This is a genomic window from Nocardiopsis prasina DSM 43845, from assembly GCF_000341265.1.
GTDB classification, from domain to species: domain Bacteria; phylum Actinomycetota; class Actinomycetes; order Streptosporangiales; family Streptosporangiaceae; genus Nocardiopsis; species Nocardiopsis prasina.
Window position 1 is genome coordinate 1 of record NZ_ANAE01000164.1, and the last position, 57,671, is coordinate 57,671.

Here is a 57,671-nt window from a genome sequence, read left to right on the forward strand (position 1 = left end):
CGGCACCCCGACCCGGCCGTCCGCAGGGGGGAGGGGTGCCGCCTGCGAGAAGCGGCGGGGTCTTCCTCCTCAGCGGGTGCGCAGCGGCAGTGCGTGTGCACCCAGCGCGTGTGTGCACCCGGTTGTCCACAGGCGGAGGGGTCACCGCTGGCGTAGCGCGCCCGCCCGGTGTTGACTCGATATCGGGGGAGCCTCCGCCTCCGCCAGCCTCAGCGTGCCCGGGGGCGCACTACCGTGGGGGCCATGACCCGCATCATCGCCGGGGCGGCGGGCGGACGACGCATCTCCGCCCCCGACGGCCGCACCACCCGACCCACCAGCGACCGGGCCCGCGAGGCCCTGTTCGCCTCCGTCCAGTCCGACCTCGGCCCCCTCGACGGGCTCCGGGTGATGGACCTCTACGCGGGGTCCGGGGCGATCGGCCTGGAGGCCCTGTCCCGGGGGGCCGCGCACGCGCTGCTGGTGGAGGCCGACCGCAAGGCGGCCCGCGTGGTGAAGGAGAACATCGCCATACTGCGGCTCCCCGGCGCTGAGCTGGCCGCGGACCGGGTCGAGCGGGTGCTGGCGCGCGGCAACCAGGCCGCTCCCTACGACCTCGTGGTCGCCGACCCGCCGTACGCGGTCACCGACGAGGAGGTCGCCTCGGTGCTGTCCGCACTGGTCGGGCACGGTTGGCTGGCCCCCTCCGCGATGCTCGTGGTGGAGCGGTCCAAGCGCGGCGCCGAACCCGAGTGGCCGCGTGGGATCGAGCGGGACCGCAGCCGCAAGTACGGCGAAGCGATCCTCTGGTACGCCCGCACCACCGAGTAGATATCGGGCATACGCCACGTTTTCTGGCGCCGCACCGGGGAAGGTTCAGACGACCCGGTGGGGTGGCTTCCGTGACGCCCGGGCCGGGTGCGAAAGCGGACACTGGAGACCGCTAAGTGGGAGTTGCCCGAAATGGGGCGGGGGTGAGCCCCTACGATCGCTGTACCCGTGAGTAGTACCTGAGAGGGGCGATCCACCGTGCGCCGAGCCGTCTGTCCGGGCTCCTTCGACCCGGTCACCCACGGACACATCGACATCATCGGGCGAGCCGCCAAGCAGTACGACGAGGTCATCGCCGCCGTACTCAACAACGTCAACAAGCGGGGGCTCTTCACCGTCCCCGAGAAGCTCGACATGCTCACCGAGGGCACGGCCGAGTTCGACAACGTCCGGGTCAGCGAGTTCGACGGACTCCTCGTCGACTTCTGCCGCGAGAACGGCATCGAGACCATCGTGCGCAGCCTGCGCTCGGTCAGCGACTTCGACTACGAACTCCAGATCGCGCAGATGAACTACCGGCTCTCCGGCGTGGAGACCGTCTTCATGACCGCCAACCCGCAGTACTCGTACCTGTCGTCCAGCCTGGTCCGCGAGATCGCCATGCACCGCGGCGACGTCTCCAGCCTGGTCACGCCGTACGTCCAGGGGCGCCTCAAGGAGAAGTACGCCGAACGCGCCCAGGAGTAGCCCCCTCCGCGAGCCCGATCCCGCCCCCTCCGCGGGTGCCTTCGGGGGGCTGATTTGGGTGGTCGGCGACATGGTAGGTAGAATCTGGGTTTGACCATGGGCGTCGCCGGTCCTCGGCGTGCGCTCAGGCCGGTCAGCACCACCGCGACAGCCCGACGTGCACCACGTCGGCGGCCGCGAGCCCGGCACCCGGAACTCTCCTGAAAGCGCGATCACTCTGTCTCGTCTAGATGCCCGTGACCCGTACGTGGTCGACACCCGCCAGCTGGGCCGCCAGCCGGGGTCGATGCGTACCGTCAACCGAATCGTGACCGTCCCCGAGGCGCTCGAGACGGCGATGGCCAGCGTGCCCAAGGGCCAGGAGATCGAGCTGGACCTGCGCCTTGAGGCGGTGATGGAGGGTGTCCTCGTCACCGGGACCGTCAACGGTCGCCTCACGGCGGAGTGCTCCCGCTGCCTCGACCCCCTCTCCGAGGAGTTGGAGGCCGGGTTCCAGGAGATGTACCGCTACCCCGCCGACGACGACGTGAGCGTCCGAAGCGACGAGGACGCGGACGACGATGATGAGGACTACTATCTAGAGGGCGATCTGCTCGACCTCGAACCGGTGATCCGAGACGCCGTCGTGCTCGCGCTCCCGCTCTCACCGCTGTGCGGCCCGGACTGCCCCGGCCTGTGCGCCGAGTGCGGTGTCAAGCTCGCCGACGCCGGGCCCGACCACGGTCACGGCGACGGTGTCGACCCGCGTTGGGAGGCGCTCCGCGACATCGCGGAGAAGCCCGACCAGCAGTGAGTCCAGTGACCCGATCGAGTGCGGTACCCAACGGGAACCGCCGACGACCGGGGCACACCCTCCCCGCCACAGCGCGCGGGGTGACCAGATAAGCGACCTCCCGCGACCGCGGGGGTGACCCAGGAGGATTGAAGTGGCCGTCCCGAAGCGGAAGATGTCGCGGAGCAACACCCGGACCCGCCGTTCCCAGTGGAAGGCGTCGCGCCCGGTGCTGGTCAACTGCCCGCGCTGCCGTGACCCGAAGCAGCCCCACATCGCGTGCCCGTCCTGCGGCACCTACAACAACCGCCAGGTCATCAACCCGGCCTAACCCGGACGTGCCAGGCTTCGGGCCGTGTGCCCGATCCCGTACTCCCGGACATCATCGGGGCGGAACCCTCTGAGGGCTCCGCCCCGAAGTGCTGTCCGGAAAGGGCCGTCCAGGGGGTCAGTGTCCCCAGGGCTTTGTAGAGTGATCTCGACGGACCGTGGGAAGACCATGATCCGTGGTGTCCGACACCGATCCCGGTCCCACAGGGGCTCCCGAGATCGTGGTGGCCGCCGGGGGAGTTCGCGCTCCCGCGACGATCACCTCGTTTTCGAGCGTCCCGGACGGGTCGGGGGCACCCCCACCTCCGCGCGCCGTCCTCGGCGCGCCCAACAGGGAAGCGAACTCGCGTGGCTAGCCAACTCTCCGTCTCCGAGGCCAGGTCGTTCCACCGTGCGATCGGGGTCGAGGTGGACCCCAAGATCCTGCTCCGGGCCCTGACCCACCGCTCCTACGCGTACGAGAAGGGCGGCCTGCCCACCAACGAGCGCCTGGAGTTCCTCGGTGACTCCGTGCTCGGCCTGGTGGTCACCGACACCCTCTTCCGCAAGCACCCGGACCTGCCGGAGGGCCAGCTCGCCAAGCTGCGCGCCGCCGTCGTCAACATGAGGGCGCTGGCCGACGTCGCGCGCGGGCTGGGCATCGGCGAGTACATCCGGCTGGGCCGGGGCGAGGAGGGCACCGGGGGGCGCGACAAGTCGTCGATCCTCGCGGACACCCTGGAGGCCATCATCGGCGCGGTGTACCTGGACCGCGGTCTGGACACCGCCTCGGAGTTCGTGCACCGCCTCTTCGACCCGCTGATCGCCACCGCCTCCGGGCTGGGCGCCGGACTGGACTGGAAGACCTCCCTCCAGGAGCTCACCGCCGCCGAGATGCTCGGCGTGCCCGAGTACCACGTGGACGAGAGCGGCCCCGACCACCAGAAGACCTTCCGCGCCACCGTGCGGGTCGCCGGGGAGAGCTACGGCCTGGGTGAGGGCCGCAGCAAGAAGGAGGCCGAGCAGCAGGCCGCGGAGTCCGCGTGGAAGGCCATCCGGGCCCGCGCGGACCGCGCCGCCGAGCAGGCCAGGGGCGGATCCAGCGGCAACGGGCAGGGCTGAGCGGTGCCCGAACTCCCCGAGGTCGAGGTGGTCCGGCGCGGCCTGGCCGAACACGCGGTGGGGCGCCGGATCGGCGCCGTCGAGGTGCTGCACACGCGCTCGGTCCGCCGCCACGTGCCCGGCCCCGCCGACTTCGCGGCTCGGCTCGGGGGCCAGACCCCCACGGCGGTGCGCCGCCGCGGCAAGTACATGTGGCTGGTGCTGGACAGCGGCGACATGCTCCTGGCCCACCTGGGCATGAGCGGGCAGATGCTGGTGCAGCCGCAGGGCAAGCCGGACGAGAAGCACCTGCGGGTGCGCATTCCGTTGGACGACGGCAACGAGCTGCGCTTCGTCGACCAGCGCACCTTCGGCCACCTGCTGCTGGATCGGGAGGGTGAGCGCGCCGAGGTGCCGTCATCGGTGGACCACATCGCCCTGGACCCGCTGGACGCCGAGTTCGTCCCGGAGGCGTTCGTCAGGGCGCTGCGGGCCAAGCGGACCGAGGTGAAGCGGGCGCTGCTGGACCAGTCGCTGATCAGCGGTGTGGGAAACATCTACGCCGACGAGGCGCTGTGGCGGGCCCGGCTGCACTGGGCCCGTTCCACGCGGGGGCTGTCCGACGCCCAGGCGCTGGAGCTGCTCGGCCACGTCACCGAGGTGATGACCGAGGCCCTGGACGTCGGCGGGACCACGTTCGACGGGCTGTACGTCAACGTCAACGGTGAGAGCGGCTACTTCGAGCGGGGGCTCAACGCCTATGGGCGGCGGGACCGTCCGTGCGGCCGCTGCGGCACGCTGATCGTGCGTGAGGCGTTCATGAACCGCTCCTCGTTCAGCTGCCCGAGCTGTCAGCGTGCGCCGCGCGCCGCCCGCTCCTGAGCCGCGTTCGTCGCCGTCCGGGGGAGCGGAACGTAATATTTCGTCCCTTTTTTGATACGTCTGTGGTCTCACGTGGCGTGTCGGTGAGCAAAGTGTCTCCGTGAGGTAAGGGAGAGTTCGGGGCCGTGGGGCAAGAGGGAGAGCCGATCCGACTGACCGCCTGGGTGCGGGGGCGGGTCCAGGGCGTGGGTTTCCGCTGGTGGACGCGGGCTCGGGGGCTGGAACTCGGGCTCACCGGTGCCGCCACCAACCTGGACGACGGCCGGGTGGAGGTCGTCGCGGAGGGGTCACGGGAGAGCTGCGAGAGGCTGCTGGGACACCTGAGAAGCGGCGAAACCCCCGGAAGAGTGGACTCCGTGGTCGAACGCTGGGCTCCGCCCGGGGGTTCCTTCGACGGTTTCGTCGAGCGGTGAGTATGCTGGAACGGTAACGCGGTAGGAACATTGACCGTGGGGCGGCGCGACCGGGCGACAGACGGGCGCCGGGAGCCACGGGGATCACCGCGCGAGCCGTTCGAGGGCCGCGCTACCGGCGTCACCGCCGGGGGGTGGATCACGTTCTGACCGTGCGGTGCCACGTGCCCGGGTGGTTTCGGCCCGGGGTGTGGTCGTTACGGACTGTTGTAATCCAATCTTGACCAGCGGCGCGCGGAGTGAGACTCTGGAAGGCACACCGCGCAACTTCCGACCGTGGCGTCGGCCCTGAGTAACCCGGGTCGAAGAGTACACACGGGGACACGTATGCGCGCATCCCAACTGGTCACTCAGTGTGGAGGACCCACATCATGGCGAAGGCTCTGTTTGGCCACGTCGGCGGCTCCGACCCTCGTATGGTCTCGGAGATGCGACGGCTTCAGAAGCGGGTACGCGACCTCGAGGACGAGATCAGCCGTCTTCAGGCGAAGAACGACCAGCTCAGCATGGCCGTCACCGACGTCGCCGCCAGCGCGACCGACCGCGAGCCCGCGCTCGCCTGACACCGTGACGTCGTGAGGGCCGTCCGCGACGGCCTGGAGACGACACACGGAGGATGATCCACTGACGGGGACGCCGAAGCCACTTCCTGGCGTCCCTGGCCGGATCTCCACCGAACAGTCGAGGACTCGACACTCGGACTCGACACCCGATCGGCCCGTACCGCATGCGTTCCGGAGCCGGACGGGAACCCGAAACCGCCGCTCGCTTTCCCTTCCCTTGCGGTTTCCTTTACCGTTGTACCCGGCGGAATCGCACGCAACCCTCCGTGTTCGCGCGATCTCTCCGCCTCCGGCACCCCTCGGGCGTCGGCATCGCCGCAACGTCACGGTGTCGCAGCTCATCGCCCCCGAGTGGCCCCAACGCCGCACTTCGCGCCCTGCTTCATGGCACCCTTGAGGTCGGCCCCGTGGCGACCGCCCGTGGCGACAACGGTGACCGTCGTGGGAGGCGCGGGTGTACCTGAAGAATCTGACGCTGCGCGGCTTCAAGTCGTTCGCGTCGGCCACCACCCTGCGCTTCGAACCCGGCATCACCTGTGTGGTGGGGCCCAACGGGTCCGGCAAGTCCAACGTCGTCGACGCCCTGTCCTGGGTGATGGGCGAGCAGGGCGCCAAGTCCCTGCGCGGCGGCAAGATGGAGGATGTCATCTTCGCGGGCACCTCCACCCGCCAGGCGCTGGGCCGTGCCGAGGTCAGCCTCACCATCGACAACAACGACAGCGCCCTGCCGATCGACTACACCGAGGTCACCATCAAGCGGACGATGTTCCGCAACGGCGGCTCGGAGTACGCGATCAACGGCGACACCTGCCGCCTTCTCGACATCCAGGACCTGCTCAGCGACTCCGGTATCGGCCGTGAGATGCACGTCATCGTCGGCCAGGGACAGCTCGACACCGTCCTGCACGCCGGGCCCGAGGACCGCCGCGCCCTCATCGAGGAGGCGGCGGGCATCCTCAAGCACCGCAAGCGCAAAGAGAAGGCGATCCGCAAGCTCAACGCGATGCAGGGCAACCTGGACCGCGTCACCGACCTCACCGCCGAGCTCCGCCGCCAGCTCAAGCCCCTGGGCCGCCAGGCCGAACTCGCGCGCAGGGCCGCCGTCATCCAGGCCGACCTCCGCGACGCCCGCCTGCGCCTGCTCGCGGACGACATCGTCACCCTCACCGACCAGCTGGCCAAGGAGGAAGCGGACGAGAAGGAGGTCCTCACGCGTCGCGGGGCCGCCGAGACCGCCCTCAACCAGGCCCAGGAGCGCGAGGCCGAGCTGGAGGAGCGGGCCACCGCAGCCGCCCCCGCCCTGGCCCGGGCCAGCGAGACCTACCACGCGCTGTCCCGCCTCACCGAACGCCTCGACGCCGTCCGGGGGCTGGCCACCGAACGCCACCAGAACCTCGTCGCGGTCCAGGGCGAGGTGGTCCAGCGCCGCGACCCCGAGGAACTGGAGATGGAGGCCGAGGAGGCCGCCGCCCAGGAGGAGGAGCTCCAGACCCGCTTGGAGGAGGCCCGCGAGGTCCTGGAGACCAGCGTCACGGAGAGATCCGCCGCCGAGGACGCCCTGCACCGTGAGGAACGGCGCCTGGAGGCCGCCTCCCGCGCCGCCGCAGAACGCCGCGAGGGCATCGTCCGGCTGGCCGCCCGGGTGGAGGGGCTGCGCGGACGGCTGACCTCCAACGAGGCGGAGATCACCCGTCTGGAGGAGGCCGCCCAGCAGGCCGCCGAGCGTGCCGCCACCGCCCAGAGCGAGTACGAGATGGCCGCCGAGGAGGCCGCCGGGCTCGACGAGGGTGACGCCGAACTCGACGACACCCAGGAGCGCTTCGCCCGCCAGCTGTCCGCCGTGGACTCCGAGCTCAACCAGCTGCGCGACACCGAGCGCTCCGCCGAGGGCGAGCGCGCCGCGCTGGCCGCCCGCAAGGAGGCCCTCGAACTGGGTCTGGCCCACAAGGACGGCGCCGGGACCCTCCTGGAGGCCGGGCTGCCCGGCATGCTCGGCAGCCTCGCCGCCCTCGTCCAGGTCGAACCGGGCCACGAGACCGCCCTCGCCGCCGCCTTCGGCGTGGCCGCGGGTGCGGTCGCCGTCAGCGACGAGGCCAGCGCCGCCGCGGCCCTGGAACTGCTCAAGTCCGAGGACGCCGGCCGGGCCGGGATCGTCGTCGCCCGCGCCGTCCCCTCCGCCGACCGTGCCAGCTGGCCGTCCCTGCCCGGGGGCGTTCGCTACGCCGCCGACGCCGTCACCGCACCGGAACACCTGTCCGACGCGGTCGCCGCGCTCCTGGACCGGGTGGCGCTGGCCGCCGACACCCAGGAGGCCCGCGACCTGGTCTCCGCCCTTCCACAGGTACGCGCGGTCACCCCCGACGGTGACGTGTTCGCCGCCGCCATGGTGCACGGCGGCACCGCCGCCGCGCCCAGCCTCCTGGAGGTCCAGGCCGCGGTGGACGAGGCCGCCGAGAGCCTGGAGGCCGCCACCGAGGCGGCCAAGCGCGTCGCCGTGGAGCTGGAGGAGAAGAAGCGCGAGCGCGCCGAGATCGCGGAGGCCGCCGAGGAGGTCACCGCACGGCGACGCCAGGGCGACCGCAGGCGCAACGAGTCCGCTCAGCGGCTGGGCAAGCTGGGCGGACAGGCCCGCTCCGCCGAGGCCGAGTCCGAGCGCTACGCTGCCGCCGCAGCCAAGGCCGCCGCCTCGCGCGGTGAGGACGCCCAGAAGCTGGAGCGCCTGGAGGAGGAACTGGCGGAGGCCGAGGAGATCTCCGCCGCCGTCGAGGAGGAGGCGCCCGACGCCGACCACCGCGACGAGCTCTCCGCGCTGGCCTCCCGCGCCCGCGCCACCGAGATGGAGCGGCGGCTGGCCGTGCGCACCGCCGAGGAGCGGGCCCGTTCCATCGCGGGCCGCGCGGACGCGCTGCTGGCCCAGGCCGCCGAGGAGCGCCGGGCGGTGGAGCGCGAGGCCGAGCGGCGCCGCAACCGCGCCGCGCAGGCCACGGTCGCCCAGGCCGTGGTCGAGAGTGCCCGGCTGAGCCTGGAACGGATCGCTGTCTCCCTGGCCGCCGCGGAGACCGAGCGCGTGGCCGCCGAGGCCGAACGCGAGGCCCGCGACGGCGAGCTGAAGACGGTGCGCGCCCGCGTCCGCGAGCTCTCCGTCGAGCTGGAGAAGCTGACCAGCTCCGCGCACAGTGGCGAGGTGGCCCGCGCGGAGCGCCGGATGCGTCTGGAGCAGCTGGAGACCAAGGCACTGGAGGAGCTGGGCGTGGACGTGCCCACCCTCATCGCGGAGTACGGTCCCCGGGTGCCGGTCCCCCCGGCGACCGACGCCGACGAGGACGCGGTGCCGCTGCCCTATGTCCGCGAGGTGCAGGCCAAGCGGCTCAAGGTGGCCGAGCGCCAGCTCAACCAGCTCGGGAAGATCAACCCGCTGGCGCTGGAGGAGTTCGCGGCTCTGGAGGAGCGGCACGCCTTCCTCAACGCCCAGCTGGAGGACCTCAAGAAGACCCGCCGGGACCTGATGGACATCGTCGCGGAGGTGGACGCCCGGGTGCAGGAGGTGTTCTCCTCGGCCTACCTGGACGTGGAGCGGGAGTTCGCGGCGATCTTCGGCCGTCTGTTCCCAGGCGGTGAGGGCCGCTTGGTGCTGACCACTCCCGAGGACATGCTCACCACGGGTATCGAGGTCGAGGCCCGGCCGCCCGGCAAGAAGGTCAAGCGGCTGTCCCTGCTGTCCGGCGGTGAGCGCTCACTGACCGCCGTGGCCTTCCTCGCGGCGATCTTCAAGGCCCGGCCGTCGCCCTTCTACGTGATGGACGAGGTCGAGGCGGCCCTGGACGACACCAACCTCCAGCGTCTGCTGGTGATCTTCGAGGAGCTGCGGGAGTCGTCGCAGCTGATCGTGATCACCCACCAGAAGCGCACCATGGAGGCGGCGGACGCCCTGTACGGCGTCACCATGCAGGGTGACGGCATCTCCCAGGTGATCAGCCAGAAGCTCGACCGCCCGGCCTAGGGGACAGGACAGGAGCCGCGGACCGGCGCGACAGCACCCTGTTGCGGCTGGTCATGTCGGTGGGTTACGGCCTGGCCGTCGCGCTGCCGGTGACGGACTCCGCGCCCCCGAAGGCTCGTCGGGGGAGACCAAGGTAGTTCCCCTGGGAGTGCCCCTCACTGGCAGACGGGACCTGCTCCCAGCTGGCCGTCTCCCGTCTGCTGGGGCCTGACGCCGTTCGTTGCGGTGACGGCGAGCCCGCGCTCCCACAGCCGGAACCCCGGACTGACGAGCCGAGGGTGGCGCAGGTCACTCTCCCCCCGTCGCTTCGATGCGGACTCGGGGCCGGTCGGAGCCCTAGCCTGGCGGTTGGAGTGCAAGCACCAACCCCAATGATCTGGTCGAAACGGACGCCGTGTTCTTCATCCCCCTCGTGCTGTGGGCCCGACAGCGCATGCGCCACTTCCCCGGCGCGGTCCGCGCCAGCGTGGCCGTCGGGGGTACCGGCGTGTTCACCATGATGCTGCTCCTGGGCACCTCCTACGGCGTGCAGCCACCGCCGGGCGAGGACGGACGCGTGCGCTGCTCCCCGGTCGTGTGGGTGGGCCCGGCCCTGTGGGACGACCACCGCGACTGGGGCGAGGACCTGGAGCAGATGATCCGTCAGGAGTGGGTGGACTCCTCCTGCTCGGAGCAGCAGAAGCGCCGCGCCGTCCTGTCGTTGGCGCTGGCCCTGCCCTCCACGCTGTGCTTCGCCTACGCGGTCGTGAAGCTTCCCCGCGCCAAGGACGGAGACTCTTAACCGGGCCTACAGGCTTCTGGCTGGGGTTGGGCGCCGTTGGTCGCTCTACGGGTGGGGGTTGCTGCGGGTAGGTGGGTTCTGCGGTTGGGGTTGCTGTCCCGCGAGGGTTCTACGGCTTGGGTTGCTGTGGCGCGGCCTTTCTACGGCCAACCCGTTTTTCCCATGAGCTAAAGGCGGTCGGGTGCGGGTTCAACCGTACCCCTTGGGGTTTCTCGGTCTATTCAGGGCGGGGTGGGTGGATGGTGCTGTGCCCGCACCGCACTTGGCGGATGAGTAGAGCGGTGCACGTCTGGTAGTTCAGGGCCAAGTACGGACACGGGCCACCCCCCAGGACTACTGATGTGTTCTAGAGATGCGTGTCCCCACCTCTGGCGAAAACCCCTGCCGTCTGAGCGCCGACCACCGCACTCCGGCCAACCCGCACCTCCGAGCGAAGCGCGTACCTGTACCTCTGTACCCCGCTGTGTCTGAGGGGGTTGGCGCCGTGCGGGTTCAACCAGCGGTCTCCGAGCTTCAAGCACACCCCCTGGGGCTGAGGCAGCTGCACACCTGCACGCGCACACCCCCTGGGGTTGAGGGGGTTGGTGCCGTGCGGGTTACTACAGCTGGGGGCACTCAGTGGGGGTGCTTCGGGGGTCAGCCCCCTGGTCTCCAGCACCATGAACGCTTGAACCCACGCGGTGCGCAGATCCCTCAGCGCCAAGGGGTTTGTCTGAACCTCCGCCCCGGGTGGTTGAACGTGCACGGTGCGCAGATCCCCCAGCGCCAAGGGGGTTTGTCTGAACCTCATCACGCGCTGTAGTGACCCGCACGGCGCAACGCACCTCAGACACAGCGGGGTACAAACGTGCACCTGTGTGCTTGGTTCAGTGGTGCGGGTTGGCCGTAGAGCGGCAAGCGGTGCCCGGACGGAAGGGGTTTTTACCAGTCCGGGGGACACGCATCTCTAGAACACACCAGTAGTCCTGGGGGGTGGCCCGTGTCCGTACTTGGCCCTGAACTACCAGACGTGCACCGCTCTACTCATCCGCCAAGTGCGGTGCGGGCACAGCACCATCCACCCACCCCGCCCTGAATAGACCGAGAAACCCCAAGGGGTACGGTTGAACCCGCACCCGACCGCCTTTAGCTCATGGGAAAAGCGGGTTGGCCGTAGAGGTTCCCCGCTACAGCAACCCAAGCCGCAGAACCCCACCTACCCGCAGCAACCCCCACTCGTAGAGCGGTCAACGGCGTCCGGCCACAACCGGTTGCGGAACGGTGTGGCCGTGAGTGCCGGGTGGGCGGCAGAAAGAGCAGAGATGTTTGTGGCGAGTGTGGGTGAATTGTCTGTTTCTCAACACCGTGCAGATGTGATGCCTTGCTGCTGACAAACGTGCAGTTCAAAGAGACTGCTCCCCGCGCACGGATGACCGGGGCCCGGGGCGAAGTCGCCGCCGGGCCTCGGTCTTCTCTTGGTGGCTTAGGTCAGGGTGCCGATGTTGTGGGTGAGAGTCTGCCCCAGGATCTCCAGGGTGGTCAGGCCCAGGAGGAGCGCGGAGCTCAGAGCGGCGGCGGGCCATCCCCACCACCGGCGGGGCGCGCGGTGGCGGCCTCGGGGGAGGGCTGCTTTCGGCTCGGCCCGGGGCGTGGCGGCCTCCCGTGCCTTCCGTTCGCGCTGTTGGCGGGCGACGTGCACCCAGTGCGGGAGGGGGCCGCGTTCGAGCATGTACGCCACCCGGGGATTGCCCTGCATCTGGCGCAGGAGGCGTTCTTGACGGGCCTGGTGTGACTCGGGCCAGGGCATCTCCGCGCGAGGCCTTTCGATCTGGGCCGACTGCGCCAGAGGTGACGCTGCCGGACTCGGAACAACTCGGGACAGCATGGTCTGCTGTGGGCGGGTCGGGCGGGGGAAGCGGTGGCCTCGGGGTGCAGCTAGGACGGACCGCACCCCCGGGCTGAGCTGGTGACCGGTCATCGGGCACACCTGCCAGCGACCAGGGCGGGGTGGGTGAACTCGGCCCAGATGACGGTGCCGAGCCCGGCGCAGAAGGGGAAGTCCAGCACGGGCCGGAATCCCCATCGGGTGGCGAGGTGGTCGAGTAGAAGCAGGCCGCGTCCGCGTTCAGCGCGCTCGTGTTGCTGCCTGGTGCGCCTGCGCGGGACCTTCGGGACGGTGTCCGTGGTGTTGGTGCGGGTGCCGTCGTCGATGATCGAGATCCGCACCGTCCCCGGCCGGGGCAGGTCCAGGGTGCGGACCACTCGTCCGTCGGGGTCTTCTCCGGAGCGGGAGTGTTCGCAGGCGTTGGCGAACATCTCGCTCAGACACAACACCATGTCTTCCCGCGCCTCGACCGGCAGGTTGGTCATGCGGTCGAGGTCGCAGGTGAGGTCGGTGCGGACCTGGCTGGTCTGGGAGAGCTGACCGGGGTAGACGCGGCACTCCCACCGGAGCTCGTCACTGGGTGGGCTGTTCGTGTGGTTGAGGGCAGGCGCGTGCGGCACAATGGGCATGTCGGCAATCTCTTCTCTTGAACGGGTGGTGCTTGTCGGCCTGCTCTGGGGGTGTTGGTGCACCCGCCAGAGCTTTTTCATGGAAGGGCTTCGGGGGCTCTCAGGCAGCACCCGGGGGTTCGGGGTCGCGCTTGTGGACGCCCAGGTGGCGGTGAGCGAGCAGCCTGAGGAGTTCGGTGCGGTTGGGTGCGGTGATGCGCTCGTAGGGGTCGCCGTCGCCGGTCCAGCCCAGGGGGCGGCGGGCCACGAAAGTCTCGTGGGGAACCTGGCCCTCCACGGTCATGTTCCAGTGCTTGTGCAGCAGGGTGCAGAGGACGTGTTCGGGGACCGGGAGCCCGGGATTGGAGTCCTTGTGTTTCGGGACGGTGCGCGCTACGGGCCGGTTGCCGGGTATCCGTGTGGGTGCGGGGTGGTCGTGGATGGCCTGGTCGATCAACCGGACCGCCAGTTCCCCATCGCTCTCCTCCCGCGCGATGCGTAGGGCTTCCAGGACCAGGGGGATGCGGTTGCGCAGGGTGTGGTTGTGCCACACGTCCACCTGCGCCGGGGTCAGGTGGCATGGAGCGGTCAGGGCGTCTTCGGCCACGGCCAACAGGTCCCGGGTGTCGATGTCCAACATCACTGTGCTCCCTCGATCTGGGTCCATGGGTTGTGGGTGAGGTCGTAGGACAGGTGGAACCAGACCTGTCGGAACTTCGGGTTGCCGTTATCTCCCCATCGGTCCGCCAGCGCGTTGACCAGACCGAGGCCTCGGCCGCTGCCCGGACCCGCGTCGGGGGCCAGGGTGGCGAGGTCGGTAGCGGTAAGGGGCCCGGGGGTCGTGGGGTGGCGGGTGCCCTGGTCCTGGCAGGTCAGCGTCATGCCGTTCGCGCCTCGGTCGACGGTGAGTGAGTAGGTCTGGCCGTGTTCGCTGGAGAGCGAGTGGGCGATGGCGTTGTTGGCCAGCTCAGATCCGAGCAGCGTGAACAGGTATCGGTAGTCGGTGGAGCGTTCGGCGGCGCTGGTGTCCAGGAACGCGCGGACCAGGGGCATGAGGCCGGGGAGTCCGGCGAAGGAGTACTTGCGCTTACGGAACGGGGTGTCCACGGTGCGGAAGAAGTAGTGGGCGTGGAACGGCTTGATGAAGCTCGCCAGAGGGACCGTCGCCTCGCGGGTGGTCAGTTCGGGGGAGAACACGCTCACGTGGCCACCGCCAACCGTCGAAGCCCGGACAGGACGGCTCCCAGGACCTGCAAGGGGATGGAGTCGATCGGCCTCCTGGGCGAGGGGATCAACGGACCACGAGAACCGGCAGTGGTGCAGCGGGGGTTGGTGAGTACTCGGGTGAACCACCCAGGTCGAGGCGGCAGGCGGTCAGCGCTCATATTCGTCCAGTTCTCTTGAGAGTGGTTGGTGATGCACGGGTGTGAAGGGTGGGCGTCCCACCGGGAAATGCGGTTCGACTCCCGTGTGTGGCGGGAGGTGAGGGTGGTGGGTCAGCTGAGGTCGAGGACAACCTCGACGGTGGTCTGCTGGATGCGGTGGCCGTCCCATGTCCAGGAGGGGTTCCAGGAGAGGGCGAGGCGGTTGAGGACCGCCAGGCCGGAGGCGCTTTCTCGGGAGTTGAGCTGCGGGTACTGCGGCCGGACGGTGTCTCGCGGTCCTTGATCCGTGACGTAGAGGTGGGGGAGTAGCGGTCGGGACTGGTCCAGGACCACTCGGACGGTTCCGCCGGGCAGGCCCGACCGGGAGTGCTGGTGGGAGTTGGTGACGAGGATGCGTGTGATGCGGGCCAGCCGGGTCCCCTGAACGGGAAGCATGTTCCGACACCAGGCGGAAAGGGCTCGGTACTCGCGAGTGGGTGCGAGCAGGATTCCGTGACGTGCTGGCTCAGAGAATCGGAGCGCACGGGGATAACGCCCGAAATGGGTGTTTGTTGTCCTGGAGTGGTTCTGGATAGCCCGCATCTGTCTCACCTCGGGTACTTCGGGGTGGGTCTTGGGCCCGGGTGGTCGCTCTCGACGTTGGCCACCGGGGCTTTTCTAGACTCTTGAGTCTCACGCTGGGGGTGTGCGTGGTTGCTGAGAGCAAGACTGCGGGTCCCAAGGCTTGGTCTCAAAGTCTTCGAGGTGATCTCGGAAACAATCGGTCCTTGGTGAGGCTGGTTTGATAAATTGTGTTGTATGAATGCCCCCCAGGATCAAAAGATAAGTACGCCGTTCCAATCCTGCCTGGTCACGCTGCGCCTACTGACTCCGCTGGGGCAGGGCGATCTGGGTATTGAAAGCAAAACGTCCAAAGCCAGTGTCAATCGGTGGGAACGAGGCAGTGGGCTTCCAAAACGGGACAATGTGGAACTTTTGGGTGCGACGCTCGAGAAGTACGGTGTCGAGAACGCAACCAAGAAGCTGTTGATGGCCCACAGGCAAACCATCGACGGCACGGGTCTCCCCGAATGGGCCCGCAACCTCAAATCCATAGAGCCAGGTGCACGTCATCTCATGGTGGTCACACCTGCGATGGTCCCTGGCTACCTACAGTGCCCAGAGCTCGCGCGACTCCTCTTTAAGAACGCTCAACGGCTGGCAACTGACGACGAGCTGGATCAGCTCGTCTCTCTTCGTACGAACCGGCTCATGGAACTGCCCGACTTGCAGGTGGTCGCTGTCTTCCCCGCCTCGGCAGTGCGGGCGCTCCCCGGCGAGCTTCCAGCGGTACAGGCTGCCTATCTCATCGAGTGGGTCAACTCCGGACGTGTCTCGGTGCACCTGGTTCCTGAGGAGACACTGTTGCTTGGCCCCACGAGCCCGGTGATGCTCTTCCGTATGCAGGGTGGCGAACTGGCGGTCGTGACCGATCATGCGGACGGTAACGTGACCCTTGAGGATCACACTCACGAACGGCTGGAGGCCCAGGCCACAAACGCGCTGGCCGCGTCTCTGCCGCTCTCTCACTCGCTCGAAGCTCTGAGGACCATGACATGAGCAGTAACAAGGCAGGCGACTGGCACAAGTCCAGTTACAGCGCCAACGGAGGTAACTGCGTTGAGGTGGCAGAGGGGCTAGTCACGTACATCCGCGACACCCAGAACCGCGAACTTGGTTATCTGGAAGCTCAGACTGCGGAGTGGACGGCCTTCCTGAGGGCCATGGTTTCGTAGCCGTAAGCGCGACCGGACCCCGCCAGTGATGTTGGCGGGGTCCGGTTTATGTTGTGCCTGTTCAGGCTACCTGTCGAGGAGAAACAACTCCAGGACCAAAGACCCGAGGTCCTCATGCGTAACAATGGCACCGGCAGCACCTCTGGGGCGTGACGCTCGACTACCTGCGGAAAAGCCTTCTTCTGGAGAGATCCCGAGAGGATGAGATCGTGGATGTGGCGTTCGAGATGTTGAAGCTGTTGGGTGAGATGAAGTCCGGAGGTCGATCTCGGACGCAACACCGATCCTGCTGAGGAAGAAAGAGGAGGAATTCCGATGACGGACTGGCGCAAGTCTTCGTACAGCAACGGCACTGGTGGCAACTGTGTGGAAGCCTGTGCGACCGGGCTGGGGGTGCTGCGGTGCGGGATACCCAGCATCGACACCTGGGCAGCCTGCACGTGTCCGCTCGTGAGTGGGAGGTGTTCGTGGCGGTTGTCCGCCTCTGAGGGCACGTGAACCGGCCTTGGCCAGCTTTGGAGTTCCGTACCAAGTGGAAGGGATCGAGGCATCATATGATGATCGATGGTTGGAAGAAGTCCAGCTACAGCAATGGTCAAGGTGGGAACTGTGTGGAGGCTCGCGCCACGGAGCAGGGCGCTGCCGTGCGGGACACGCAGAACCGCCACCTCGGCCACCTGGACGCGTCCGCTCGTGAGTGGGAGGCGTTCGTGGCGGCCGTGCGCCTCTAGGCCGCAGGACACCCGCGTCGGATCAACCGAGCTCCACGCTCCGCGATCAGTCCACTAACCCTGGTCGAGGCTTCCGATGAACCGGGACGCCTCGTCCTCGGTCATCCCGGTCTCCTGAGCCACCATCCGAACGGCGTCCGCCACACGGTCCTGTGACACCAGCTCACGCACCCGGTCGGCCAGGCTCCCGTCCGGAGCGGGCGCCCACCGCCCCGCCTCGATGGCCTCGGAGAGGTTCTTGGCCTCCAGTAGCCCCATCCCGGTGAGTTCCCGAATCCTCTTGATCGCCAGGATCTGGCGGTCGGTCCTCAGGAGACCCAGCACCTCCTCGTACCCCTCCCGGGTGAACTCCGCGCGTACGGGCTCCGGCTCGGGCTTGCGGAAGCGGTCGAAGAATCCGGCCATGGGTCGGTGGGTCCTTTCGGAGCGGGAGACACAGGGCGATCCGTCCAGGTCCCGCAGTGTACGCCCGGCCGGTGACCCGCCCGTGCCCGCACCCACACGCGGGCGGGGCCGCCTCCCAAGGGGAGACGGCCCCGCCACGTTCACCGAGCCGGATCAGCCCCGGTCGATGGTGATGACCGGGGAGGTCCAGGTCTCCCAGTGGTCCGGGTTCTCCGGGTCACCGAGCGCCTTCAGCGCCCGGGCCCGCAGGCGGTAGTCCCCGTCGCGGACGTCGGTCACCCGGTTGCGCGAGTCCACCACGGTGCCGTCCCAGACGTAGCTGAAGAAGGCGGTGCTGGTGGCGCTGCGGTTGACGTGGTCGACGCTGACGGCGACGTTGCGGTCCGGGTGGACCGGGCGGCCGGTGCGCTCGTCGACGACCGTCATCTCCAGCCGGGTGACGTGGTGGTCGAAGTGCGCGATCACGTACGGCACGTCCGGCAGACCGTCCACCCAGTCCATCGAGAAGGTGGCGCCGTCGGGCTGGTTCCGGAAGGTTCCGCCGCCGGTGTCGGCGCACTCCAGGCCGGTGAAGACCTCGCACTGGGAGATGCGGGTCAACCACGGCAGCTCGTGCACGTTCCCGTTGGCGTCGGTGATCGGGGTCATCGCCTCGATCTCCTGGTAGTCGCCGTTGTAGGCGGCGTACGGAACACGGACGGTGCCGGTCTCCGCCGCACCACCCACCTCGGTGACCTCGACGTAGCCGCCGTAGAGCATCTGCGCGTACTCACGCGCGGGCGGCGTTACGGTCACCTCGACCTCTGCGGACTCGCCGGGGCCCAGGGTCACCTTGTCCTCGCTGAGGTCGGCTTGGGCGTAGGCGTCGTTGAAGGACGGCGCGAAGGTATTGCCGTGCGTGCCCAGCGCGGGAGCGTGGGCGATCTCGTAGGTGGCCTGCTCGTCCCCGCCGTTGGTGATGGTGACGGTCTCGGTCACGGGTCCCTCGGTGGCGCCCAGGGGCAGCTTCGCGGGGGACAGGCCCGTGGTGGTCAGGATCGAACCGGGGACGTCGAGCATGCCCGCGCCCTGGCGGTGGACGTTGTCCAGGGCACCCAGGTCCGGGTTGCCCCACCAGGCGGTGGGGTCGGCGGTGTTCTGGAGGACGTCGCGCACGTCGTGCGCGGCCAGGTCCGGACGGGCCTCCAACAGCAGGGCGACGCCGCCCGCGACGTGCGGGGACGACATCGAGGTGCCGCTGATGGTCGCGTAGCCGCCCTTGGCCATCGGGTACGTGGAGTTGATCAGACCGCCGGGGGCGCCCAGGTCCGGCTTGATGTCCAGGTCGGCAGACAAGCCGTAGGAGCTGAAGCTGCTGATCAGACCCCCGGTCGGGTTGGGGATCGTGGTCTCCTCGCCGGTCCAGGTGAGGGTGACGGACTCGCCGCCCTCCAGCAGCTCGCGCAGGTGCGCACCGGCCTCGTCGGAGACGCCCACGGAGAACGCGCCCTGGTCGACGATGCCGCCGCCCGCGAACATGCCGGGCAGGTTGTTGTGGATGACGACACCGGTGGCACCGGCGGCCAGCGCGGCGTCGTACTTCTCACCGAAGGTGCACTCGCCGCGCACCATGAGCGCGGTACGGCCCTCGGGGTCCCCCTCCAGCTCGTCGCCCGCGGCCAGACAGCCCCGTCCGACGTACACGAGTTCGTCGGTCTCGCCGGAGGTGGGCGGCAGGACGGCGTCGTCCATCTCCATGTAGGCGATGGTCTCGCCGCTCTGGGTGACCTCCGCGGCGTTGGCGCGGATGTGCGTGTTGTCGTAGGCGGCGACGCCGATGACGTCGGCTCCCAGGCCCGGGGCCCCGGCGGAGTACAGGCCGGAGGCGCCCTCGTTGCCGATGGAGGCCACGACCACCATGCCCTCGTCGACCAGGTTGTCCGAGGCGACGGCGGTCGGGTACTGGGGCCACGTGTGGGCCGAGCCCACGCTCATGTTGAGCACGTCCATGTCGTCGGCCAGCGCCTGTTCCATGGCCGCGATCATGATGTCGGAGGTGGTGGAGCCGGTGCAGCCGAACACCTTGTAGGCGCCGAAGACGACGTCGGGCGCGACGCCGGTGACCTGGCCCTGGGCGCCGATGATGCCCGCGACGTGGGTGCCGTGGCCGTTGCAGTCCTGCGGGTCGTCGTCGGGGACGGGGTGGTTCCTCGCCGGGACGCTCGCGTTGAAGTCGTCGCCGACGAAGTCGTGTCCGGCGACCACGCGCTCGGACGGGAAGCCGCCCGGGCCGCCGAGGTCGGGGTGCGTGTAGTCGACGCCGGTGTCCATGACGGCCACGCGCAGGCCCTCACCGGACAGTCCGAGTTCGCTCTGGACGATGTCCGCGCCGGTCATGCCGAGGGCGGTGTCCATCTCGGGCGAGCTGTCGTCGAAGTCCGGGATCTCGTGGCGGACGACCGGGTGGATGGCGGCGACGCCGGGGATCTCCCGGGCCGTGCTCACCTGGGCGTCGTCCATCTCCACGGAGAGGCCGTTCCACAGTTCGCTGAAGGACAGCCGCTCGGTGTACTGGAGGCCGAACTCGTCGGCCTCGGAGCGGAACTCGGCCTGTTCGTCCTCGACGAGCGCTGAGGCCGTTCCCTCGGCGGTGGGCGGGCTCTCCAGTTCGATGAACCACAGGTCCTGGACCTGGTGGGTCAGTTCGCCGTTCTCCGCGGTGGGCGCCGGGTGGAGCGGTGCGAGTTCCGAGCCCTCGTCGGCGCCTGCCGGTGTGACCGCGACGAGTCCCGCGATCAGTGTCAGCCCGGCGATCGGTGCCAGGCGTGACAGGTTGCGTGCCACCTTGTCAACACATCCCTTCTCGTGCGCGCCTCAGGACACCGGGGGAACGGCGCACCCCGGGTGCGGAGGAACGCGCACGGGGGGATACGCCGCAGGTTGTCCGTGATCGGATAATCGGCGCGCATGGCAACGAGATCATTGCCTTGTGCGATAGAGGTGTCAATGTGCTGTGAGGATCAATATGGCCACACAATGGATTCATGTGGTTCAAGTTCCTCTGGAGCCTCATCTCCCAATAAAGAGGACATAAAGCTCTTGTGGGTCGAAAGGGCACCATAAATTCCGGTGGTCACACTCGGTCCCGAGTTTCGCTGCCCGCACGGTCCCACGAAAAGCCCAGGTGGGAGCGGTGTGCGCGCCCAAGCGGAGGTCGCTGAGGTGCAGCCGGAGTCCGGGAGTGCCGCCGAGTAGAGTGAAGGGGTTGTGCCGCCCTCCGGCGGTGCGACGGGTGTCGAACGAGCGAAGTCCGGTCCCGCGGCCACCACGGCCCGCGCAATCCGGCGCTGCCCCGCAACTGTGATGCCCCGCGCGTGCGCGGGGACGAGCCAGGTCGCCTCCTCGGCACCGACGAACCCCGTCCTCGTGGGAAGGACCGGCCGTCCCCGACCGGGCCGTGCTCTTCCCCTGCTCACTGAAGGAGCACCGCACCGTGCGGATCGCCCGCCAACTCCCCATCGCACTCCTGGGCGCCACCCTCGCCCTCACCGCCTGCGGCACCACCGACCCCGAGTCCGAGTCCGAGCCGACGCAGGAGACCGAGACCGCCTCCGCCGAGTGCGGGGCCCCCGAGCCCGCGGCCGACCGCGCGACCGTCGGCGACGGGACCTTCCCCGTCACCGTGGCCGACATGGTCGGGGAGGTCACCGTCGACGCCGCCCCCGAGCGCATCGTCTCCCTCTCGCCGAGCAACACCGAGATGCTCTTCGCCATCGGCGCCGGCGACCAGGTCGAGGCGGTCGACGACTACTCCAACTACCCCGACGAGGCCCCCACCACGGACCTCAGCGGCTTCACGCCCAACGTCGAGGCGATCAGCGAGTACGACCCCGACCTGGTGATCCTCGCTGACAGCGCCGTCGACACCGCCGACCAGCTCGGCGCTGTCGACATCCCCACCCTGGTCCTGCCCGGCGCCGCCGACCTGGAGGACGTCTACGCCCAGATCCGCCTGCTCGGGGACGTCACCGGGAAGACCGAGGAGGCCGACACCGAGGCCGACCGGATCGAGGACGAGTTCAACGGGATCGTCGAGTCCGTCTGCGCCGAGATCGGTGACAGCGAGCTCACCTTCTACCAGGAGCTCGACGACACCCTCTTCTCCGCCACCTCCGGCACCTTCGCCGGACAGATCTACGACTCCTTCGGACTGGTGAACATCGCGGACCAGGCGGACGACGGCGAGAGCGGCGGCTACCCGCAGCTGTCCCCGGAGTTCGTGGTCGAGGAGGACCCCGACCTCATCTTCCTCTCCTACGGTGACGAGTCCGCCGTCGAGGCGGTGGAGGAGCGCCCGGCCTACGACACCGTCTCCGCCGTCGAGACCGGCTCGGTCCACCTCCTCGACACCGACATCGCCTCCCGCTGGGGACCGCGCGTGGTCGACTTCGCCCAGTCCGTGGGCGACGCGGTCGTCGAGACCGCCCAGAAGTAGGTCCGGAGCCGCACGGGCCGCACGCCCGGGCGAACGGGGACGAGAGCGAGGAGAGCGGGACGTGAAGGGCTTCGGGGTTCCCCTGGGCTGGATGCTGGGCGGCGCGGTCGCCCTGTTCGCGGCCGGGGTCCTCGGCGTCGCGGCGGGGGCCGCCTCGATCTCCGCCGGCGACATCCTCCGCCACCTGCTCAGCCTCCTGCCGTTCGGGGCGGTCGAGACGCCGCTCACCGAACGGCAGGAGGCGCTCCTCATGGAACTGCGCCTGCCCCGGGTGGTGATGGGCGCCCTCGTCGGCGCCCTGCTGGCCACCGCGGGCGGCGCCTACCAGGGCGTCTTCCGCAACCCGCTCGCTGACCCCTTCCTCCTCGGCGCCGCGGCCGGGGCCGGGTTGGGCGCCACCATGGTCATGGTCTTCGGCCACGAGGTGCTCGCCGACCCGCGCGCCCTCGTCCCGGTGGCCGCCTTCGTCGGCGCGCTGGCCGGGGTGGCCGCCGCCTACCTGCTCGGCTCCACCGCCGGGGGAGGGGGCACCGCGGCCCTGGTCCTGGCCGGGGTGGCGGTCTCCTCGTTCCTCTCCGCCGCTCAGACCCTCGTCCAGCAGATGGGCGTGGACCAGCTCCAACGCATCTACGCGTGGCTGCTGGGCGGACTCGGCCGGGGCGGCTGGGACGACGTCCGCCTCATCGCCCCGTACGCGATCGTCGGACTGCTCGTCCTGCTGCTCTCCGGCTACCTGCTGGACATGCTCGCCCTGGGCGACGACAAGGCGGTCAGCCTCGGCCTCAACCCCGTGGCCGTGCGGATGGTCGTGATCGCCGCCGCCTCCCTGGCCACCGCCGCCGCCGTCTCCGTGAGCGGGCTGATCGGGTTCGTCGGCATCGTCGTCCCGCACGTCGTGCGCCGCCTCGTGGGCTCCAACTACCGGGCGATCCTGCCCGTCACCGTGCTGATGGGCGGCGCCTTCCTCGTCCTGGTGGACATCGTGGCGCGCACCATCGTCGCTCCCGCCGAACTCCCCATCGGGGTGGTCACCGCCTTCCTCGGCGCACCCTTCTTCGTCATCATCCTGCGCACCACCCGCCACCGTGGCACCTGAGGCGCCGAACACCCCCACCAGCATCGTTCCCGGCACGCCACCGGGGCGTGACGCGAACGCGTCGGACACTCTGGGAGACTGGTGAACGCTATGGACATCACCTTGCTCGTCAGCATCATCGTCGTCGTCGCCCTCCTGGCGGTTGGTGGGTTCTTCCTGGTCAGGGCCGGACGCTCGGTCAAGCCGGGTAAGGAAGAAGCCAAGCCCGAGGTCACCAGGGAAACCGGGGCCACCGCCCTCGAAGAGGACCGTGAGAAGGACGGGGGAGCGGCCCAGACGCCCCCCGCCCACGCGCCTCCGGCCGAGGAGGCGGCCGCCCCGGCCCCGGCCGAACCCACCGCCCCCGAGATCGAGACCCCGCCCCCGTCCGCCGGGCGCATGGTCCGCCTGCGCGCCCGCCTGGCCCGCTCACAGAGCTCCTTCGGCCAGGGGCTGCTCAGCCTGCTCTCCTCCAAGAACCTGGACGAGGACACCTGGGAGGAGATCGAGGACACCCTCATCACCGCCGACATCGGTGTCGCCTCGGCCACCCAGATCGTGGAGAACCTGCGCACCCGCGTCAAGGTGCTCGGCACCCGCGAGACCGACGAGGTCCGCGCCCTGCTCCGCGAGGAACTCCTCAAGCAGATCAACACCGACGCCGACCGCGCCGTGCGCACCGAACCCCACGGCGACCGCCCGGCGGTCATCATGATCGTGGGCGTCAACGGCACCGGCAAGACCACCACCACCGGCAAGCTCGCCCGCGTCCTGGTCGGTGACGGCCGCAGCGTCGTGCTCGGAGCCGCCGACACCTTCCGCGCCGCCGCCACCGAACAGCTCCAGACCTGGGGCAGCCGGGTCGGCGCGCCGGTCGTGCGCAAGGAGGAGGGCGCCGACCCCGCCAGCGTGGCCTTCGACGCCGTCGCCCGCGGCATCGACGACGGCGCGGACACCGTGATCATCGACACCGCCGGGCGCCTGCACACCAAGACCGGCCTGATGGACGAGCTGGGCAAGGTCAAGCGCGTGGTGGAGAAGAAGTCCCGGGTCGACGAGGTCCTGCTCGTCCTGGACGCCACCACCGGCCAGAACGGACTGCGCCAGGCGCGCGTGTTTGCCGAGGTCGTCAACGTCACCGGCATCGCCCTGACCAAGCTCGACGGCACCGCCAAGGGCGGCATCATCGTCCAGGTCCAGCGAGAGCTGGGCGTCCCCGTCAAGCTCGTCGGACTCGGCGAGGGCCCCGACGACCTCGCTCCCTTCGACCCCGAGGTCTTCGTGGACGCCATCCTCGGCTGACCCGGGGGCACCACGAGCACCAGACGGCCGGACACCCGTGACACGGGGGTCCGGCCGTTCGTCGTTCGTCCTCCGAGCACGGCTTGTTCATGGCGGCTTAACACTCCGAGCCGCCCTTTTACGCCTCCGCAACACGTCGGGTCCGGTCGGGAAACACCCGGGCCGGAAGGTGGTCGCCGTGGCCAGCGCATCGGGCCCGAAGACGCGCTCGCTGACCGCCGCATCTCACGACCATCCCCCGTCCGTGCAACGGAGGCGACGAAATGATTGACTCAGGCAACACCGCGTGGCTGCTGATGAGCGCCGCGCTGGTGATGCTCATGACCCCGGGCCTGGCCTTCTTCTACGGAGGCATGTCGCGGGCCAAGAGCGTCCTCAACATGATGCTGATGAGCTTCGGCAGCATCGCCATCATCAGCGTCCTGTGGGTCCTGGTGGGCCACTCACTGACCTACGCGCCCGGCCACGGCGCCCTGGAGATGTTCGTCGGAGGCTTCGACTACGTCGGCCTCAGCAGCATCATGACCGAGGTCGAGCCGATGGACGGCACCGACGGCGGCTACCCGCTGCTCGTCGACGCGGGCTTCCAGCTGATGTTCGCGGTCATCACCGTGGCCCTGATCAGCGGCGCCATCGCCGACCGCGCCAAGTTCGGCGCCTGGCTGCTGTTCGCCCCGATCTGGGCGCTCCTCGTGTACTTCCCCGTGGCCCACTGGGTCTGGGGCGGCGGCTGGATCGCCAGCATGCACGAGTTCACCGGCCTGCCCGAGGTCATCGACTTCGCGGGCGGCACCGCGGTGCACATCAACGCCGGGGCCGCGGCCCTGGCCCTGGTCCTCGTCCTCGGCCGCCGCAAGGGCTTCGGCTCCGAGTCGATGCGCCCGCACAACCTGCCGTTCGTCCTGCTCGGCGCGGCCCTGCTGTGGTTCGGCTGGTTCGGCTTCAACGGTGGCTCCGCCTACGCGGCCAACGAGCAGGCCGCCCTGGCCCTGGTCAACACCCAGGTCGCCACCGCCGCCGCGACCGCCGCCTGGATGCTGGTCGAGCGCCTCCGTTACGGCAAGGTCAGCGCCCTGGGCTTCGCCTCCGGCGCCATTGCCGGGCTCGTCGCCATCACGCCCTCCGCGGCCAACGTCACCCCGGTCGGCGCGATCATCGTCGGCGCCCTGTCCGGCGCGATCTGCGCCTACGCCATCAGCTGGAAGTTCCGCTTCAAGTACGACGACGCCCTGGACGTCGTGGGCATCCACATGGTCGGCGGCATCGTCGGCTGCCTCGCCCTCGGGTTCATCGCCTCCGCCGCCGTGCCCGGCGGCGGGGACGCGGGCCTGTTCTTCGGTGGTGGCCTCGGCCTCCTCGCGGCGCAGGCGATCTCCGTGATCGGCGTCATGGTCTACACCTTCATCGTCACGTGGGTCATCGCCAAGGTCATCGACCTGCTCATCGGCTTCCGTATCGCCGAGGAGGTCGAGACCAACGGCCTGGACCACGAGCTCCACGCGGAGTCGGCCTACGCCTTCGACGAGCTCGACGAGCTGGAGGAAACGACGGCCTCCTCGCCGACGCCTCCGGGCGAGGAGGCTGCCTCACCGCGGGTCGGGTCCTAGCTCTCAACGTCGAGGCGACCGGTCCCGATCCACCGGCACGGTGGGGCGGACAGAGGGGCCGACGGGGGATTTCTCCCCGTCGGCCCCGTTGGCGTTGTGGCTGTTCCGCCCGCCCAGCAGCCGCGGATTCCGATGATTTGTGCGTGTTCATGGAGTGGTGTTGGCAGTGGCGCGTGCTCGCGTTCGATACCCTTTCTGGGCGGTGCGGCGGCCAACCCGGTCTCGGGGGAACGGCGAAGGGCGCCGGGATGGGCCGACCCACGGGGCCCACCGGACGCGACCGGCCAGGTCCGCCCGCGTCACCACGTCGCGGAGAGGCAGGGCGGGAAGACGCCCGGGACCCTCCCACGACCTTTTCTTCACGCGCATTCGGATCAGCACCCCACAGGTCGGGGTCAGGAGGCAAGATGGCGCCGGTTACGCACAACAGGGGTCGCGGACGCGGACGGCTCGCCCTCGCCGCGGTGGGCACGATCACCGCGCTGGGACTGGCCGGATGCGGCTTCGGCGGCGACGAAGACGAGCCCGCTCCCGCCGAGGAGACGGCCGAGCCGGTCGACGCCGCGCCCCTGCTGGAGCAGGCCCTGGCGGACCTGGCCGACTACCCGGCGCTCACGGCGGACGGGCAGGTCGCCCACACCGTGGGCGGGGACATCCAGGAGACCACCGTGACCGTCGCCGACGGCGGCGCGACCAGCGGCACCGTCCGCGCCAACGGGGTCGAGGCGGAGATGATCGCCGCCGACAGCAAGATCTTCCTGCGCGCCGGTGAGGAGTTCTGGCTCGACAAGAACGTCTTCGGACCCGACAGCGACCAGTTCGACGGCGCCTGGGTGCGCTCCTCCACCGCGCAGGCGGGCATCAACCCGCAGAACACGCTGGCCCCGCCCGCGCTCGCGGCCATTCTGGAGGAGATCGGTCTGGAGGGCGACGAGGCCGTCGAGGAGACCCTCGACGACACCCGCGCCTACAAGGTCGACCTCAACGGCGAACGCAACCAGCTGTGGATCGACGCCGAGACCAACCAGGTGCTGCGCGTCGAGGTCGAGGAACTCGTCCCCGAGGGCGGTGAGAACGGGCCGCAGGTCCGCCTGGACATCGCCCAGGCCGACGAGGCCGCCGCCGAGGAGCTCTACGACAACCTGACCACCGTCACCGAGGAGGAGCTCACCGGCTCACGTGACGCGCGCATCGAGGTGAGCTGGGACGGCCAGCCCGAGATGGAGTGCGTCGACGGTCCGCACTGCACCTGGTCCGGCACCGTCCGCGACGCCGGCGCCTCGGGCAGCGGCACGGTCCTGGTCCGCATGGACGTCACCTTCACCCAGGACCAGATCGGTGACGAGGAGTGCTCCGACAGCGGCTCCCTGGAGGCGGGCGGCTCGCTCGCCCTCTCCTGTGACGCCAACTACAACATCGTCACCTCCGAGCCCAAGACCTACGAGGACATCCAGGGCGAGGCCCGGTTGTCCACCCGCGGACTGAGCGGCGGCCAGCAGGAGGAGATGCTCGCCGCCCTGGCCGAGCAGCGCGAGGCCACCCTCGCGGGCGACGCCGAGGAGAGCGAGGGCGCCGAGGAGTCCGAGGGCGCCGAGGCGCAGGAGACCGAGGGCGAGTAGCCCCGACCCCACAGGCCCGAACCCGACCCGTGCGCGGGTCCGGGTGCCCGGGAGGCGGGAACCGGGCGGGGGCGCGTCCCCCGCCCTTCCGTGCCGGGGGTCGTCCCGGCCGGACCTGGGCTTCGTGCCCGGTGACGGCGGGGCGGTAGGCTAGGAAGTCAAACCCGACGACGAAGGACTGGCCAAACTCGTGTTCGAGACGCTTTCCGACCGGCTGACATCGGTCTTCTCCTCGCTGCGCGGCAAGGGGCGGCTGTCCGAGGAGGACATCAACGCGACCGCGCGCGAGATCCGTCTCGCGCTGCTTGAGGCGGACGTGGCGCTGCCCGTGGTCCGCGAGTTCATCTCGCGGATCAAGGAACGCGCTCGCGGTGAGGAGGTCTCCAAGGCCCTCAACCCCGCCCAGCAGGTCATCAGGATCGTCAACGAGGAACTGGTCGAGATCCTCGGTGGCGAGACCCGGCAGATCCGCTTCGGCAAGACGCCGCCCACCGTGATCATGCTCGCGGGTCTCCAGGGCGCCGGTAAGACCACCCTCGCGGGCAAGCTCGCCAAGTGGCTCGCCGCCGACCGCAACACCCCGCTGCTGGTCGCCGCCGACCTCCAGCGCCCCAACGCCGTCACCCAGCTCCAGGTGGTCGGTGAGCGCGCGGGCACCCCCGTGTTCGCTCCCGAGCCCGGCAACGGCGTGGGGAACCCCGTCGACGTGGCCCGCGAGTCCATCGAGCACGCGCGGCGCAACAACCACAACGTCGTCATCATCGACACCGCGGGTCGCCTCGGTGTGGACACCGAGATGATGCAGCAGGCCGCGGACATCCGCGACGCGGTCAACCCCGACGAGATCCTCTTCGTCGTCGACGCCATGATCGGTCAGGACGCGGTCAACACCGCCCAGGCCTTCCTGGACGGGGTCGGCTACGACGCGGTCGCGCTCACCAAGCTCGACGGTGACGCCCGCGGCGGTGCGGCCCTGTCCATCCGGCACCTCACCGGCCGCCCGATCATGTTCGCCTCCACCGGCGAGAAGCTCGAGGACTTCGACCTCTTCCACCCGGACCGGATGGCCTCGCGCATCCTGGACATGGGTGACGTCCTCACCCTCATCGAACAGGCCCAGCGCACGTTCGACGAGGCCGAGGTCGAGAAGATGGCCTCGACCATGGCCTCGGACGACGACTTCACGCTGGACGACTTCCTCCAGCAGATGTCGATGGTCCGCAAGCTCGGCCCGATCGGCAACCTGCTCGGCATGATGCCCGGCATGGGACAGATGCGCGAGCAGATCGACGGCATCGACGACAAGGACCTGGACCGCATCCAGGCGATCATCCAGTCGATGACCCCCGGCGAGCGCGCCAACCCGAAGATGATCAACGGCTCCCGCCGTCTGCGCATCGCCAACGGTTCCGGCACGCAGGTGAGCGACGTCAACGGCCTGGTCACCCGCTTCTTCGAGGCGCAGAAGATGATGCGCAAGATGAAGAGCGGTGGCGGCATTCCGGGGATGCCCGGCATGCCCGGCATGGGCGGCGGCGGCAACAAGAAGAAGGCCAAGGCCCAGGCCAAGAAGGCGAAGAAGGGCAAGCAGCGCAGCGGCAACCCCATGAAGGCCCGCCAGCAGGAGGCCGACCGCGCCGCCGAGCGCAAGCGGCGCCAGGAGGAGGGCGGCCAGGAGATGCCGCAGCTGCCCCCGGGTCTCGGCGGCGGTGGCGGCGACCAGCCCACCCTCCCGCCCGGTTTCGGCGGCCCGAACATGCCGGACCTGTCCAACTTCAAGCTGCCGAAGAAGTAGCTGGTAGGGCACGGCGACAGTGACACCCGCCACGGCCCGCCCGGGGACTCCCCGGGCGGGCCGCGGTCGTTCTCGAACCGGGCCGCGCGCGCGGCGGTGTCCTGTCCAAGGAACACGTCCGCGTCTGGCACAATGAGTAGTCGACTAACGGTGGCCGGGTCAGCCCTCTAACTAACCCGCCGCCCACGTCCTGCCTCGACGGGTTCCACAACCCCACGTGGGTCGCCCATCAGGCGCTAACACCGTTATACGGGAGAAGACCACTCCAGTGGCTGTCAAACTGAAGCTCAAGCGTATGGGCAAGATCCGTACGCCCCAGTACCGTGTCATCGTCGCCGACGCCCGCAACAAGCGTGACGGCAAGGCGATCGAGGAGATCGGCAAGTACCACCCCAAGGAGCACCCGAGCCTCATCGAGGTCGACTCCGAGCGGGCCCAGTACTGGCTGTCCGTCGGCGCCCAGCCGACCGACGCGGTGAAGGTCCTCCTGCGCAAGACCGGTGACTGGCAGAAGTTCAAGGGCCTGGCCGCTCCGGCGCCGCTCCAGGTCGCCGAGGCCAAGGACCCCGAGGCTCAGGACGCCGCCTTCCAGGCCGCGCTGAAGGAGCTCGTCCTTCCCGGTCAGGAGAAGAAGACCAAGAAGGCCGAGAAGAAGACGGACAAGGCGGCCGACAAGCCCGCCGAGGCCGCCGAGGCTGAGAAGAAGTCCGAGGGCGAGGCCTAATCGTGCTGGAAGAGGCGCTTGAGCACCTCGTGAAGGGGATCGTCACGAACTCCGATGACGTCCAGGTGAGAGCCAAGCGGCTCCGCAAGGGCAAGGTTCTGGAGGTCCGGGTCCACCCGGACGACCTCGGCAAGGTCATCGGTCGCAACGGCCGGACCGCCAAGGCACTGCGGACCGTCGTCGGCTCCCTCGCTGGCGGCCGGTACGTCCGCGTGGACCTGTTGGACCTGAACGAAGTGCGCTGACGCGCCTCTGGGGGCGCCGACCGCTGACGGTCGGCGCCCCGCACTCGTGCCCGGGGACCGTGTGAACGGCCCCGGGCACGGTCTTCCCCGGGGTGGCTCCCCGCCCGGGGACACCGAGGGGGACCCGGACGCCGGGACGCCTCGTGTGACACCCGGGGATCGAGGAACAACCAAAGGAAAGCACTGCTCATGCGACTCGTGGTGGGCCGGATCGGCCGCGCGCACGGTATCCGCGGCGACGTCGCCGTCGACGTGCGCACCGACGACCCCGACGCCCGGTTCACCGTCGGCGCCGTCCTCCAGACGGACCCGGCCTCGACCGGTCCGCTCAAGGTGGCCTCGACGCGCCGCCACAGCGGCAGGCTGCTCATCCGCTTCGAGGGCATGGCCGACCGCGACGCCGCCGAGACGCTGCGCGGCACCCTCCTCACCGTGGACTCCGAGGACATCGCCCCCCTGGACGACCCCGACGAGTTCCACGACCACGAACTCATCGGCCTGACCGCCGTCACCACCGAGGGCGCGACCGTGGGTGAGGTCGAGGACGTCCTCCACCACGCGCAGGACGTGCTGGTCATCACCGCCGAGACCGGCGGGCACGAGATCCTGGTGCCGTTCGTCGCCGCCCTGGTCCCCGAGGTCGACGTCGCGGGCGGGCGGATCGTGCTCGACCCGCCGCCCGGCCTGCTCGACCTCCAGAACACCGACTGAACGAGTACGCAGTGCGCATCGACATCATCAGCATCTTCCCCGACTACTTCGCTCCGCTCGAGCTCTCGCTGATCGGTAAGGCGCGCGAGGCGGGCCTGCTCGACGTGCGCGTCCACGACCTGCGCGACTGGACCCACGACCGGCACAACACCGTGGACGACACCCCCTACGGCGGCGGTCCCGGCATGGTCATGAAGCCCGAGCCGTGGGGTGAGGCACTCGACGAGGTCGTGGCGGGGCGGCCGACGCGGTTGGTCCTGCCCACCCCGAGCGGACGCCCCTTCACCCAGGCCGACGCCGAGCGGCTCGCGGGTGAGGAGAACCTGGTGTTCGGCTGCGGGCGGTACGAGGGCATCGACTCCAGGGTCGCGGCGGACGCCGCCGAGCGGATGCCGGTCGAGGAGATCAGCATCGGTGACTACGTCCTCAACGGGGGTGAGTCGGCCACGCTGGTGATGGTGGAGGCCATCACCCGGCTGCTGCCCGGCGTGCTCGGCAACCGGGAGTCTCACGTCCAGGACTCCTTCGCCTCCGGTGGCATGGAACACCTGGTGGAGGGGCCGGTGTACACCAAGCCCGGCACGTGGCGGGGCCAGGAGGTTCCGCCGGTGCTGCTCTCCGGCAACCACGGGGCGGTGGACCGCTGGCGTCGTGACCAGGCGCTGCGCAAGACCGCCCGCAACCGGCCCGACCTGGTCGCGGCCACCCCGGCCGAGGCCCTCGACAAGCGGGACCGCGAGGTCCTTGCCGAGGAACGGACCGCACCGAGCTCGTAGAGTGTGGTGAACGGCCGGTTCGGGACGGCCGGGATCATGTGGCAAACTGGGTGAGTTCCCCCCTGGTGACCCCAAGGCATCCGCATGCCGGCGGTACGACGTCGGCCTCTGTGTCGGTCACCGGGTGGTTCCACAGTTCAGACCCAACAGGGCCTCGCCCGCGCACCCCCTCCCCGGAGCAGCCGGGGGGCAGGACGCGGCGCGCTATCGATGAGGATTCGCGAGATGCACACCGCCATTCAGGAGCTTGAGAAGGCTCAGCTTCGCACCGACATTCCGGACTTCCGTCCCGGTGACACCCTCAACGTCCACGTCCGCGTGACTGAGGGCACCCGTACCCGTGTCCAGGTCTTCAAGGGCGTCGTCATCCGCCGTCAGGGCTCGGGCAACCGCGAGACCTTCACCATCCGCAAGGTGAGCTACGGCGTGGGCGTGGAGCGTACGTTCCCCATCCACACGCCGGCCGTCGAGAAGTACGAGGTCGTCGCCCGCGGTCGCGTGCGTCGCGCCAAGCTGTACTACCTGCGCGACCTGCGCGGCAAGGCCGCCCGCATCCGCGAGCGCCGCGAGCCCGTCAACAAGTAGGCTCTGGCTGATCCGGCCGGAACCATGCCGCCCCGCCGGGCGGCAGGATAGGCTTTCGGCCGATGAGCAAAGACGAGAGGGACCTCGGCTCGGACGCGGTCCCGGACGAGGATTCCGCCCGGCCCGGCCCGGAGGAGCGCAGCTCCGCCACTGGCTCCCAGACGCATGAGCGCCTGGGAGCCAGTGGTGTATCCGACGCCGCTGGTCAGGGGCCGGAGGAGAGAGCTGACGCCGACATGAGCCAGTCCCAGAGCAGTGCGAAGAAGGGGTCGTTCTGGAAGGAACTCCCCATCCTGATCGTGATCGCCCTCGTGCTGGCGTTCGTGATCAGGACCTGGGTGATGCAGGCGTTCTACATCCCCTCTTCGTCCATGGAGAACACCCTGCTCGTGGGTGACCGGGTCCTGGTGAACAAGGTCGTCTACCAGGTCCGCGACATCGAGCGCGGAGAGGTGATCGTGTTCAACGGCGACGGGTCGTGGGACGATCCGACCGTCGTGCAGCCCCCGGAGTCGACCAACCCGGTCAGCCGCGGCTTCACGTGGGTGCAGCAGCAGCTCGGAGCGGCGCCCACGGGCAAGGAGTACATCAAGCGGGTCATCGGTCTGCCGGGTGACACCGTGGAGTGCTGCGACGAACAGAACCGGATCCTGGTCAACGGTGTTCCCCTGGAGGAGGACGCCTACCTGTACCCGGGCAGCGTGGGGAGCCACACCGAGTTCGGCCCCATCGAGGTGCCGGAGGGGTACCTGTGGCTGATGGGCGACCACCGGGCCATCTCCTACGACTCCCGCATGAACCAGAACAACCCCGGGGGCGGGGCCGTCCCGGTCGACCACGTCGTCGGACGGGCCTTCGTCATCATCTGGCCGTTCAGCCAGGCCGGCGGGCTCGGCGTCCCGCAGACCTTCGATGAGCTGGACGGATCCGAGGACTGAGCCGGTGACCCGGCCGACCGAACGATTTCCGGGTATCGTCGCAGGTCATGGCGGTGCTTTCGGGTCACGTGACCGATCCGTCGAAGGAATTCCGCTCGACGGGGCACAAAAGCCCGTTCCGTGACGCATGATGGAACTCGGATCGTATCGGCGTTCCCCGAACGCGTGGGGCCGTCTCCGGCGGGTACCAGCCGGGTGGCGGAGGTGTTGCCACGTCAGGGGGACCGGCACATCATGACCGGAGAGTGCTGACGAAAGCGAGCGCGCACATGAGTTCTGAGGACCTGGAGAAGTACGAGGCCGAGATGGAGCTCCAGCTCTATCGCGAGTACCGCGACGTCGTCGGCCTGTTCGGCTACGTGGTGGAGACCGAACGGCGTTTCTACCTCACCAACCACGTGGACCTCCAGCCCCGCTCGACGGAGAACGGGGAGATGTACTTCGAGGTCGTGATGGAGGACGCCTGGGTCTGGGACATGTACCGCCCGGCCCGGTTCGTGCGCAACGTGCGCGTGGTGACGTTCAAGGACGTGAACGTCGAGGAGATCACCAAGTCCGACCTGGAGATGCCCCCGGCGGACGGTGGCGGTCCCGGGGAGTAGCCGTCCCGCGGCGTCCCCCTCCCTCCCTCTCCGTGGAGCGGGTTATCCACAGGAGAAACTGACCCCTGGCGTGCCCGGCCCCGATCACCGACCGTGGTTACGGGAGGTGGTCGCCGGTGGATCGGTGGGCCGAGTACCGAAGGAAAGTGGGACGCCGCGGCGAGGAGCTCGCCGCGGCCTACCTCGAACGGGCCGGGATGCGGGTGCTCGCCCGCAACTGGCGGGCCCCGGGTGGCGCCGGGGAGATCGACATCGTGGCCCGGGACGGGCCCTTCCTGGTGGTCGCCGAGGTCAAGACCCGCGGTTCGCTGCGGTACGGCCATCCGGTGGAGGCCATCACCGAGAGCAAACGCCGCCGACTGCGGGGGCTGGGCCGGTCCTGGGCCCTTCTGCACCGCTGCCCGCCCCGGCCGCTGCGGATCGACGGGGTCTGCCTGCTGGTCTCGGGCGGGCGCGTGTTCGTCTCCCACGAACGGGGGATGGGCTGATGTCGCTCGCCCTCACACACTGCGTGACGCTGCTGGGCGTCCAGGGGCACATCGTCGAGGTGGAGGTGCACCTGGGCGGCGGAGAGCCCGGGGTCACCCTGGTGGGGCTGCCGGACGCCGCCCTCCGGGAGGCCCGGGACCGGATCCGCGCCGCGGTGGCCAACAGCTCCGAGGCCTGGCCCAGCGGACAGATCACCATCAGTCTGTCCCCGGCCAGCCTGCCCAAGTCCGGCAGCCTCTTCGACCTGGCCATCGCCGGTGCGGTGCTGGCCGCCGCCGGTGAGGTGCCGCTGGACCGGCTGGCCGGGACCGTGCTCATCGCCGAACTCGGCCTGGACGGTCGGGCCCGCCCGGTGCGCGGGGTACTGCCCGCCATGGTGTCCGCGGCCGAGCAGGGCTTCACCCGGTTCGTGGTGGCCGCGGGCAACCTGGCGGAGGCCCGGCTGGTACCGGACGTGACGGTCGTGGCCGTGGCCGACCTCGCCGAACTGTGCGGCTGGCTGCGCGGGGAGGAGGAGCCGGAACCGCCCGCCGAGAGGCCCGCACCGGTCGTCGCCCCGGACCACGGCGGCCCCGACCTCGCTGACGTGCTCGGTCAGCCGGTGGCCCGGCGGGCCGTGGAGATCGCCGCCGCCGGAGGGCACAACCTGATGATGTTGGGCCCACCCGGGACGGGTAAGAGTCTCCTCGCGGAACGTCTGCCCACGGTGCTGCCCACGCTCTCCTCCACCGAGGCCCTGGAGGCCACGGCGATCCACTCGGTGGCCGGGCTGCTACCGCCCGGCGCGCCACTGGTCACCGTGCCCCCCTTCGCCGCGCCGCACCACACCTCCAGCCGCGCCTCGATCATCGGGGGAGGTCACGGCAACCCCCAGCCGGGCTGGGTGTCCAAGGCGCACCACGGCATCCTGTTCGTGGACGAGGCCCCGCAGTTCGGCCGGGGTGTCCTGGACTCGCTCCGCGAACCCCTGGAACGCGGTGAGGTGGTGATCGCCCGCTCCGCCTCCACGGTGGCCTTCCCCGCCCGTTTCCAGTTGGTGCTGGCAGCCAACCCGTGTCCCTGCGCCAAGCCCGGCAGCCTCTGCACCTGTCCTTCCGGTGAGCGGCGGCGGTACTTCTCCCGGCTGTCCGGCCCGCTGCTGGACCGGATCGACCTCAAGGTGGAACTCCAACCGGTTTCGCGGGCCGAACTCCTGGCGGACCGGGCCTTCGCCGAGTCCTCCGCGACCGTGGCCGCCCGGGTGGCGCAGGCCCGTTCCCGGGCCAGGGAGCGGCTGGCGGACACCCCCTGGAGCACCAACGCGGCCATCCCCGGAGCCAGGCTGCGGCGGGACTTCCCGGTGGAGCCAGCGGCCCTGCGGGTCCTCGGACGGGCGATGGACGCCGGACAGATCAGTGCCCGAGGGGTCGACCGCGCCCTGAGGGTGGCCTGGACCCTGGCCGACCTCGCGGGCCGCGAGCGCCCCACCGAGGAGGAGACCTCCTACGCCTACGCCCTCTGGGCGGGAAGGGCGTGGTGACGGTGACCGACGAGGCACGCGCACGCGTCGGTCTGACGGCGGTGGCGCCACCCAGCCACCGCTGGCTGGGGCCGCTGGTGAACGAGCACGGGGCCGCCACAGTCTGGGCGGCCCTGCTCTCGGGGGAGCCGCCCCCGGGGCGCCCGCCGCCGTCGGAGCAGGCGATGCGGAGTTGGCGGGGCTGGTCGGAGCGGGCGCGGCGGGTGGACCCGGACCGGCTGCTGGACGCCTCGGCGGAGGCCGGGGTCCGGTTCGTCGCCCCGGGAGACCCCGAGTGGCCGGGGCGGCTCGACGAGCTGCCCGTCTGCTACGGGCTCTGGGTGCGGGGCATGGGCGACCTGCGCAACCTCTGCCTGCGGTCGGTGTCGGTCGTGGGCGCGCGCTCCGCGACCTCCTACGGGCTGCACGTGGCCGCCGAGCTCTCCTGTGAACTGGCCGACCGCTCCTTCTCGGTGGTCTCCGGAGGAGCCTACGGAGTGGACGGCGCCGCGCACCGGGCGGCGCTCACCACGGGGAGCACCGTGGTGGTCCTGGCCTGTGGTCTGGACACGGACTACCCGCGCGGTCACGCGGGGCTGTTCGCGGACGTGGCTCGCACGGGGGTGCTGGTCAGCGAGTGGCCGGTGGGCCGGACCCCGCGAACCCCGGACTTCCTCGTGCGCAACCGGCTGATCGCCGCGCTCACCCCCGGCACGGTGGTGGTGGAGGCAGGGGCCCGGAGCGGGGCGCTGAACACCGCCTCCCACGCGACCGATCTCCACCGGGTGCTGATGGCCGTCCCGGGGCCGGTGACCTCGCCGATGTCGGTGGGCTGTCACCGTCTGCTCCGCGAGGGCCGGGCCAGCTGCGTGACCCGCGCGGACGACGTGGTGGAGCTGGTCGTTCCCCTGGGCGAGGCCGTCCCCGAGGTAGCGGGTCCCCTGGTGCCCGCCGCCGAACTGGACCGGGAGACCGCCCGGGTGCTCTCGGCCGTGACCCGTCGTGGCGTGGGCACCGCCGTGGTCGCCTCGAACAGCACCGGGAACCTGGAGCAGACGATCCGGTCACTGGGCATGCTGGCGGCGGCGGGCCTGGTGGAACGCTGCGAGGCGGGCTGGCGTCTCCCGGAGCGCCGTCGCTCCCGGCCTCGGTGACAGGACCGAGGAGAGCCGGTCGGAGGTCTCGGGTGCGGCCGGGACCCGTCGGTCCGACGCGGGGCACGCGGACACGGCGGTCCGGAGCCCGGCGGCGTTCGGTATACCCATTCGAGTAAAGCCCGAAGTAGTCAGTCTGTAACTGCGATTGGTCAGAGTGGTAGGCGTCGATTACTCGACGCGTTGTCAAACCTTGGACGAAGAAAGGAGTGAGATCGTATGTCTATCGAGTCCGGTCACCTCTCGGCAAGCCTCGGAGACCTTCCGGTCGAGGAATTCAGTTCGAGTGGCGAGGGTGTCGTCGGCTTCGGCTCCAACCAGCCCGGTGGTATCGAGTCGCTCGGTTCCACGCTGGCCATGATGGAGATCGGCGCCTCCGGCGGCGGCGAGTGCTGCAGCTGCTGCAGCTGCTGCCCCTGCTGCTGCTGCAGCTGACCCAGTGACCTGGTCGGCCGCCCCGTGCCGCGGCTGGCGGTCGGCCGGGTCGTCGGGGACCTTGGTCATGAATGCATTCAGGTGCAAACCCGCTGTAGGTGCGCTGTAAGCAGCGGCGGGGATGATGGTGCAGCACCGGGGCAGAAGGGCCTCGGTGTTCCTACGTAGAAAGGGAGGAGGTTCCATGTCGATGAAGGCTGACCAGATCTCCGCTGGTCTCGGAGACCTTCCGGTCGAGGAATTCAGCACCAGCAGTGAGGGTGTTCTCGGCTTCGGTTCGGACCAGCCCGGTGGTATCGAGTCGCTCGGTTCCACGCTGGCCATGATGGAGATCGGCGCGTCTGGCAGTGGCGGCGGCTGCTGCAGCTGCTGTAGCTGCTGCCCCTGCTGCTGCTGCAGCTGATCCGGCGGGGCGGTCCCGGTGCGGGCTTCCGTGCCGGGGTCGTCCCCTCGCAACAGTGAGAGAGAAGAGAAGGGCGCGGATGCGACCGAAACTCCGGCCAGATGTCTACTACGTCCCGACCGCCGACGGGGCCTTCATCATCGACAGCGCACGGTCAGTGACACTGCGTGGTGGAGCGATCTATCAGTGGGTGGAACTGCTCGCGCCGAGCCTGGACGGTTCCGTGCCGCTCGAGGACCTGACCTCTGGGTTGTCGCCCGCCCACCAGAAGATGGCCCTCGACCTGGTGGGGCTGCTCGAACGCAACGGATTCGTCCGCGACGTCAGCGACGACCTGCCGCACACGCTGACCGAGACGGAGCTCAAGCGCTACCAGGCGGAGATCGCCTACGTCGACTTCCGGTGCGACTCCGGCCCGGCGCGGTTCCAGACCTGGCGCGGCACCCGCATGGTCGTCGTGGGCAACGCCCCGCTCGCCGACTCCGCCGCGCGCGCCGCCTGGCACCTGGGCTGTAGCCGTGTGGAGGTCGTCGACCCCTCCGACGACGCCGACGCCCGCGCCGCGCGCGCCGCCGACCTCGCCGCGCTGCGGGAGGAGGACCCCGCCCTCGAACTCGTCGAGACCCCGGCCGCCGACCTCGCCGCGAGCGTGTCCGCCGCCGACTTCGTGGTCGTGCTGACCGAGGACCCGGCGCTCATCGACACCGTGGCGGAGGCCTGCACGGCTCCTCTCCTGCCGGTCCTGGTGACCCGTGACTCGGCGTGGGTGGGACCGATCCCGGGCGGTGCGGCCGGTTGGGCCGACGCCAAGGCGCGCCTGACCGACACCGGCACCCTCCCCGCCGGACCCTCGACCTGGTTGCGCGGACCCGCCGTGGGCGTGCCCGCCAACACCGCGCTGTTCGCGGCCTTCCGCGCCGTGACGGGCGCCTACCCCGCGCCGGTCTCCGGTGAGGTGGAGCGCATCGACCTGGAGACCCTGGAGTCCCAGACCGGGCGCGTGCTGCCGGTGGGCGCGGCACCGGCTCCCGCCAGCGAGGACCCGCGGGCGACGATCGACAGCGAGGCGTTCTCCCACGCCGCCGCCGAACTGTTCGACCCGCTCACCGGCCCGCTCCTCGAGATCGAGGAGCACCCGGAGCAGCTGCCGCTGCGCGTCGCCGTGGCCCGCCTGGTGAAGGGCGGCCAGACCACCGACGTCCTCGGTGTGGCCGACGCCTTCGTGGAGGCCCGGCACGGCGCCACCCTGGCCGCCCTCGGCCGCCTGGCCGCCGCCCATCCGGCGAGCGGACCGGCCCGGGACCTCGTCAGCGGTGAGACCGGTCCCGTGGTCAAGCCGGTGGACATCACCGACGCCCACGTCCCCGGTATCGGAGCCGCGCTCGACCGTGAGTCCGCGCTCTCCCAGGCGGTGCTGGACTACGCCGCGGAGCGGGCCGTGCCCGTCCCCGAACGGGCTCCGCTGATCGGCCGGGACGACCTCCCCGAACCCGTCGGCGAGCAGCTGCGCCGACTGGAACTGCTCGCGCAGTCGGGGGTCCGCCTCTTCCAGCTGGACGCCGAGCTGCCGACGGTCCTGGCCGCCTCCGACGCCGGGGCGTTGACGCGCGCCTCCGGCCCGGACCTGGCCTCCGCCGCCTCGCTGGCCGTCATCCGCGCCACGACTGCCGTGCAGTGCGGTGAGAACCCCGTCACGACGCCGCCACGACCGGAACGCGTGCCCGAACCCGAGGGTTCGGCGGCCCCGCTGACCGGACACCTGCTGACGTCCGAGGGCGCGGTCAAGCTGTTGGCCGCGCGCGGGCACCGGCTCGGGGTCGTGGAACTGGACGGCGAGCCCGCTCTGCGGACGGCGACGCCGCACCTGGTCAGGGTGGTGGAGCTGTGACCGAGTCGTTGACGGCCGCCCCCACCGTGGTGGGAACCGGTGTCCTGGCCGAGGCCCTCAGGGCCGTGGTCCCGCCGGAGTACACGGTGGTGGTCGGTGAGGACGGTGTCCTGCCGGAGATCCCCGCCGGGAGCGGGCCGGTGCTGCCGGTGCTCGCGCGCCGGGACCGGCTCTACGTCGGGCCGGTGGTGCGTGAGGACCGCCCCGGGTGCCCCGAGTGCCTGGAGTCGCGTCTGCTGTTGGCCCGGGAGTTCCCGGAGCCGATGGCCGAGATCGACCGCCGCGATCCGGAGCGGCTCCGAAGGTGGGCGCCGCCCGCGCTGACCCACCTGCACGCGGAGTTCGCGGCCGAGGTCGCTGGCAGGCTGGTCGAGCTGGACCGGGACCAGGACACCGCCGAGCGGCGGTCGGTCATGGTCGTCCGGCTGATCGGCCTCGGTGTGCGCCGCGCGGTGCTCCTGCCCGACCCGCTGTGCGCCGTGTGCGGTGCGCTGCCCGAGGACAGCCCCGAGGACACGGAGACACTCGTTCCGAGCACCTCGCTGTCCCACAAGCCGGGTTCGATGCGGACCAAGTCCCTCGTGGACGACGAGTCCTTCCTTCCCACCTATGTGGACCGGGACGTCGGCCTCGTACGCACCCTCTTCAAGTACGGCGGCGGCGTGTTCCCGAACATGACCGCGCCGCTGGGTCTGCGGAACTCGACCGACATCGAGCAGGGCATCGGCCGTACCCCCTCCTACCGGGAGTCGGGAACCGCGGCCGTGGCCGAGGCGGTCGAGCGCTGGGGCGGGATGAGCCCGTCGGGACACCGCAGTGTGGTCACGGGTGCCTACAAGGACCTCCCCGAGGCCCTCGACCTGCGACGGCTCGGCCTGCACGACGAGCACCGCTACGACGAGGAGGGCTTCCCGTGCCAGCGGTGGACCGAGGAGTCGGAGCTGGACTGGGTCTGGGGCAGGTCCCTCACCCATGACAGGCCGGTCCTCGTGCCGGAGACCTACGCCTACTACCGCACCCGGCTGGTGCGCCCGGACCGTCCCCGGTTCCTGTACGAGGTGTCCAACGGCTGCGCCGTCGGCGGTTCCATGCCGGAGACGATCCTGCACGGGCTGATGGAGGTCATCGAGCGCGACGCGTTCCTGATGACCTGGTACTCGCGCCGCACCCCGGCCGAGATCGACCTCAGCACGGCCAAGGGAACCACCGTGCCGCTCCTGCTTGAGCGCATCGAGCGGCTGACCGGGTACACGGCGCACGCCTGGGACACCACCACCGAGCACGGCATCCCCAGCGTGTGGGTGGGCGTCGTCGACGAGCAGGAGCGCGACGGTTACGCCCGCTTCCTGTGCGCGGCGGCCTCGCACTTCGACATGGAGGACGCGGTGGCGGCCGGGCTCCTGGAGCTGGCCCCGATCATCGCCCAGCACCAGGACGAGCCCGACGACGTGCAGGACCTCGCCCGGCGTATGGTCGACGACCCCGACCTGTGCACCTCGATGCTGCACCACAGCCAGCTCAACGGCAGGCCGGAGGCCCAGGACCGGTTGGCGTTCCTGTTCGACGGGCCCAAGCGGGAGATGGCCGAGCCCGACCCGAGGCTGCACACCGACGGGCCCACCGACCTGGAGGCGCTGCTCAACGACACCGTCGAGCGTCTGCGGCAGCACGGCCTGGAGGTGCTGGTGGTGGACCAGACCACTCCCGAGCACCGGGCGGGCGGTCTGTTCTGCGTGAAGGTGATCGTTCCGGGGATGCTGCCGATGACCTTCGGCAACAGGTTCCGCCGTGTGCGCGGACTCGACCGGGTGTTCGCGGCGGCGGCGAAGGAGGGCTTCGACGACGTGAACCCCGACCCGCACCCGTTCCCATGACGGACACGCACCCGAACACGACGGCGGTACCCGTGACCGACGACGATGACGCGACCCTGGTGCGGGAGTACCTGTACGACGTGCACTACCGGTGGCAGGCGATCCACGCGGAGGGGCAGGGCGGGCTCGACGACCCCGCCCGCCCCCCGCTGTTCACCCTCCCCGCCGAGCCACGGCGCAGGTTCCCGCTTCCCACCGGGCCGCGGCACCGGATCGGTCCGCTCGGGGCCGCGCTCCGGGACGAGCACACGCGTCCCGGAGCCGGCCCCGGCGGGTCCGGCCCCGACCACGGTTCGGACCTGGAACGACTGGGCGAGCTGCTGTTCTACGGCTACGGCTTCTCCCGCATGGACATCGGCCCGCAGGTGGAGTGGCCGTGGCACCGCACGGTGGCCTCGGCGCGCTGCTTCTATCCGGTCGAACTGTCGGTGTGGTCGGACGCCGCGCCGGGCGGCGTCCACCGCTACGACCCGGCCCACCACGAACTCTCCGAGCTGCGCGACGACGTCGGCCTGTCCGACCTGGCCGCCGCCGCAGCCGCGGAACTCGACGGCGCCCGGACCGTGCTGATCGTCACGGCCCGCCTGGGCAAGACCGCCTTCCGGTACCGGAACTACGCCTACCGGCTGGTCACCCAGGAGGCGGGGCTCGTCCTCGGCAACCTCCAGGTGGTGGCCTCGGCCCTGGGCCTGGGCGGGCACGCGCGGCTCCGGTTCCTCGACGAGGCCGTCGCCCGGCTGCTCGCGCTGCCGGACGACGACTCGGAGTCGGTCTTGGCGCTCCTGCCCCTGTGGGACGGCGCGCAGGCTCCGACCGCACCCGGTCATCGGACGGCCGCTCCGGTGCCGCCGAGACGGACCGTGGTCCCGGTGGCGGGCGGCAACGGCATCGAACCGGCGCTCAGCTACCGGACCCTCGCCGTGGAACGGGCCTCGCGACTGCACGATCCGGCGGAGCTGGAGCCGGTGAAGGCGCCCGCCAGCACCCCGCTGGTCGGAGCGGGAGCCGCGGTGCCGGGGTCGGCCCCCGACCTGCCGCTGGCACCGCTGCGGCGGGAGAGCGGCACGGACACGGGGACGGCGGTGGTCCGCCGCGACTCCGGGCCGGACGTGTTCCTGCCCACCGCGAAGCCGGTGCCGTTGGGGGTCGTGGCCGACCTCCTGCTCGACGCGGTCCGACCGACCGCCGACGACCTCTGGCACGAGACGGCCCCGCCCGAGGTGGGGGTGCACGTGATCGCCGGTGCGGTCACCGCCCTGCCGCAGGGCCACTACCGGCTCGTGGACGGCGCGCTGCGCACCGTAAGCCACGGAGACCTGCGTCCCCCCTTCCAAGCCATGGACGTGTGGCGGACGGAGATCAACGCGCGGACCGCGCCGCTGATGGTGGCCGTCACCGCCGACACCGAGCGCCTGCTCGAACACCACCCGAGGCGTGCCTTCCGCGCGACCCAGCTGCTCACCGGAGTGGTGGCGCAGCGGGTCTCCCTGGCCGCGGCCGCGCATGGTCTGTCCGCCCGGGTGACCAACAGCTACGACGCCGACGAGTGCGCCCGCCTGCTGGGCCTCGACGGCGAACGGGAGATTCCGGTGTTTCTTCTGGTACTGGGCGAGCCCAACGCGCCCTGGCACCTGGGGACGAGGGTGCGGCCTTGATCGTTGCACGCGTAGCGGGGCTGCCCAGCGCCAGCGCGCGGGTCGGCGAACTGCCCGACACCGCCCGCCGCCTCGGTGAACTCGACGCCCTCCGGGGCGACCTGACCCGCAGGGGCGAGGAGCTGGCGGACCTGATCCACGCGGCGGTGGGCGGCTGCGAGGACCGCGCCGTACGCCGCGCGCTGCTGGCCTGCCGCCGGGCCGTCCACAACGGCCGGGCGCCCAAGGCGTTGTCGGAGGCGGCCACGGCCCGGTTGTCCGGACCGGCGCGCGAACTCCACGCGCGGTTGGTCTCCGACCACGAGGCGCTGGACCGGGGGTGGGAGGAGGCCCGCGAGGCCTACCGCGCCGAGACGTCGGAGGCCGAACAGCGGCTGGCCGACCTCGTCCGGGACGAGAACTTCCGGCGTGCCCTGGCGATGGCCAGCGACGCCCTGTACCCCGACGTCGAGGCCTGGCTCTCCGGCCCGGCGAGTGCCCCCGAACACCTCAACACCCGCCGACGGGTGGTCAACTACGTCCTGCGGACCGCGCTGAAGACCAGCCCCTTCTCCACCCTGACCACCGCCGGACCGCTGCCCGACGGCGACGGTGCCGGACCGGAGGGCGGGGCCGCGGAGACCGTCCAGGTCCAGGAGCCGGACCGGCTCTCCCGGCACCTGGAACTCAACGCCGAGGTCGAGTTCCAGCTGGAGCGGCTGCTGGTCACCGGGCGCGGGCCGCTGTTCCTGCGGACCAATCCGACCCTGACCGTCCTGGGCGAGCGCGCCATGGTCGTGCACGCTGACGGGCGCTGCGTGGGTGTGCCCGCCCGCCCATGGCTGCTCGCGCTCGCCCGGCGGGCCGAGGACGGCGCCTCCCCGGCCGACCTCGCCGGGTTCCTCACCACCGAGTTCGGCGCGGCCGCAGCCGAGGCCGAGTCGATGCTCGGCCAACTGGTCAAGGCCGGTCTCCTCCAGAGCGACCTCGGCGTGCCCGACCAGGCCCGGGACCGTCTGACCGACGTGGCCGACCGCCTCGGCCTGCCGGAGGCCTCCCCGGTGAGACGGGTCGGCGAAGCCGCGGGCGAGGTCGAGGCCGCCGACACGCCGGCTGACCGGTGGCTCTCCCTGGGACGTCTGCGCTCGACAGTCGGCGAGGCGCTGACCGAGGCCGGGGGCGACCCCTCCCTGATCCCGGGCAAGTACCTCTGTTACGAGGACGTGCTGCCCGGCTGGATCACCGCGCCCCGAACCCCGGACTGGTCGGCGTTCGACCGCGACCTGCACCGCGTCCGGCGCCTGGTGTCGGTGTTCGACGGGGCCCTGCCCGGCCGCCTGGCCATCGCGGAGCTGCTCGGACGCCGCTTCGGGACCACCGCCCGTGTGGGCCTGATGGAAGCCTGGCTGGCCTGGAACGAGGCCGCCCCCGCGAACGCCTCGGAGGGTGCCCCCGACACGGCCGTCCTCCACGCGCTGCGCGACAACCCCTTCCACCTGGCCGACACCGGGGTGCCACGCGTCGAGGAGCTGCGCCGGTTCCAGACCGGGCTGCTCGGACTCCTCTCCCCGCCGGACGGCACTGGTCCCGCCTTCGACGCGGACGCCGGCGCCCTGGACCGGCTGCTGGACGCCGGTCCCGACTGGCTGCCCCAGGAACACCCCACCACCCTGTTCCTCCAGCCCCTGGCGGACGGGTCCCTCGCGTTCAACGCGTCCGCTCCCGGCCACGAGACCGCGGGCTCCCGGGTGCGCCGCTGGTCGGAGCCGCCCGTCCCGTACGAGGACCGGGGCGGGGACGGGCCACTCCTGGTCGAGGTGGCGGGCCTGTTCCGCAGCTCCCTCAACCGGGTGGCGCCCCACGCCTCCCACGAGTTGGTCTGGCCCGGGTGCGTCCCCTCCCGGCCCCCGGAACGGCGGGTCCGCCCGGCGGACCTGGAGATCCGGCTGGACCCGGCCGGTGTCCCCACGCTGTGGTGGCGTCCTGCCGAACGCCCGGTGGAGCTCGTCCACCGGGGGACCATGGGCCGGTTCTGGTTCCCACCCGTGTTGCGCTTCCTCCTCGACCTGACCACCCCCATGTCCGAGGCGTGGGCGCTGGTGGGGCGGGCCCGCGCGCTGTACGTCAACCCGAAACCGTCCGAGGTGTCGGTCCTGCCGCGCCTGCGGGTCGGCGGGGTCCTCATGGAACGCCGGAGCTGGATCGTGCCCCGAGCGGAGCTGGACCTCGGCGAGGGGGACGACTTCGAGCGGTTCACCCGTGTGCGCCGCCGGGTCCGGGACCTGGGGCTGCCCGACGTCGTCTTCGCGCGGGCCGCCGACGTCGTCGACACCACCGAACGGGTCATGGAGAAGGCCAAGGACCGCAAGCCGCGCCCCCTGGACCTGTGCTCCTGGTGGGGGGTCGAGGAGCTGGCCCGGCTGTCCAAGGGGCGGGACCTGCTGCTGTTCCAGGAGGCCGCGCCGGACGTGTTCGGCTCCGGCCGGGTCGTGGAGTACGCCGTCGAACTACCGGGGGAGCGCCGATGAGCTGGATCACGGCCCACTGCTACTACCACCAGGACCCGGCGGTGGTGATCACCTCCGTCGTCGCGCCGACCGTGCGGGCGCTGGGGGACAGAGCGCCGCACTGGTTCTACGTCCGCTACTGGACCGGCGGACCGCATGTCAGGTTCCGCCTGTGGGTGCCCGGCCCCGACGACCGCGAGACCGCGCGCGAGGAGGTCCGGAGCCGGTTCGAGGACCTGGTCCGACAGCGGCCCTCACGCGTCGAGGCGGATCCGGCCGACTTCCAGCGGCTCGCCGACCTGATCGGCAACCCCGGCGACGAGGCCGGGGCCGACATCCTCCCGGACAACACCCTCACCTGGGAGTCGTACCGGCCCGAGACGGAGCTGTACGGCGGCCCCGCCGCCATGGAGCACGTCGAGGAGTTCTTCACCGCGTCCAGCCGCGACGCCCTGGCGTACGTCGGCACCCCCACCGACCCGGTGGCCCGCGCCGTGTGGTGCATGGCCAGCGGGCTGGCGACGGTCGGCGACGCGGACTGGGTCAACCGGTTCGTGGACCACATGGTCGGCCGTTGGATCGGTGAGCAGATCGGTGCCCAGTGGCAGCGGGTCGTCGACCAGTCCTGGCAGCGGTCCGGGGACCGCGTCCGCCATCTCGTCCGGCACGCTCTGACCGCCTCGCCCGGTGGCGGCGAGGGGGAGTGGCTCGGGGCCTGCCAGCGGCTCCAGGAGGGACTGGCGGACGTGGAGGCGCGGGGCCTGCTGGAGCCGGCCGAGGGCACCGCGCCCGACGGGCTCGCCCACCTGGACCGGGGGATGGCGACCCTGTCCGCGCTGCACATGCACAACAACCGTCTCGGGGTCCACATGGAACGGGAAGCACTGGTGATGGAACTGCTCAGGCTGGCCCTGGCCGACACCGTGTCGGTGGGGTCGTGACGGCCGCCAGGCGGCTCCGGGTCGCCTACCACGACGCCGACCCCGCGCCCCTGCTGAGGGTCGGGGTACGCCCCCTGCTCGCCGAACTGGCGGCCGAGGGCCTGCCCGCGTACTGGGCGCGGCACTGGCGCCGGGGTCCGCACCTGCGGATCGTCGTGGACGCCGACGACGCCGCCTGGGAGGGGATCGTACGCCCCGCGGCACGACGCCACCTGGAGGCGGCACTGGCCGCCCACCCCTCCACCACGGTGATCGACCCGGCAACCCTCCGTGAGACCTACCGGCTGCTCGCCGAACGCGAACGGGAGTACGGGCCGCTGGAGCCGCAGCAGCCCGACAACACCGTCGAGGAGGAGCCGCACGACCCCCGGCTGCACGTGCTCGGCACCCACGACGCCGTCGCGCTGTTCGAGGGCTTCCACCAGCGCACCAGTGACGCGGCGCTCACCATGGCCGTGGGCGAGGGCCCCTCGCTCAGCACCCACGTCGTCGACCTCATGCTGATCATGGCCCAGGAGGTGGGCGGCTACCTCGAACGCGGATTCGTCTCCTACCGCTCCCACGCCGAGGCGCACATCATGGGCAGCCCCGACCCCCGGGCCGTCCGCGCGCTGTTCGACGAACGCTCCGCCAGGCTGCGCGACCCCCTCGTCCAGAGGGTGCGGGCGCACGCCGAAGGGGCCACCGCCCACCTGGACGAACTCACTGTCTCCGTGGGCCGCGAACTCGTGCGGGCCGCAGACGACGCCCGGCCCCTGCTCGCCGACGGCCGACTCGACCTCGACGGTCCGATCGCGAACGGCGGGGGAGCCGAGGGCGGCGACGCCACGGAGGAACAGACCCGCCACAGCGACTTCCACCGGACCCTGCGCGGTTCCGGCGACTTCGAGCGGACCCTGCGCGAGGCCCCCTGGTTCCTCCGCTACCGGGTGGCGCTCAACCTCCTGTACCTGCACCTGGCGCGCATCGGCGTCCGCCCGGTGGACCGTTTCCTGTACTGCCACGTCGTCGCCGACGCGGTGGAGCAGGCCTGTGGGGTCGACGCCGTGGCGATGGTGGCCTCGGGCGCGACCGAACTCGTAGAAGGGCACTCATGAGCACGGCCGAGCGCACGACCGCGACCGACGCCGACCGGGACACCGTCCTGGCGTACCTGGCCGACCGCGAACTGCCCCAGGTGTCGGGGGCGTACCAGCTGTACCCGACGAGGGCCGGGCGGCCCGGGGTGGCCGAGCACGCCCTGCCCCGCCCCGGTCACGGCCCCGACGGGCCCGTCGACCGCATCTCCCGCATGCTGGCCACCGGCAACGGACTCGCCCGGCACCGGTTCCTGACCGTCTCGGGAGCACGGGCGTTCCTGCCCACCGGCGCCCCCGGATGGGGGTTCGACGAGCAGCACGTGATGACCACCCTGCTGCGCCTGGTCGCCAGCGGCGGCGCGGCCTACCCGGTGGACCTCTGGCTGCTCTCGGGCGGGGAGTCCGGACTGCCGGTCGGCGCGCACCGCTACAACCCGGTGCACCACGGGCTGACCCAGGTCACCACCGAGGACCCCCGGCCGCGTCTGGCGCGGGCCCTGGGCGGTGCGGTCTCCGACCTCACCATCGTGCTGACGACCCGGCTGGAGCGCACCACGGGCCGGTACGGCAAGTTCGCCCACCGGCTGCACCTGCTGGACACCGGCCACACGCTGGCGCAGCTGCTGATCGCGGGGCGCAGTCTGGACTGGGAGTGCACACCCCGGCTGGCGTTCGTCGACGACGAGATCGAGCACATCCTGGACCTGGGCGACGAGACCGAGATCGCCTTCGCGGTGGTCACGGTCGGCCCGACCAGCACGGTGACGCCCGCCAGCGACCCGGCGCCCGTCCGGATCCCGCCGGTCCCGGACCGCTACCCGCAGGACGTCCTGCGCGCGGCCCGCCGCTCCGAGCCCGGGCCGGAGCTGGAGTTCGGCGAGATCACCATGCCCCGCGACCCGGACCGCGCGATGCAGCGCCGCCGCAGCCCGGTCGGCGGGTTCGTGGCTCCGCCGCCCTCCGCAGAGGACCTGGCGCCCGTGGCCGCGGCGGTCGACTCCGTGCTCGGCCCGCTGGGCGGGCACGGCAGGCTGGTCCCGCCCAAGGACCCGAGGGTGGCCACCCGGATCGGGGCCCCGGGACACCGGCTCAACCTGTCGCTGGCGGGCGTGGTCGTTCCGGTCCTGGAACTGCCCGAACTGGTGCGGAAGCACGGCCCCGGCGCCTTCCGGGTGGGGGCCGTGGCGATCGGCGTCTCACTCCAGGCAGCGGCCCTGGTCGCGGCCGACCGTGGTTTCGGGACCTTCCCGCTGTGCGCCTACGACGGCCCGGGGATCGAGGCCAACCTGGAGCTGCCCGAGGCGTCCACGATGTGTGTGGCGCCGATCGGTGTGGCCGCGCACGTCGGAGCCTCACTGGAGGTGCCGCTGTAGGCGGTTCCGAGAACGGCCCGGTCCCGGTGGTGGGGGATGCCGACGGGACCGGGCGCACGTGGGGCCGGGCCGGTCGAGAAATTCTCGACCGGCCCGGCCCTCGCACATCGGAGTAGGGCGAAGGTTCGCGGACGCGTATCGGTCGAGGCTGCGCCGCCACCGACGAAGCGTCCGGAAGGAGACGCCCTAGACACCCTCGAAGAGGGAACGCACCTGCTCCCGGGTCCTGGGCCGCAGCGGCTCGGACCAGGCCCGCCACGTCTGCTCGGTCAGCTCCTCGGCGGTGGTGTCCAGGCCCAGCTCCTCGAACTCCGTGGGGAAACCCCAACGGCGCAGGAGGTCGGTCAGCGCGTCCGCGACCTCGGCCGGGGTCACGGACGTCCCCGTGAGACCCAGCGCGCGGCCACCGAGGTCGGCGAGCCGGTCGGCGTGCCCGGCCAGCTTGTCGCCGTCGACCACCATCCGCGCCCACCGGGTCAGCAGGACCCCGAGGGCCGGACCCTTGCGCAGTCCCTGCGCGGTGAGCGTGTTGGTCGGGTACCAGACCCAGAACGAGTGCAGGTGGCGGCCGATCTGGTGCAGCGTGAACGTACTGACGCTGGCGGCCAGCGCGATGGTGCCGCGCGCCTCCAGGTCGTCGCCGTCGGCCAGGGCCCGTTCGGCGGCCGGGATGACCGCCCTGATCTGACCGATCGCGACCTCGTCGGGCAGGGCCGTGGTCGGCGGGTCCGACACCATGGGGACCAGGAGGCGGGCGACCGTTTCGAGCGCGCCCTCGGCGGTCAGCGCGGGCGGCAGGGACGTGTGCAGCATCGGGTCGATCACCGCGACCCTGGGGAACAGGGACCAGTGGACCAGGAAGCGGCGGTCCGTGCCGTCGGCCAGGCTCGCCTTGGCGTTCACCTCGCTGCCGGTCGCCGCCGTGGTCGGTACCGCCACCACGGGCAGGCCGCCCCGCGTGACGGGCTCGGGCATGACGAACCCGCCGCCGGGCTTCCAGCCGGTGAGGAGACCGGGCAGCGCCACCGCCGCGGCGGCCGCCTTGGCCAGGTCCATCACCGTTCCGCCGCCGATCGCGCAGACGGAGCGCACACCCTCCGCGCGCAGGCGGTTGGCCAGGTCCTCGGCCTCCTGCCGGGTGGGCGTGGAGGCGGCGCGGCGTACGATCACCTCGGGGGCGAGCCGTTCCAGCAGCTGGGCGACGCCGGGGACGGCCGTCGCCGCGTGGTCGTCGACCACGACCGCGACCGGTCGGCCGGTCCGTTCGATCTCCAGCGGCACGTCGCGCAGACGGCCGGCGCCGAAGTCGACCCTGGTGGGTACCCACCAGTGGGGGTTGATGGTGGAGCCCGCTTCGGTCATCGTGACCTCACCGCCTTCAACGCGCCGGCTAGCCGGGCCGCGATCTCGTCCACTTCGGCGTCGGTGACGACGAGCGGGGGGAACAGGAGCAGGCAACGGCGGCTCAGGTGCACCAGGAGCCCGTTGCGCTGGCACAGGTGGCTGATCATCGCCATGTCCATGGGGGACAGGGGCTCGCGGCTCACCGGGTCCCGGACCAGTTCGACGGCCAGGGCCAGGCCCTCGCCGCGCACCTCACCGACGATGTCCAGTTCGAGGAGCGCGTCCAGGTGCTGCCGCAACCGGGCCCCGGCCTTCGCGGAGCGCTCCACCAGGTTCTCGTCCTCCATGACGTCGAGCGTGGCGAGGGCGGCGGCGCAGGCGGCGGGGTTGCCGGACTGGGTCTCCCCGTGGGTGAGATAGGTCCCCGAGGCCTCGTAGGCCTCGTACACCTCGGCGGGGAAGAGCGTGGCGGCCAGTGGGAGGTACCCGCTGTTGATGCCCTTGGACAGGGTGACCACGTCGGGTCGGACGCCGGTGTGCTCGCTCGCGAACATCCTCCCGGTGCGTCCGAACCCCGTGGCCACCTCGTCGACGATCAGGTGGGCGCCCATGCGCCTGGTGGCTGCGGCGACCTCCTCAAGGAAGCCGTCCGGCGGCATGAGCACACCGCCCGAGCACAGGATGGGTTCGACGATGACCGCCGCCACCTGGTCTCCCTCGGTTCGCTCCAGTTCGGCCAGGGCCTCGCGGCAGGTCCGCTCGTCGGGGCCCAGCCCGCGTTCGGCGGCGAAGGGGTCCGGGTAGGGGAGCAGCCGGTTCCACCGGCGGTCCACCCCGTACTCCTCCTGGTCGAGGTCCTCTCCGGTCAGGGCCATGGCGCCGATTCCCGTGCCGTGCCAGGAGTGGGCGTCGAACGAGACCACCAGGCGGCGCTCGGGCTGCCCCACCAGGCTGCGGTACCGGCGCAGCACCTTGACGGCCGTCTCGTTGGCGGAGGACCCGGAGGAGGAGAAGTAGACGCGTTCGAAGTCGCCGGGCGCGATCTCCAGCAGCCGGGCGGCGAGGTCCCGGGCCGTGTCGTGGCCGTAGCGGAACAGCGTGCCGTAGGAGAACCGGCGCAGCTGCTCGGTGACGGCGTCGACGATCCTCGGGTGGTTCCAACCGCAGGTCACGTTCCACAGGCCTGACGTGGCGGACAGGTAGCTGTTCCCCGCCTCGTCCCGGACCCGGACCCCCTCACCCTCCACGAGGGTGGTCCCGCCTCGCTCGAACATGGACATCGAGGTCATCGGAAGCCACAGGGGCGAGGCTCCCGAAGATCCCGGTGGAGCGGGGGGTCGCCCGTCAGAGTTCATCTCGCTCTTTCTTGGCAGGCTTCAGTCGACGCTGGACCCAGCATGCGGTAAGTCACTTACACCTCGGTTACTGTCCGGTTGCGCCGAACAGGTCTTTCGACCTACTTTCATCACGTGCTGAAGGTAGCCGCCGGCAATGATTTGCCACGTAAAGTAGTGATAAAGCTGGCCCGTTCCGGACGCACGGAGATGGGTAGAGCACTTCCCGAACAGGAGGCGACGTGATTGAGTTCGGGATTCTGGGTCCACTGGTCATTTATCGGGACGGAGTTCCGGTTGTGCTCAGGGCCCCCATGTTGCGCCGTCTGTTGGCCGTACTGCTGAGTCAGGGCGGGCACCGGCTCTCGCTGGACGAACTGGCGGAAGCTCTCTGGGAAGGGGCGCCGCCGGACGGGGCCCGGAGCACCCTACAGGTGTACGTTCACCGGCTGAGGAAGGTGCTGGACGACAGCGGCCGTCTGGTTAGGGACGGTCCGGGTTACCGCATGGTTTTGTGTAGCGCGGAGGTTGACGCGAAGAGGTTCGAGACGACCGTCGCCCTCGCCCGCAGGGCGCGCGGTCGCAGTGATCTCCAGCAGGCCTCCGAAATGTACTGCCACGCGATGGCGCTGTGGAGGGGAAGACCCTATTCGGATATTCCCAACAGCGGAGTGGTGGCGAACGAGATTCGGCGTCTGGAGGAACTCAGGCTGTTGACCAACCAGGAACGGATCGAGATCGATCTGGACCGGGGACACCACGCCCGTCTGGTCCCCGAGCTGACCGAGCTCACCACCGCCCACCCGTACCGGGAGAGGCTGCTCGCCCTGTTGATGCTCGCGCTGTACAGATCGGGCCGACAGGCCGAGGCACTGGGGATCTACCGGGGAACCCGCCTCCGGCTCGCCCAGGAGCTCGGAGTGGAACCCACCATGCCCCTGCGACGACTCCACGAGGCGATCCTGCGGGCCGACGGCCAGCTCCTGCGCATCACCGCCGACGAGCTGGACACGCAGTGGGAACCGAGCGCCGCCTAGGCGGGTCCCTTCGGAGGGGTGTCCCGGACCACCTCCGATTACGGACCTGACCGGCCACACACGACGACGCGACGGGGCACGGGTCCGACTCCGCGACGGACTCCGTGGCCCGGTCGCGGTCGAGCCCCGGCCCGGGAACGCGAACCCGTGCGGCCCGAGGACCCCAAGGGGTACCGCCGCCCGGGCCTGGGTACGGTTCGACCATGGCCAGAACGTACAGTGACGCCCTGTTGGCCGACGGCCCGCTCCTCTTCGTCTCCGGACAGACCCCGGTGGCTCCCGACGGTGACGTCGCGGGAGACGCGGGCGGACAGACCCGGCAGATCTTCCGCAACATGGAGGCCGTCCTTGCCAGGCACGGAGCCGACCTGACGCACGTGGTGAAGCTGACCTACTACCTCCGGCACATCACCGACCTCGACGAGTTCCGCTCCGCGCTCCTGGACTCCCTGCCCGGAGAGCACCGGCCCGCGGCCACGCTGGTCGAGGTGAGCGGACTGGTGGACCCGCGCTTCCACGTGGAGATCGACGCCGTCGCCTGCCTGCCCCGGGAGCGCGCTTGACCGCCCCCGAACCCGCCGCCGTGCTCCTGGAGCGCTTCGCCGCGCACCTGTCCGGCGAACTGGGCCGGTCCCCGCACACCGTGCGCGGCTACCTCGCCGACCTCACCTCCCTCGTCGAGGACCTCGACGCGCGCGGCCGCACCCCGGCAGACCTCGACGTCCCCCTGGTCCGTGCCTGGCTCTCCCGTGCCCGCGCGGCCGGGGCCAGCCGGTCCACCATCGCCAGACGGGTGGCGGCGGTCCGCGCCCTCACCCGCTACCTGCACCGCGAGGGGATCCTGGCCACCGACCCGGGCCCCCGTCTTTCCACCCCACGCCAACAGCGCGGCCTCCCCACGGTCCTGGACGAGGAGCAGGCCGCGACCGCCCTGGAGGGCCCCACCCCGACGACCCCGGTGGAACTGCGCCGCCACGCGGTGGTGGAACTGCTCTACGCCACGGGCATCCGGGTCGCCGAGCTCTGCGCCCTGGACATCACCGACCTCGACCGCTCCCGCGACACCGTCCGGGTCCTGGGCAAGGGCGACAAGGAGCGCACGGTCCCGGTGGGAGCCCCGGCCCTGGACGCCGTCGACGCCTGGACCACCCGGGGCCGTCCGGAGTTCGCCTCAGGGGCGCCCGTCGGAGCCCTCTTCCTCGGGGTCCGGGGCGGACGCCTGGGTGTCCGCCAGGCCCGCGAGGACGTCCACGCCCACCTGCGCGCCGCCGGGGTGGACTCCGGTCCGCACGGACTGCGGCACAGCGCCGCGACCCACCTCCTCAACGGCGGAGCCGACCTGCGCAGCGTCCAGGAGTTCCTCGGCCACTCCAGCCCGCGCAGCACGCAGATCTACACCCACGTCTCCGTGGAGCGCCTGCGCTCCGCCTATCAGCAGGCCCACCCCCGCGCCTGACCCCGCCGGGCACCGACCCGGCGAAGGGGCGCGGCCCCTCTCCCGCAGCAGCCACCCCCAGCGGCCGAGCGGACGGGGACCCACCTCTGCCCGCCGCGGCCCCTGCCCGCGGCGGCCCGGACGGGGGCCGGGTCCGCGCCTCGTGACGGTCTCCGGGCACGCGGTGCCGGTGGCCGGTCCGGGACGGCCGGGACCGGCGGGCACTCGTCCCCCTGCCCGGGACGTCGGCCCGGCCGCTCGTCGTGTCCGACCCGATCTCCGACCCGATCGGCGCCGTGCTGTACAGGGGGAGGAGCCGCACCTCCCCGCGCCCCAGGAGGCTCAGCGGGTCCAGGTAGGCGGAGCCACGGATCAGGCCCCAGTGGAGGCAGTGGCGGTCGGGGCAGTGCCGGGGCTCGGTGGACAGGGTCCCCAGGGGCCGGTCGCCCACCGGGTCGCCCCGGGCGACGGAGGCGTCCACCGGTTGGTAGGTGGTGCGCAGGTCCCCGTGGGAGACGCTCACCACTCCCACGCCCGCGATCCGACCGGCGAAGTGGACCCGCCCCGGACCCGCCGGGTGGATCGACTGCCCAGGCTCGGCGGCCAGGTCCACGCCCCGGTGGCCGGGCAGCCAGGGTTGTTCGGGCGGGGCGAACTCCCGCAGGACCTCGGCCGGGGGGTCCACCGGCCAACGCCACGAGGACACGGCGAAGGTCGTGGGAGCCGTGGTGCGGTGCGAGAGGACCGGCAGGAACAGGAGCGAGAGCGACAGCAGGAGGTGCCAGACACGGCGAGGGCTCATGCCTCCAGCGTGCGCCACGGGGCCGGACTCCGCCACCGCCGATCCGGATCTGTGGACAACCCGTTCCGAGACCCGTCCGCACTCCCCAACGGCCTCCCCGGAACCGACCGTGGCGGAGCTCCGCTCACCCACTGATCTGCCTGGGCACGGAGCTGTTCCGGGGTGTGTCCCACGGAGGATAGAATCATCCGTGGTCCGCTGGACCAACCAACAATACGCACGCCCACACGCCTCCTCAGGGAGGGGTCGCACCCACGGTCCACACCGTTTCGGCGGGGTGGCGGTACGGCCGGGGCGTCAGGATCAACCGACGGCGGAGCACTCCTCCGCCACCGCAAGGAGGACCAGGTCATGGCCACAGTCGTGACGATTCGCCAGCTCCTGGAGAGCGGCGTCCACTTCGGGCACCAGACCCGTCGCTGGAACCCCAAGATGAAGCGCTTCATCTTCACTGAGCGCAACGGCATCTACATCATCGACCTCCAGAAGTCGCTGGCGTACATCGACCGCGCCTACGAGTTCGTCAAGCAGACGGTCGCCCACGGTGGCACCATCCTGTTCGTCGGCACGAAGAAGCAGGCGCAGGAGGCCATCGACGAGCAGGCTCGCCGCGTCGGCATGCCGTTCGTCAACCAGCGCTGGCTGGGCGGCATGCTCACCAACTTCTCCACCGTGCACAAGCGGCTCCAGCGCCTCAAGGAGCTGGAGGAGATCGACTTCGACGACGTCGCCGGCTCCGCCCTCACCAAGAAGGAGCTGCTCAACCTTCGCCGTGAGAAGGACAAGCTGGAGCGCACCCTCGGTGGTATCCGCGACATGTCCCGCGTGCCCAGCGCCGTGTGGATCGTGGACACCAAGAAGGAGCACATCGCGATCAGCGAGGCTCGCAAGCTGAACATCCCGGTCGTCGCCATCCTCGACACCAACTGCGACCCGGACGAGGTCGACTACCCGATCCCGGGTAACGACGACGCCATCCGCAGCGTCAGCCTCCTCACCCGCGTCGTCGCCGACGCCGTCGCCGACGGTCTCCTGGTCCGCTCCGGTGCCTCCGGCGCGACCGAGGAGAAGGCCGCCGAGGAGCCCCTGGCCGAGTGGGAGCGCGAGCTCCTCGAGGGCAAGAGCGAGACGGCTGCCGCCGAGGCCGCCGCCGAGCAGGCCCCCGACGAGACCCCGACCGTCGCTCCGGCCGACGAGGTCGCCGCCGAGGCTCCGGCCGAGGCCACCTCCGAGGACTCCCCGGTGGACGCCCCCGAGCAGGCCCCCGCCGAGGCTCCGGTCGAGACCCCCGCCGAGGACAAGACCGCCGAGTAGTCAGCGGCCCCTTCCGGGGACACCGTTTCCCGCGCGCCGCCTCGCCCCTTCCGGGCGGGGCGGCCCGCGCGGTGCTCACCCGGGTCGCTCCACTTCCAGATCAGACTTCACTCAAGGGAATCCGAGAACAGTCATGGCGAACTTCACCGCCGCGGACGTCAAGAAGCTGCGCGACGCGACCGGCGCCGGCATGATGGACTGCAAGAAGGCCCTGACCGAGGCCGACGGCGACTACGACAAGGCCGTCGAGGCCCTGCGCATCAAGGGCGCCAAGTCCGTCGACAAGCGCGCGGACCGCACCGCCGCCCAGGGCATGGTCGTCCTCAAGCAGGAGAGCGAGGGTAAGGCCACCCTCATCGAGCTCAACTGCGAGACCGACTTCGTCGCCAAGAACGCCGGCTTCATCGAGCTCGCCAACGAGGTCGCCGACTTCGTCGCCGCCCAGGACGGCGACGACATCGCCGCCATCGCCGCCGCCGAGATCGAGCCGGGCAAGAGCCTCCAGGCCTACATCGAGGGCAAGAGCGCGATCATCGGCGAGAAGCTCGAGTTCCGCCGCATCGCCAAGTTCGACGGCGCCTACGTCGCGAGCTACCTGCACAAGTCCGACCCGGACCTGCCCCCGAGCATGGGCGTCCTGGTCGAGCTGGACAAGCAGGACGAAGAGGTCGGCAAGGACCTCGCCCAGCAGATCGCCGCGCTGGCGCCGCAGTACGTCAGCAAGGACGAGGTCCCCGCCGAGGTCGTCGCCAACGAGCGCCGCATCGCCGAGGAGACCACCCGCGAGGAGGGCAAGCCCGAGCAGGCGATCCCGAAGATCGTGGAGGGCCGCCTCAACGGTTACTTCAAGGACGTGACGCTGCTCGGCCAGCCGTTCGTCAAGGAGAACAAGAAGACGGTCCAGAAGATCGTCGACGAGGCCGGAGTCACCGTCAAGCGTTTCGTGCGCTTCAAGGTCGGCCAGGCCTAGGGAGTTGTTCGGTGGATCGTTCCGAGAAGGCGTCCACCGCACACACCCTGGGGTTTTGACATGATGGAGGTGCCGGGGAGACTTCTCTCCCCGGCACCTTTTGGTGGATATGGGCGGATTTGGGGCGTCGTGAGCCCCCGCCGCCCGCAGCAGGAGCACTCGGGGGACCCTGTGCCACTCGGGGAGAACAAGGGAGGCCGCAGGCCGTGTCGGAGAACGAAGCGATGACCACCGAACCCGCCATGCACGATTCCGGTTGGAAACGTGTGATGCTCAAGCTGTCGGGGGAGGCTTTCGCGGGCGGTGGCGGTCTCGGCATCGAGCCCGAGGTCGTCCAGTACGTGGCGGAGTCCATCGCCGAAGCCGTCTCCGAGGGCATCCAGGTCGCCGTCGTCGTCGGCGGCGGCAACATGTTCCGCGGCGCGCAGCTCACCGAGGGCGGGATCGAGCGCGGTCGCGCCGACTACATGGGGATGCTCGGCACCGTCATCAACTGCCTCGCCCTCCAGGACTTCCTGGAGCGCCTGGGCGTGGACACCCGCGTACAGACCGCGATCCACATGAGCCAGGTCGCCGAGGCCTACATTCCGCGTCGCGCCATCCGCCACCTGGAGAAGGGCC

The 57,671-nt window shown here is 70.7% G+C and carries 54 protein-coding genes and 1 pseudogene (1 of these 55 running past the window's edge); 45 read left to right on the forward strand and 10 right to left on the reverse strand.

Annotated features, from left to right (window positions below):
• Positions 1-243: 243 nt before the first annotated feature.
• The 10 genes from rsmD (at position 244) to D452_RS0120155 (ending at position 10,318) form a co-directional block, all read left to right on the forward strand.
• The gene (rsmD, locus tag D452_RS0120110) at positions 244-810 is read left to right on the forward strand and encodes a 16S rRNA (guanine(966)-N(2))-methyltransferase RsmD (RefSeq protein ID WP_017545941.1); all 567 of its coding nucleotides are present in this window, start codon (positions 244-246) and stop codon (positions 808-810) included.
• A 198-nt stretch (positions 811-1,008) separates the two neighbouring features.
• On the forward strand, positions 1,009-1,497 hold the full coding sequence (gene coaD / locus D452_RS0120115; protein WP_017545942.1) for a pantetheine-phosphate adenylyltransferase: 489 nt from the start codon (positions 1,009-1,011) through the stop codon (positions 1,495-1,497).
• 247 nt (positions 1,498-1,744) lie between these two features.
• Positions 1,745-2,290 carry a YceD family protein gene (locus tag D452_RS0120120; protein ID WP_017545943.1) on the forward strand — a complete coding sequence of 182 codons (546 nt, stop codon included), beginning with the start codon at positions 1,745-1,747 and terminating at the stop codon, positions 2,288-2,290.
• Between the two features lie 133 nt (positions 2,291-2,423).
• Entirely contained in the window at positions 2,424-2,600 is a 177-nt protein-coding gene (gene rpmF, locus D452_RS0120125) for a 50S ribosomal protein L32 (protein WP_017545944.1), read from the forward strand.
• Positions 2,601-2,947: 347 nt separating this feature from the next.
• The gene (gene rnc, locus D452_RS0120130; protein WP_017545945.1) at positions 2,948-3,700 is read left to right on the forward strand and encodes a ribonuclease III; all 753 of its coding nucleotides are present in this window, start codon (positions 2,948-2,950) and stop codon (positions 3,698-3,700) included.
• A gap of 3 nt (positions 3,701-3,703) precedes the next feature.
• Positions 3,704-4,561, forward strand: coding sequence for a bifunctional DNA-formamidopyrimidine glycosylase/DNA-(apurinic or apyrimidinic site) lyase (mutM, locus tag D452_RS0120135; RefSeq protein ID WP_017545946.1), 858 nt, complete (start codon positions 3,704-3,706; stop codon positions 4,559-4,561).
• Between the two features lie 125 nt (positions 4,562-4,686).
• Positions 4,687-4,974 (forward strand): acylphosphatase, encoded by a 288-nt coding sequence (locus tag D452_RS0120140; RefSeq protein WP_017545947.1) that lies wholly within the window; start codon positions 4,687-4,689, stop codon positions 4,972-4,974.
• 371 nt (positions 4,975-5,345) lie between these two features.
• Complete coding sequence (locus D452_RS0120145) at positions 5,346-5,537, forward strand: hypothetical protein (protein WP_017545948.1); 192 nt, start codon at positions 5,346-5,348, stop codon at positions 5,535-5,537.
• 454 nt (positions 5,538-5,991) lie between these two features.
• Positions 5,992-9,537 carry a chromosome segregation protein SMC gene (smc, locus tag D452_RS0120150; protein ID WP_017545949.1) on the forward strand — a complete coding sequence of 1,182 codons (3,546 nt, stop codon included), beginning with the start codon at positions 5,992-5,994 and terminating at the stop codon, positions 9,535-9,537.
• Positions 9,538-9,931: 394 nt separating this feature from the next.
• The gene (locus tag D452_RS0120155) at positions 9,932-10,318 is read left to right on the forward strand and encodes a hypothetical protein (protein WP_017545950.1); all 387 of its coding nucleotides are present in this window, start codon (positions 9,932-9,934) and stop codon (positions 10,316-10,318) included.
• 1,462 nt (positions 10,319-11,780) lie between these two features.
• Here the strand turns inward: D452_RS0120155 and D452_RS0120160 are convergent.
• The 5 genes from D452_RS0120160 to D452_RS29295 form a co-directional block, all read right to left on the reverse strand.
• On the reverse strand, positions 11,781-12,104 hold the full coding sequence (locus D452_RS0120160) for a hypothetical protein (protein ID WP_017545951.1): 324 nt from the start codon (positions 12,102-12,104) through the stop codon (positions 11,781-11,783).
• A 167-nt stretch (positions 12,105-12,271) separates the two neighbouring features.
• Entirely contained in the window at positions 12,272-12,811 is a 540-nt protein-coding gene (locus D452_RS0120165) for an ATP-binding protein (protein WP_040694405.1), read from the reverse strand.
• A gap of 100 nt (positions 12,812-12,911) precedes the next feature.
• Positions 12,912-13,430, reverse strand: coding sequence for a hypothetical protein (locus tag D452_RS0120170; protein WP_017545953.1), 519 nt, complete (start codon positions 13,428-13,430; stop codon positions 12,912-12,914).
• Positions 13,430-13,993 carry an ATP-binding protein gene (locus tag D452_RS0120175; RefSeq protein ID WP_017545954.1) on the reverse strand — a complete coding sequence of 188 codons (564 nt, stop codon included), beginning with the start codon at positions 13,991-13,993 and terminating at the stop codon, positions 13,430-13,432. The genes D452_RS0120170 and D452_RS0120175 overlap by 1 nt, the downstream gene beginning before the upstream one ends.
• Before the next feature lie 293 nt (positions 13,994-14,286).
• The gene (locus tag D452_RS29295; protein ID WP_017545955.1) at positions 14,287-14,610 is read right to left on the reverse strand and encodes an ATP-binding protein; all 324 of its coding nucleotides are present in this window, start codon (positions 14,608-14,610) and stop codon (positions 14,287-14,289) included.
• 363 nt (positions 14,611-14,973) lie between these two features.
• On the opposite strand from D452_RS29295, the gene D452_RS0120185 reads away from it, so the two are divergent.
• The 4 genes from D452_RS0120185 to D452_RS29820 all read left to right on the forward strand — a co-directional run bounded on the left by D452_RS0120185 (position 14,974) and on the right by D452_RS29820 (position 16,681).
• Positions 14,974-15,774, forward strand: coding sequence for a Scr1 family TA system antitoxin-like transcriptional regulator (locus D452_RS0120185; protein ID WP_239646424.1), 801 nt, complete (start codon positions 14,974-14,976; stop codon positions 15,772-15,774).
• A complete protein-coding gene (locus D452_RS0120190; RefSeq protein ID WP_026129496.1) occupies positions 15,771-15,950 on the forward strand; it encodes a DUF397 domain-containing protein in 180 nt (59 codons plus the stop codon). The genes D452_RS0120185 and D452_RS0120190 overlap by 4 nt, the downstream gene beginning before the upstream one ends.
• Before the next feature lie 401 nt (positions 15,951-16,351).
• The gene (locus D452_RS31985) at positions 16,352-16,438 is read left to right on the forward strand and encodes a DUF397 domain-containing protein (protein ID WP_394297094.1); all 87 of its coding nucleotides are present in this window, start codon (positions 16,352-16,354) and stop codon (positions 16,436-16,438) included.
• Positions 16,439-16,504: 66 nt separating this feature from the next.
• Positions 16,505-16,681: a DUF397 domain-containing protein gene (locus tag D452_RS29820; protein ID WP_083927577.1), complete on the forward strand. Its 177-nt coding sequence runs from the start codon at positions 16,505-16,507 to the stop codon at positions 16,679-16,681.
• A 54-nt stretch (positions 16,682-16,735) separates the two neighbouring features.
• Here D452_RS29820 and D452_RS0120200 read toward each other — a convergent pair whose 3' ends face one another.
• Positions 16,736-17,086: a hypothetical protein gene (locus D452_RS0120200; RefSeq protein WP_017545959.1), complete on the reverse strand. Its 351-nt coding sequence runs from the start codon at positions 17,084-17,086 to the stop codon at positions 16,736-16,738.
• A gap of 153 nt (positions 17,087-17,239) precedes the next feature.
• Positions 17,240-19,909, reverse strand: a complete 2,670-nt coding sequence (locus D452_RS0120205) for a S8 family serine peptidase (RefSeq protein ID WP_017545960.1) — start codon at positions 19,907-19,909, stop codon at positions 17,240-17,242.
• Between the two features lie 649 nt (positions 19,910-20,558).
• On the opposite strand from D452_RS0120205, the gene D452_RS0120210 reads away from it, so the two are divergent.
• From D452_RS0120210 to D452_RS0120330, 25 genes are all read left to right on the forward strand, one after another.
• A complete protein-coding gene (locus tag D452_RS0120210) occupies positions 20,559-21,560 on the forward strand; it encodes an ABC transporter substrate-binding protein (RefSeq protein ID WP_026129497.1) in 1,002 nt (333 codons plus the stop codon).
• 91 nt (positions 21,561-21,651) lie between these two features.
• On the forward strand, positions 21,652-22,656 hold the full coding sequence (locus D452_RS0120215; RefSeq protein WP_394297095.1) for a FecCD family ABC transporter permease: 1,005 nt from the start codon (positions 21,652-21,654) through the stop codon (positions 22,654-22,656).
• Positions 22,657-22,746: 90 nt separating this feature from the next.
• Entirely contained in the window at positions 22,747-23,937 is a 1,191-nt protein-coding gene (gene ftsY / locus D452_RS0120220) for a signal recognition particle-docking protein FtsY (RefSeq protein WP_017545963.1), read from the forward strand.
• A gap of 263 nt (positions 23,938-24,200) precedes the next feature.
• Positions 24,201-25,544, forward strand: coding sequence for an ammonium transporter (locus tag D452_RS0120225; RefSeq protein ID WP_017545964.1), 1,344 nt, complete (start codon positions 24,201-24,203; stop codon positions 25,542-25,544).
• Positions 25,545-25,951: 407 nt separating this feature from the next.
• Positions 25,952-27,163: a LolA-like protein gene (locus D452_RS0120230; protein ID WP_017545965.1), complete on the forward strand. Its 1,212-nt coding sequence runs from the start codon at positions 25,952-25,954 to the stop codon at positions 27,161-27,163.
• 190 nt (positions 27,164-27,353) lie between these two features.
• On the forward strand, positions 27,354-28,958 hold the full coding sequence (gene ffh / locus D452_RS0120235; protein WP_017545966.1) for a signal recognition particle protein: 1,605 nt from the start codon (positions 27,354-27,356) through the stop codon (positions 28,956-28,958).
• Positions 28,959-29,226: 268 nt separating this feature from the next.
• A complete protein-coding gene (gene rpsP / locus D452_RS0120240) occupies positions 29,227-29,682 on the forward strand; it encodes a 30S ribosomal protein S16 (protein WP_026129498.1) in 456 nt (151 codons plus the stop codon).
• 2 nt (positions 29,683-29,684) lie between these two features.
• On the forward strand, positions 29,685-29,927 hold the full coding sequence (locus D452_RS0120245; RefSeq protein ID WP_026129499.1) for an RNA-binding protein: 243 nt from the start codon (positions 29,685-29,687) through the stop codon (positions 29,925-29,927).
• Positions 29,928-30,116: 189 nt separating this feature from the next.
• A complete protein-coding gene (rimM, locus tag D452_RS0120250; RefSeq protein WP_017545969.1) occupies positions 30,117-30,638 on the forward strand; it encodes a ribosome maturation factor RimM in 522 nt (173 codons plus the stop codon).
• Positions 30,639-30,649: 11 nt separating this feature from the next.
• Positions 30,650-31,414: a tRNA (guanosine(37)-N1)-methyltransferase TrmD gene (trmD, locus tag D452_RS0120255; protein ID WP_017545970.1), complete on the forward strand. Its 765-nt coding sequence runs from the start codon at positions 30,650-30,652 to the stop codon at positions 31,412-31,414.
• Positions 31,415-31,639: 225 nt separating this feature from the next.
• On the forward strand, positions 31,640-31,999 hold the full coding sequence (rplS, locus tag D452_RS0120260; protein WP_017545971.1) for a 50S ribosomal protein L19: 360 nt from the start codon (positions 31,640-31,642) through the stop codon (positions 31,997-31,999).
• A gap of 62 nt (positions 32,000-32,061) precedes the next feature.
• Positions 32,062-32,937 carry a signal peptidase I gene (lepB, locus tag D452_RS0120265; protein WP_026129500.1) on the forward strand — a complete coding sequence of 292 codons (876 nt, stop codon included), beginning with the start codon at positions 32,062-32,064 and terminating at the stop codon, positions 32,935-32,937.
• 269 nt (positions 32,938-33,206) lie between these two features.
• The gene (locus tag D452_RS0120270) at positions 33,207-33,539 is read left to right on the forward strand and encodes a DUF2469 domain-containing protein (RefSeq protein ID WP_017545973.1); all 333 of its coding nucleotides are present in this window, start codon (positions 33,207-33,209) and stop codon (positions 33,537-33,539) included.
• 116 nt (positions 33,540-33,655) lie between these two features.
• Positions 33,656-34,027 (forward strand): YraN family protein, encoded by a 372-nt coding sequence (locus D452_RS0120275; RefSeq protein ID WP_026129501.1) that lies wholly within the window; start codon positions 33,656-33,658, stop codon positions 34,025-34,027.
• The gene (locus D452_RS0120280; protein WP_017545975.1) at positions 34,027-35,547 is read left to right on the forward strand and encodes a YifB family Mg chelatase-like AAA ATPase; all 1,521 of its coding nucleotides are present in this window, start codon (positions 34,027-34,029) and stop codon (positions 35,545-35,547) included. The genes D452_RS0120275 and D452_RS0120280 overlap by 1 nt, the downstream gene beginning before the upstream one ends.
• Positions 35,541-36,680: a DNA-processing protein DprA gene (gene dprA, locus D452_RS0120285; RefSeq protein ID WP_017545976.1), complete on the forward strand. Its 1,140-nt coding sequence runs from the start codon at positions 35,541-35,543 to the stop codon at positions 36,678-36,680. The genes D452_RS0120280 and dprA overlap by 7 nt, the downstream gene beginning before the upstream one ends.
• 219 nt (positions 36,681-36,899) lie before the next feature.
• Positions 36,900-37,115 (forward strand): hypothetical protein, encoded by a 216-nt coding sequence (locus D452_RS31850; RefSeq protein WP_017545977.1) that lies wholly within the window; start codon positions 36,900-36,902, stop codon positions 37,113-37,115.
• A 184-nt stretch (positions 37,116-37,299) separates the two neighbouring features.
• Entirely contained in the window at positions 37,300-37,518 is a 219-nt protein-coding gene (locus D452_RS0120295) for a hypothetical protein (RefSeq protein ID WP_017545978.1), read from the forward strand.
• A gap of 79 nt (positions 37,519-37,597) precedes the next feature.
• The gene (locus tag D452_RS0120300) at positions 37,598-39,406 is read left to right on the forward strand and encodes an NAD(P)-dependent oxidoreductase (RefSeq protein ID WP_017545979.1); all 1,809 of its coding nucleotides are present in this window, start codon (positions 37,598-37,600) and stop codon (positions 39,404-39,406) included.
• Complete coding sequence (locus D452_RS0120305) at positions 39,403-41,280, forward strand: TOMM precursor leader peptide-binding protein (RefSeq protein WP_017545980.1); 1,878 nt, start codon at positions 39,403-39,405, stop codon at positions 41,278-41,280. Before D452_RS0120300 ends, D452_RS0120305 begins: the two co-directional genes overlap by 4 nt.
• Before the next feature lie 32 nt (positions 41,281-41,312).
• Complete coding sequence (locus D452_RS0120310) at positions 41,313-42,935, forward strand: SagB family peptide dehydrogenase (RefSeq protein ID WP_239646425.1); 1,623 nt, start codon at positions 41,313-41,315, stop codon at positions 42,933-42,935.
• Entirely contained in the window at positions 42,932-45,442 is a 2,511-nt protein-coding gene (locus D452_RS0120315; protein WP_017545982.1) for a lantibiotic dehydratase, read from the forward strand. The genes D452_RS0120310 and D452_RS0120315 overlap by 4 nt, the downstream gene beginning before the upstream one ends.
• Positions 45,439-46,362 (forward strand): thiopeptide-type bacteriocin biosynthesis protein, encoded by a 924-nt coding sequence (locus tag D452_RS0120320; RefSeq protein ID WP_017545983.1) that lies wholly within the window; start codon positions 45,439-45,441, stop codon positions 46,360-46,362. The genes D452_RS0120315 and D452_RS0120320 overlap by 4 nt, the downstream gene beginning before the upstream one ends.
• The gene (locus D452_RS0120325; protein ID WP_017545984.1) at positions 46,359-47,459 is read left to right on the forward strand and encodes a thiopeptide maturation pyridine synthase; all 1,101 of its coding nucleotides are present in this window, start codon (positions 46,359-46,361) and stop codon (positions 47,457-47,459) included. The genes D452_RS0120320 and D452_RS0120325 overlap by 4 nt, the downstream gene beginning before the upstream one ends.
• Positions 47,456-48,814, forward strand: a complete 1,359-nt coding sequence (locus D452_RS0120330; RefSeq protein WP_017545985.1) for a SagB/ThcOx family dehydrogenase — start codon at positions 47,456-47,458, stop codon at positions 48,812-48,814. The genes D452_RS0120325 and D452_RS0120330 overlap by 4 nt, the downstream gene beginning before the upstream one ends.
• Before the next feature lie 186 nt (positions 48,815-49,000).
• Here the strand turns inward: D452_RS0120330 and D452_RS0120335 are convergent, their stop codons facing one another.
• Positions 49,001-50,176 carry an iron-containing alcohol dehydrogenase gene (locus tag D452_RS0120335; RefSeq protein ID WP_017545986.1) on the reverse strand — a complete coding sequence of 392 codons (1,176 nt, stop codon included), beginning with the start codon at positions 50,174-50,176 and terminating at the stop codon, positions 49,001-49,003.
• Positions 50,173-51,438, reverse strand: coding sequence for an aminotransferase family protein (locus D452_RS0120340; protein WP_233515717.1), 1,266 nt, complete (start codon positions 51,436-51,438; stop codon positions 50,173-50,175). The genes D452_RS0120335 and D452_RS0120340 overlap by 4 nt, the downstream gene beginning before the upstream one ends.
• A 353-nt stretch (positions 51,439-51,791) precedes the next feature.
• Here D452_RS0120340 and D452_RS0120345 point away from each other — a divergent pair, with 353 nt between their 5' ends.
• The 3 genes from D452_RS0120345 to D452_RS0120355 all read left to right on the forward strand — a co-directional run bounded on the left by D452_RS0120345 (position 51,792) and on the right by D452_RS0120355 (position 53,985).
• On the forward strand, positions 51,792-52,529 hold the full coding sequence (locus D452_RS0120345) for an AfsR/SARP family transcriptional regulator (protein ID WP_239646426.1): 738 nt from the start codon (positions 51,792-51,794) through the stop codon (positions 52,527-52,529).
• Between the two features lie 203 nt (positions 52,530-52,732).
• Positions 52,733-53,092, forward strand: coding sequence for a RidA family protein (locus D452_RS0120350; RefSeq protein ID WP_017545989.1), 360 nt, complete (start codon positions 52,733-52,735; stop codon positions 53,090-53,092).
• Positions 53,089-53,985 (forward strand): tyrosine recombinase XerC, encoded by an 897-nt coding sequence (locus D452_RS0120355; RefSeq protein WP_017545990.1) that lies wholly within the window; start codon positions 53,089-53,091, stop codon positions 53,983-53,985. The genes D452_RS0120350 and D452_RS0120355 overlap by 4 nt, the downstream gene beginning before the upstream one ends.
• 337 nt (positions 53,986-54,322) lie before the next feature.
• On the opposite strand, the pseudogene D452_RS31855 reads toward D452_RS0120355, so the two are convergent.
• Positions 54,323-54,766: pseudogene (locus tag D452_RS31855) on the reverse strand (peptidoglycan DD-metalloendopeptidase family protein); the annotation flags it as partial.
• Between the two features lie 351 nt (positions 54,767-55,117).
• Here D452_RS31855 and rpsB point away from each other — a divergent pair.
• From rpsB to pyrH, 3 genes are all read left to right on the forward strand, one after another.
• Positions 55,118-56,080 carry a 30S ribosomal protein S2 gene (gene rpsB, locus D452_RS28690; protein WP_017545991.1) on the forward strand — a complete coding sequence of 321 codons (963 nt, stop codon included), beginning with the start codon at positions 55,118-55,120 and terminating at the stop codon, positions 56,078-56,080.
• Positions 56,081-56,213: 133 nt separating this feature from the next.
• Entirely contained in the window at positions 56,214-57,050 is an 837-nt protein-coding gene (gene tsf, locus D452_RS0120365; RefSeq protein ID WP_017545992.1) for a translation elongation factor Ts, read from the forward strand.
• 224 nt (positions 57,051-57,274) lie between these two features.
• Positions 57,275-57,671 carry the 5' portion of a UMP kinase gene (gene pyrH, locus D452_RS0120370; RefSeq protein WP_040694415.1) on the forward strand. 347 nt of this gene lie beyond the right edge of the window, so the window shows 397 of its 744 coding nt (coding positions 1-397); it begins with the start codon at positions 57,275-57,277; its stop codon lies beyond the right edge, outside the window.

Coding starts and splice junctions, on each gene's coding strand:
- D452_RS0120300 (WP_017545979.1), top strand. CDS start 37,598: ATGCGACCGAAACTCCGGCCAGATGTCTACTACGTCCCGACCGCCGAC.
- D452_RS0120215 (WP_394297095.1), top strand. CDS start 21,652: ATGCTGGGCGGCGCGGTCGCCCTGTTCGCGGCCGGGGTCCTCGGCGTC.
- rsmD (WP_017545941.1), top strand. CDS start 244: ATGACCCGCATCATCGCCGGGGCGGCGGGCGGACGACGCATCTCCGCC.
- rimM (WP_017545969.1), top strand. CDS start 30,117: ATGCGACTCGTGGTGGGCCGGATCGGCCGCGCGCACGGTATCCGCGGC.
- D452_RS0120170 (WP_017545953.1), bottom strand. CDS start 13,430: ATGTTGGACATCGACACCCGGGACCTGTTGGCCGTGGCCGAAGACGCC.
- D452_RS0120340 (WP_233515717.1), bottom strand. CDS start 51,438: ATGTCCATGTTCGAGCGAGGCGGGACCACCCTCGTGGAGGGTGAGGGG.
- D452_RS0120160 (WP_017545951.1), bottom strand. CDS start 12,104: ATGCCCTGGCCCGAGTCACACCAGGCCCGTCAAGAACGCCTCCTGCGC.
- rplS (WP_017545971.1), top strand. CDS start 31,640: ATGCACACCGCCATTCAGGAGCTTGAGAAGGCTCAGCTTCGCACCGAC.
- D452_RS0120320 (WP_017545983.1), top strand. CDS start 45,439: ATGAGCTGGATCACGGCCCACTGCTACTACCACCAGGACCCGGCGGTG.
- D452_RS0120200 (WP_017545959.1), bottom strand. CDS start 17,086: ATGGCCGGATTCTTCGACCGCTTCCGCAAGCCCGAGCCGGAGCCCGTA.
- D452_RS0120270 (WP_017545973.1), top strand. CDS start 33,207: ATGAGTTCTGAGGACCTGGAGAAGTACGAGGCCGAGATGGAGCTCCAG.
- D452_RS29820 (WP_083927577.1), top strand. CDS start 16,505: ATGATGATCGATGGTTGGAAGAAGTCCAGCTACAGCAATGGTCAAGGT.
- tsf (WP_017545992.1), top strand. CDS start 56,214: ATGGCGAACTTCACCGCCGCGGACGTCAAGAAGCTGCGCGACGCGACC.
- lepB (WP_026129500.1), top strand. CDS start 32,062: ATGAGCAAAGACGAGAGGGACCTCGGCTCGGACGCGGTCCCGGACGAG.
- D452_RS0120225 (WP_017545964.1), top strand. CDS start 24,201: ATGATTGACTCAGGCAACACCGCGTGGCTGCTGATGAGCGCCGCGCTG.
- D452_RS0120335 (WP_017545986.1), bottom strand. CDS start 50,176: ATGACCGAAGCGGGCTCCACCATCAACCCCCACTGGTGGGTACCCACC.
- D452_RS0120295 (WP_017545978.1), top strand. CDS start 37,300: ATGTCGATGAAGGCTGACCAGATCTCCGCTGGTCTCGGAGACCTTCCG.
- D452_RS29295 (WP_017545955.1), bottom strand. CDS start 14,610: ATGCTTCCCGTTCAGGGGACCCGGCTGGCCCGCATCACACGCATCCTC.
- D452_RS0120330 (WP_017545985.1), top strand. CDS start 47,456: ATGAGCACGGCCGAGCGCACGACCGCGACCGACGCCGACCGGGACACC.
- D452_RS0120145 (WP_017545948.1), top strand. CDS start 5,346: ATGGCGAAGGCTCTGTTTGGCCACGTCGGCGGCTCCGACCCTCGTATG.
- D452_RS0120185 (WP_239646424.1), top strand. CDS start 14,974: ATGAATGCCCCCCAGGATCAAAAGATAAGTACGCCGTTCCAATCCTGC.
- D452_RS0120190 (WP_026129496.1), top strand. CDS start 15,771: ATGAGCAGTAACAAGGCAGGCGACTGGCACAAGTCCAGTTACAGCGCC.
- ftsY (WP_017545963.1), top strand. CDS start 22,747: ATGGACATCACCTTGCTCGTCAGCATCATCGTCGTCGTCGCCCTCCTG.
- D452_RS0120165 (WP_040694405.1), bottom strand. CDS start 12,811: ATGCCCATTGTGCCGCACGCGCCTGCCCTCAACCACACGAACAGCCCA.
- D452_RS0120230 (WP_017545965.1), top strand. CDS start 25,952: ATGGCGCCGGTTACGCACAACAGGGGTCGCGGACGCGGACGGCTCGCC.
- D452_RS31850 (WP_017545977.1), top strand. CDS start 36,900: ATGTCTATCGAGTCCGGTCACCTCTCGGCAAGCCTCGGAGACCTTCCG.
- D452_RS0120350 (WP_017545989.1), top strand. CDS start 52,733: ATGGCCAGAACGTACAGTGACGCCCTGTTGGCCGACGGCCCGCTCCTC.
- D452_RS0120280 (WP_017545975.1), top strand. CDS start 34,027: ATGTCGCTCGCCCTCACACACTGCGTGACGCTGCTGGGCGTCCAGGGG.
- rpsB (WP_017545991.1), top strand. CDS start 55,118: ATGGCCACAGTCGTGACGATTCGCCAGCTCCTGGAGAGCGGCGTCCAC.